General features: G+C 59.1%; 42 protein-coding genes. 25 read left to right on the forward strand and 17 right to left on the reverse strand.

Going from position 1 to position 42,984, the window contains the following annotated elements; all coding sequences use genetic code 11:
• Positions 1–124: 124 nt before the first annotated feature.
• The 8 genes from FT726_RS15465 to FT726_RS15500 form a co-directional block, all read right to left on the reverse strand.
• Positions 125–628: a sigma-70 family RNA polymerase sigma factor gene (locus FT726_RS15465; protein ID WP_104187560.1), complete on the reverse strand. Its 504-nt coding sequence runs from the start codon at positions 626–628 to the stop codon at positions 125–127.
• Positions 628–1,182 carry a cytochrome b gene (locus FT726_RS15470; protein ID WP_058781059.1) on the reverse strand — a complete coding sequence of 185 codons (555 nt, stop codon included), beginning with the start codon at positions 1,180–1,182 and terminating at the stop codon, positions 628–630. The genes FT726_RS15465 and FT726_RS15470 overlap by 1 nt, the downstream gene beginning before the upstream one ends.
• Positions 1,179–2,225: a catalase family peroxidase gene (locus tag FT726_RS15475; RefSeq protein WP_346303034.1), complete on the reverse strand. Its 1,047-nt coding sequence runs from the start codon at positions 2,223–2,225 to the stop codon at positions 1,179–1,181. The genes FT726_RS15470 and FT726_RS15475 overlap by 4 nt, the downstream gene beginning before the upstream one ends.
• Before the next feature lie 71 nt (positions 2,226–2,296).
• Positions 2,297–3,520 (reverse strand): MFS transporter, encoded by a 1,224-nt coding sequence (locus FT726_RS15480; protein ID WP_346303035.1) that lies wholly within the window; start codon positions 3,518–3,520, stop codon positions 2,297–2,299.
• 185 nt (positions 3,521–3,705) lie between these two features.
• Positions 3,706–4,653 carry an ROK family protein gene (locus tag FT726_RS15485; protein ID WP_288423544.1) on the reverse strand — a complete coding sequence of 316 codons (948 nt, stop codon included), beginning with the start codon at positions 4,651–4,653 and terminating at the stop codon, positions 3,706–3,708.
• Positions 4,650–5,516, reverse strand: coding sequence for an ABC transporter permease (locus FT726_RS15490; RefSeq protein ID WP_288423547.1), 867 nt, complete (start codon positions 5,514–5,516; stop codon positions 4,650–4,652). Before FT726_RS15490 ends, FT726_RS15485 begins: the two co-directional genes overlap by 4 nt.
• On the reverse strand, positions 5,516–6,436 hold the full coding sequence (locus FT726_RS15495) for an ABC transporter permease (RefSeq protein ID WP_021508908.1): 921 nt from the start codon (positions 6,434–6,436) through the stop codon (positions 5,516–5,518). Before FT726_RS15495 ends, FT726_RS15490 begins: the two co-directional genes overlap by 1 nt.
• Positions 6,437–6,454: 18 nt before the next feature.
• Positions 6,455–7,990, reverse strand: coding sequence for an ABC transporter substrate-binding protein (locus FT726_RS15500; protein WP_346303036.1), 1,536 nt, complete (start codon positions 7,988–7,990; stop codon positions 6,455–6,457).
• A 285-nt stretch (positions 7,991–8,275) separates the two neighbouring features.
• On the opposite strand from FT726_RS15500, the gene FT726_RS15505 reads away from it, so the two are divergent.
• From FT726_RS15505 to FT726_RS15515, 3 genes are read left to right on the forward strand one after another with little or no spacing between them, the layout of a single operon-like run.
• Positions 8,276–9,409 carry an ROK family transcriptional regulator gene (locus FT726_RS15505; protein ID WP_058781055.1) on the forward strand — a complete coding sequence of 378 codons (1,134 nt, stop codon included), beginning with the start codon at positions 8,276–8,278 and terminating at the stop codon, positions 9,407–9,409.
• Between the two features lie 11 nt (positions 9,410–9,420).
• On the forward strand, positions 9,421–10,863 hold the full coding sequence (locus FT726_RS15510) for a M81 family metallopeptidase (protein ID WP_346303037.1): 1,443 nt from the start codon (positions 9,421–9,423) through the stop codon (positions 10,861–10,863).
• Positions 10,860–12,656, forward strand: coding sequence for an ABC transporter ATP-binding protein (locus tag FT726_RS15515; protein WP_346303038.1), 1,797 nt, complete (start codon positions 10,860–10,862; stop codon positions 12,654–12,656). The genes FT726_RS15510 and FT726_RS15515 overlap by 4 nt, the downstream gene beginning before the upstream one ends.
• Before the next feature lie 17 nt (positions 12,657–12,673).
• Here FT726_RS15515 and FT726_RS15520 read toward each other — a convergent pair whose 3' ends face one another.
• Positions 12,674–13,843 carry an ROK family transcriptional regulator gene (locus tag FT726_RS15520; protein WP_288423561.1) on the reverse strand — a complete coding sequence of 390 codons (1,170 nt, stop codon included), beginning with the start codon at positions 13,841–13,843 and terminating at the stop codon, positions 12,674–12,676.
• Between the two features lie 264 nt (positions 13,844–14,107).
• Here FT726_RS15520 and FT726_RS15525 point away from each other — a divergent pair, with 264 nt between their 5' ends.
• The 5 genes from FT726_RS15525 to FT726_RS15545 are packed head-to-tail and all read left to right on the forward strand — an operon-like array spanning position 14,108 to position 19,132.
• Positions 14,108–15,346 (forward strand): extracellular solute-binding protein, encoded by a 1,239-nt coding sequence (locus FT726_RS15525; RefSeq protein WP_125310206.1) that lies wholly within the window; start codon positions 14,108–14,110, stop codon positions 15,344–15,346.
• A 9-nt stretch (positions 15,347–15,355) separates the two neighbouring features.
• A complete protein-coding gene (locus FT726_RS15530) occupies positions 15,356–16,267 on the forward strand; it encodes a sugar ABC transporter permease (protein WP_346303039.1) in 912 nt (303 codons plus the stop codon).
• Positions 16,257–17,096 carry a carbohydrate ABC transporter permease gene (locus tag FT726_RS15535; protein ID WP_021508900.1) on the forward strand — a complete coding sequence of 280 codons (840 nt, stop codon included), beginning with the start codon at positions 16,257–16,259 and terminating at the stop codon, positions 17,094–17,096. The genes FT726_RS15530 and FT726_RS15535 overlap by 11 nt, the downstream gene beginning before the upstream one ends.
• Positions 17,096–18,046, forward strand: coding sequence for a carbohydrate kinase family protein (locus FT726_RS15540; protein ID WP_407075073.1), 951 nt, complete (start codon positions 17,096–17,098; stop codon positions 18,044–18,046). Before FT726_RS15535 ends, FT726_RS15540 begins: the two co-directional genes overlap by 1 nt.
• A gap of 3 nt (positions 18,047–18,049) precedes the next feature.
• Complete coding sequence (locus tag FT726_RS15545) at positions 18,050–19,132, forward strand: sn-glycerol-3-phosphate ABC transporter ATP-binding protein UgpC (protein ID WP_346303041.1); 1,083 nt, start codon at positions 18,050–18,052, stop codon at positions 19,130–19,132.
• Positions 19,133–19,251: 119 nt separating this feature from the next.
• Here the strand turns inward: FT726_RS15545 and FT726_RS15550 are convergent, their stop codons facing one another.
• Positions 19,252–20,661 carry an MFS transporter gene (locus tag FT726_RS15550; RefSeq protein WP_288423569.1) on the reverse strand — a complete coding sequence of 470 codons (1,410 nt, stop codon included), beginning with the start codon at positions 20,659–20,661 and terminating at the stop codon, positions 19,252–19,254.
• A gap of 115 nt (positions 20,662–20,776) precedes the next feature.
• Here FT726_RS15550 and FT726_RS15555 point away from each other — a divergent pair, with 115 nt between their 5' ends.
• The 5 genes from FT726_RS15555 to FT726_RS15575 all read left to right on the forward strand — a co-directional run bounded on the left by FT726_RS15555 (position 20,777) and on the right by FT726_RS15575 (position 22,964).
• Positions 20,777–21,631 carry a helix-turn-helix transcriptional regulator gene (locus FT726_RS15555; RefSeq protein ID WP_282995597.1) on the forward strand — a complete coding sequence of 285 codons (855 nt, stop codon included), beginning with the start codon at positions 20,777–20,779 and terminating at the stop codon, positions 21,629–21,631.
• Between the two features lie 99 nt (positions 21,632–21,730).
• On the forward strand, positions 21,731–21,976 hold the full coding sequence (locus tag FT726_RS15560) for an AbrB/MazE/SpoVT family DNA-binding domain-containing protein (protein ID WP_058770344.1): 246 nt from the start codon (positions 21,731–21,733) through the stop codon (positions 21,974–21,976).
• Positions 21,976–22,308 carry an endoribonuclease MazF gene (gene mazF, locus FT726_RS15565; RefSeq protein ID WP_346303042.1) on the forward strand — a complete coding sequence of 111 codons (333 nt, stop codon included), beginning with the start codon at positions 21,976–21,978 and terminating at the stop codon, positions 22,306–22,308. Before FT726_RS15560 ends, mazF begins: the two co-directional genes overlap by 1 nt.
• Positions 22,309–22,413: 105 nt before the next feature.
• The gene (locus FT726_RS15570; RefSeq protein ID WP_021508895.1) at positions 22,414–22,587 is read left to right on the forward strand and encodes a hypothetical protein; all 174 of its coding nucleotides are present in this window, start codon (positions 22,414–22,416) and stop codon (positions 22,585–22,587) included.
• 29 nt (positions 22,588–22,616) lie between these two features.
• Positions 22,617–22,964: a hypothetical protein gene (locus tag FT726_RS15575; protein WP_288423574.1), complete on the forward strand. Its 348-nt coding sequence runs from the start codon at positions 22,617–22,619 to the stop codon at positions 22,962–22,964.
• A gap of 39 nt (positions 22,965–23,003) precedes the next feature.
• Here the strand turns inward: FT726_RS15575 and FT726_RS15580 are convergent, their stop codons facing one another.
• Positions 23,004–24,197 (reverse strand): zinc-dependent alcohol dehydrogenase, encoded by a 1,194-nt coding sequence (locus FT726_RS15580; RefSeq protein ID WP_021508893.1) that lies wholly within the window; start codon positions 24,195–24,197, stop codon positions 23,004–23,006.
• A gap of 263 nt (positions 24,198–24,460) precedes the next feature.
• On the opposite strand from FT726_RS15580, the gene FT726_RS15585 reads away from it, so the two are divergent.
• Positions 24,461–25,168, forward strand: a complete 708-nt coding sequence (locus tag FT726_RS15585) for a phage antirepressor KilAC domain-containing protein (RefSeq protein ID WP_021508892.1) — start codon at positions 24,461–24,463, stop codon at positions 25,166–25,168.
• 34 nt (positions 25,169–25,202) lie between these two features.
• On the opposite strand, the gene FT726_RS15590 is transcribed toward FT726_RS15585, so the two are convergent.
• Together FT726_RS15590 and FT726_RS15595 are read right to left on the reverse strand one after the other, a co-directional pair.
• A complete protein-coding gene (locus FT726_RS15590) occupies positions 25,203–25,418 on the reverse strand; it encodes a hypothetical protein (RefSeq protein WP_021508891.1) in 216 nt (71 codons plus the stop codon).
• Between the two features lie 141 nt (positions 25,419–25,559).
• On the reverse strand, positions 25,560–26,831 hold the full coding sequence (locus tag FT726_RS15595; RefSeq protein ID WP_346303043.1) for an FAD-binding oxidoreductase: 1,272 nt from the start codon (positions 26,829–26,831) through the stop codon (positions 25,560–25,562).
• 117 nt (positions 26,832–26,948) lie between these two features.
• On the opposite strand from FT726_RS15595, the gene FT726_RS15600 reads away from it, so the two are divergent.
• From FT726_RS15600 to crtB, 5 genes are read left to right on the forward strand one after another with little or no spacing between them, the layout of a single operon-like run.
• Entirely contained in the window at positions 26,949–27,854 is a 906-nt protein-coding gene (locus tag FT726_RS15600) for a polyprenyl synthetase family protein (RefSeq protein ID WP_022547229.1), read from the forward strand.
• Positions 27,855–27,868: 14 nt separating this feature from the next.
• Complete coding sequence (locus FT726_RS15605; protein ID WP_282995598.1) at positions 27,869–29,146, forward strand: glycosyltransferase; 1,278 nt, start codon at positions 27,869–27,871, stop codon at positions 29,144–29,146.
• Positions 29,146–30,312, forward strand: a complete 1,167-nt coding sequence (crtY, locus tag FT726_RS15610) for a lycopene beta-cyclase CrtY (RefSeq protein WP_346303044.1) — start codon at positions 29,146–29,148, stop codon at positions 30,310–30,312. The genes FT726_RS15605 and crtY overlap by 1 nt, the downstream gene beginning before the upstream one ends.
• Positions 30,312–31,793 carry a phytoene desaturase gene (locus tag FT726_RS15615; RefSeq protein WP_288423591.1) on the forward strand — a complete coding sequence of 494 codons (1,482 nt, stop codon included), beginning with the start codon at positions 30,312–30,314 and terminating at the stop codon, positions 31,791–31,793. The genes crtY and FT726_RS15615 overlap by 1 nt, the downstream gene beginning before the upstream one ends.
• Complete coding sequence (crtB, locus tag FT726_RS15620; protein ID WP_104093426.1) at positions 31,790–32,719, forward strand: 15-cis-phytoene synthase CrtB; 930 nt, start codon at positions 31,790–31,792, stop codon at positions 32,717–32,719. The genes FT726_RS15615 and crtB overlap by 4 nt, the downstream gene beginning before the upstream one ends.
• On the opposite strand, the gene FT726_RS15625 is transcribed toward crtB, so the two are convergent.
• Positions 32,658–33,191, reverse strand: a complete 534-nt coding sequence (locus tag FT726_RS15625) for a sterol desaturase family protein (RefSeq protein WP_346303047.1) — start codon at positions 33,189–33,191, stop codon at positions 32,658–32,660. The two genes, crtB and FT726_RS15625, sit on opposite strands and share 62 nt — an antisense overlap.
• Before the next feature lie 308 nt (positions 33,192–33,499).
• Between FT726_RS15625 and FT726_RS15630 the strand changes: the two genes are divergently transcribed.
• The gene (locus FT726_RS15630; protein WP_346303045.1) at positions 33,500–34,690 is read left to right on the forward strand and encodes an MFS transporter; all 1,191 of its coding nucleotides are present in this window, start codon (positions 33,500–33,502) and stop codon (positions 34,688–34,690) included.
• Between the two features lie 2 nt (positions 34,691–34,692).
• Here the strand turns inward: FT726_RS15630 and sfnG are convergent, their stop codons facing one another.
• A complete protein-coding gene (gene sfnG, locus FT726_RS15635; RefSeq protein ID WP_021508881.1) occupies positions 34,693–35,787 on the reverse strand; it encodes a dimethylsulfone monooxygenase SfnG in 1,095 nt (364 codons plus the stop codon).
• A 220-nt stretch (positions 35,788–36,007) separates the two neighbouring features.
• The gene (locus tag FT726_RS15640) at positions 36,008–36,355 is read right to left on the reverse strand and encodes a helix-turn-helix transcriptional regulator (RefSeq protein WP_215801034.1); all 348 of its coding nucleotides are present in this window, start codon (positions 36,353–36,355) and stop codon (positions 36,008–36,010) included.
• Positions 36,356–36,514: 159 nt separating this feature from the next.
• Between FT726_RS15640 and FT726_RS15645 the strand changes: the two genes are divergently transcribed.
• Positions 36,515–37,741, forward strand: coding sequence for an MFS transporter (locus FT726_RS15645; protein ID WP_058758987.1), 1,227 nt, complete (start codon positions 36,515–36,517; stop codon positions 37,739–37,741).
• Between the two features lie 209 nt (positions 37,742–37,950).
• Positions 37,951–38,229, forward strand: a complete 279-nt coding sequence (locus tag FT726_RS15650; RefSeq protein ID WP_288423597.1) for a helix-turn-helix transcriptional regulator — start codon at positions 37,951–37,953, stop codon at positions 38,227–38,229.
• Between the two features lie 73 nt (positions 38,230–38,302).
• Here the strand turns inward: FT726_RS15650 and clcA are convergent, their stop codons facing one another.
• Entirely contained in the window at positions 38,303–39,706 is a 1,404-nt protein-coding gene (clcA, locus tag FT726_RS15655; RefSeq protein ID WP_215801033.1) for a H(+)/Cl(-) exchange transporter ClcA, read from the reverse strand.
• 297 nt (positions 39,707–40,003) lie between these two features.
• On the opposite strand from clcA, the gene glsB reads away from it, so the two are divergent.
• The 3 genes from glsB to FT726_RS15670 form a co-directional block, all read left to right on the forward strand.
• Complete coding sequence (gene glsB, locus FT726_RS15660; protein WP_282954467.1) at positions 40,004–40,927, forward strand: glutaminase B; 924 nt, start codon at positions 40,004–40,006, stop codon at positions 40,925–40,927.
• 579 nt (positions 40,928–41,506) lie between these two features.
• A complete protein-coding gene (locus FT726_RS15665) occupies positions 41,507–41,923 on the forward strand; it encodes a DUF2946 domain-containing protein (RefSeq protein WP_021508875.1) in 417 nt (138 codons plus the stop codon).
• Between the two features lie 65 nt (positions 41,924–41,988).
• Positions 41,989–42,984, forward strand: a 996-nt coding sequence (locus FT726_RS15670) for a PepSY-associated TM helix domain-containing protein (protein ID WP_346303046.1), incomplete at its 3' end; no start/stop codon positions are given.

Raw genomic sequence — 42,984 nt, forward strand, 5'->3', positions numbered from 1 at the left:
CAGCCCTCAACCTGGGCGGCGATGTCAGGATGCTGCACCAACCAGTCGCTGACGGCCTGATGGCTGGCGCTATCCAGTTCACCATCCAGCCAGGCGTGCAGCTGGTTCTCATCGGGCGGGATATTCATTTTAATCTCCTCAACGTCACCGGGGCCGGCAGGCCTTCGGTCATGTGCTGCAACTGTTTTCGCGCCCGCGACAACCGTGACATCACGGTGCCCAGCGGAATGTTCAGCGTGTCAGCCGCTTCCTGATAACGCATGCCTTCCACGTTAACCAGAAGCAACAATGCGCGACTGTCAGCCGGCAGACGGGCGAACAGCGCCAGCATCTCATCGGCGATGGCGTGATGCTCAGCCGACTCGGCAAAAGGCTCGGCGCGGCTGAACAGCGTCATAATCGCCTGCCAACGCTTGCGGCGGCGTTCGCCATCAATAAACTGATGCCAGAGAATGGAAAACAGCCAGGCACGCAGACTGCGCGTGTCATCGCGCGCCGCGTCCAGTGCTTTGACCAGCGTGTTTTGTACCAAATCCTCAGCGGCCATGCGCTCACGCGTCAGCCCCAGCGCAAAACGCTGCAAATGCGGCAGTAATGCGCGGATTTCGTCATCGCTCAATGCAGACATTATTTTTGCTCTCGCACCCGGCGCAGGCCGGTCATGCTACTCAGCACGCCATCACGTAAAATCAGACCATGCAGCAGCGCGGCAGCCAGATGGGCCAGGATCAGCGCGAACAGACTAAACGCCAGCAGCGAGTGTAACGGGCGCAGCACGGCATAACTTTCCACGCTAACCGGCAGCAGCGGCGGCAGCACCAGACCTTCGCCAATCGTCACCGGAAACCCGCCTGCCGACAGCATCGCCCAGCCTACCAGCGGTTGCGCCAGCATCAGTAAATAGAGCGCCAGATGGGTCAAATGAGCCACCGTTTGCTGCCAGCCCGGCACCGACGCGGGCATGGCGGGCACACCATAGTAACGCCGCAGCCCGATACGCACGACCACCAGCAACGCGATCGCCACGCCGAGTGGTTTGTGTATCGCCAGCAGCAGTGAATGGGCAGCCGAGATATCCGCCACCATCGCCACACCGATAAATAGCATGGTCAGCACGGCCAGCGCCATCAACCAGTGTACGATGCGCAGCAGCGGATGAAACAGGGTTGTCTGGTGACTCATGATTTTTTCTCCTGCTGGTGCGCCTGTTCAGCCGTGCGCAGATTGAAAGATTTTGCGTAAGCGGCGGAGCGCGCGTTGAGCAGCGGATCGTCCGAGCCGCTGATGCCCTGCGGCAGAATCAGCGGATCGTAATTGATGTCATTGCAGCTGCCGCCCTGTTGCGGGATGCTGTCGCGCAGCGTCAGCGTACCGGCAACAACCTGTTGCCGATCGGCTGGCCACACCTTGCTGGCATCGTTCACCGCATCGCCGGGGTGAGCCACGCTGATCACCAGATCCCACTTCAGCGGTGCGGTCGCCAGGCGGTCGTGCAGGTCGCTCTGCAGATAATCCGGCTGCTGCTGAGCGGCGCTAATCGGCTGCCATGGCGTACGCGGCACCAGACTCCAGCGCACAAAGCGCGTTTCCCCCTGCGCATTGGTAAAGCGGAAGGCATTCAGGCTGTTGTACTGCTCCTGTGCCCAGCTGGCGGCCAGTATGTGGGTTTTTACCCAGGCAAAGAACGGTTTAACTTCGGGATGGGCAACGGTAAACGCCATCAGCTTTTGCGCATCAGGCTTGCCGGTCTGCGGCAGCGGTCGGCTGGCCTGCTGCTGATCGTAAAAAGCCTGCGGCGTACTGACCGGGAAAAACGGCAGCGCGTTCATGCCGGTACGCCACTGCTCGCCGTGCGCCAGCTGAAATTCCAGCGCCAGGCTGCGCACCGGCACGCCATAATCCGGCGCGTGCGGATTACCGCCGGCAATGGCAAAGCGGCCAATCACCGGCACCCTACCCGGCTGGAAAACGCTGGCGCGTGACAGAAACGCCGCGTTGCCGCTGGAGGTAAAATCGCCGGTAACGCACACGCCCTTGGCATGATTGCGCCGGTATCCCGGATGCACACCGCTGTTTTGCTGCAGCGACTGCACCAGACTTTGCGCACTGAGGTGCTGCGGCGTCAGCCAACCGCCTGCAGCAAGAAACAGCACCAGCAGTAATCCGGGAATAATGACCACCAGCAGTAACAACGGCAGATGTCTGACCGTAGGTTTGAAGTTCATCTTAGCCAACTCAGTAAGGAAAAGTGGGCATAAGACGAACCAGCGCGGCGTTTATTCCCGCGCGGTAAAAATTATTTTATGACCAGCGCCGGCGTCCGGCGCGCATCGCGCACCGCAATGGCATGAATCAGCAGCCCCAGCACGGACAGAATGGCCCCAACCCAGCCGGTGGACTGCCAGCCCAGCCCGGCGGAAATGGTGATGCCGCCGAGCCACGCCCCCAGCGCGTTAGCAATGTTGAACGCCGAGTGATTAAGCGCGGCCGCCAGGGTTTGTGCATCACCGGCCACGTCCATCAGGCGGATTTGTAGCACGCTTCCCAGCGCCACCATGGTACCGACCAGCATCACGTTAAGCGCGCCCGCCAGCGCATAATGCGCGGCAAAGACAAACGCGCTCAATACCAGCAGCGACCACACCAGCACAATGCGGATGGTTTTCTCCAGCCCGCGATCGGCCAGACGTCCCCCGACAAGGTTGCCGATAATCATGCCAAGACCAAACAGCGCCAGTATCGCCGGTACCAGATTCTCCGGCAGGTGGGCCAGTTCCATCATGGTGGGTTTAACGTAACTGAATACCGAGAACATGCCGCCGCTGCCAATCGCGCCAATCGCCAGCGTCAGCAAGACCTGCTTGCGCGTCAGCGCCGAGAGTTCGCGCAGTGGACTGGCCTGCTTATCACCGGCCATATTGGGTACCCAAAGCCATACCAGTAGCAGCGTCAGCAGCGCCAGTCCGCCAACAATGGCAAACGCATCACGCCAGCCAAACCACTGGCCGATGGCGGTAACGGCAGGTACGCCAATCAGATTGGCGATGGTTAATCCCAGCAGCACCATCGACACCGCCTGCGCGCGCCGCGCGCGCTCCACCAGTCCTGCCGCCACCAGCGCCGCCACGCCAAAGAAGGTGCCGTGGGGAAAGCCCGCCAGAAAGCGGGCCACCAGCATCGCAGGGTAGCCCGGCACGACAGCGCTCAGCAGATTACCCAGCGCAAACAGGCCCATCAGCGTCATCAGGAAATTACGCCGTGAAGCCCGCGCGCCGAGAATAGCCAGCAGCGGCGCGCCAATCACTACGCCGAGGGCATAAATGCTGATGAGATGGCCAGCTTCAGGAATGGTGACGTTCAGGCCTTTCGCCGCATCGGGCAGCAGGCCCATGATGACAAATTCACCGGTGCCGATGGCAAATCCGCCGGTGCCCAGCGCGAACAGCGCTTTTGGCACGCTGTGACGCGGCAGCGAGGCCTCGTCCGGGAGCTGAGAGAGTTGAGGTTGTACTGATGACATGTTTTTTTCCGTACCGCAGGTGAAAAAACAGCAAAGAGGCTGGCGACAGTGTCTGTTCAACAGCCTCTTTGCTGCGGGTTTTAGCGCGTCAAGCTTAGCGCATTTAAGGTTGAATCGGGTTCAACGAAGTCTTGAGCGCAACACGGTAACCGAAAAGCGCCTGCAACGGGCGAAAGGGCAAAAGCTCAGGACGCGCTGAGCGCCTGCCGCGCCAGCAGCGCCGCGCCCACCATGCCGCCCTGGTGGGCAAACTCGCCCGGCACCACCAGCGCATGCGCTGTGCTGCGCAACACACAGCGCTGCACCGCATCATTAAGCGCAGCAATCAGCGGGGTGACCGAAGCCAGTCCGCCGCCTACCGCCACCCGCGACGCGCCGGTAATGTTAATGGTGTAGGCGAGCGGCTCGCTCACCAGTTGCAGCCAGGCTTCTATCGTCTGCTGCGCCCGCGCTTCTGCCTGCTGCCAGCGGGCAATGATTTCCACGCTGCTGGCGCTTTCAGCGTGCAGCACCTGATGCAGCGTTTCCAGTCCGCGCGCGCCGCCGTAGGTGTCCAGACACCCTGTCTGGCCGCACGGACACGCCTGGCGCGGCACGCGCACGCGACCATGCGCCAGCGTCACTTCCGTGAGGGTAATCGGCCCGTGGCCCCATTCGCCGGTCAGGCCGTTTTGTCCGGTGATAATGCGGCCGTCCGCCACCAGACCACCGCCCACGCCGGAACCGAGAATCGCGCCAAACACCACTTTGTGCCCTTTGCCGCTGCCGGCCAGCGCCTCGGCCAGGGCAAAGCAGTCAGCGTCATTGTGTGCGACCACTGGCCGCTGCAGCACCTCACCCAGCTCCCGCGCCAGATTACGCCGGTGAAAAGCCGGGATGTTACTGGCAAACATTTCGCCGGTTTGCGGTGCCACAATCCCCGCGGTGGAGATGGCGACAGCCGCCTGGCTGCTGAAATGGTTATGCTGCCCGGCGATCATCTCGCTGACTCTGGCGCAAAAAGCCTGCCAGTCCGTCGCCGGGATTTTTTGCTGATCGAGCAGGGTTAGCCGATCCTGCGCATCCATCACGCCAAGCTTAATAAAGGAGCCGCCCAAATCGAGGCAGATCACGGTTGAGTGCGGGTGAGTCATAAACGTTTATCCATTACATCGCGCAGGCCGTCGCCCAGCACATTAAAACCGAGCACGGTAATCAAAATCGCCAGTCCGGGAAATAGGGAGACGTAAATATTTAGCCCGAGAAAGTTGCGGCCATCGCTCATCATGGTGCCCCACTCCGGCATCGGCGGCTGCACGCCGAGCCCGAGAAACGACAGACTGGCGGCAGAAAGCACCACCGCACCAGCCGTCAGCGTCGACTGTACAATCAGCGGGCCAATGGCGTTGCGCAGAATATAGTGCGTGATAATGCGCGGGTATCGCACGCCAAGCATATGCGCCGCTTCGATATACTCCATATTTTTCAGTCCCAGCGTCAGGTTGCGACTCAGACGTGCATACACCGGGATCGAGAACAACGAAATGGCGATCAGCATGTTTGTCAGCCCCTCGCCGAGCACGCTGACAATCAGAATCGCCAGTACGATGCCGGGGAAGGCGAAAATAATATCCATCAGCCACATGATCAGCGCATCAATTTTGCGTCCAGCCAGCCCCGAGATGATGCCCAGAGGAATGCCGATCGCCATTGAGATGGCCACGCTGAGACTCACCTCAAATAGCGTGATGCGCGCGCCATAAATGACGCGGGCAAAAATATCGCGGCCGTAATCATCGGTGCCGAACCAGTGGGCAACGGAAGGTGCCTGCAACGTGTTCAACAGATCCTGCTCGATGGGATCCCAGTGAGTGATCAGCGGTGCTAAAAGGGCAGCCAGCACCACCAGCAGCACCAGCCCGCCTCCGGTCGTGATGGAAGGGTTGCCAAGCAAAAACCTCACGATCTGGCGGCGGCGCGCGGGCGGCGGCTGGAGAGACGTGTCGAAACTGTTCATCAGTCGAACCTTATTTTCGGGTTGAGCAGGCCAATCACTATCTCACCCACCAGATTCATCAATACCACGCCGGTTACCGCCACTAACGTTACGCCCTGAATCACCGGATAATCGCGGTATTTCACCGAATCCACCAACAGGCGGCCAATACCCGGCCAGTTAAACACCGACTCAGTGACCACTGCACCCCCGATCAGGCTGCCAAAATTCAGCGCGACGATGGTGACAATCGGTATCAGCGCATTGCGCAGCGCGTGTTTCCAGTTAACGCTGGCCGACGATAACCCTTTGGCTCTGGCGGTACGGATGTAGTCCTGACTGAGCACATCCAGCATGCTGGAGCGCGTCATCCGCGCGATCATCGCCATCGGGAGAATCGCCAGCGTCACGGTCGGCATCACATAGTTGCGCCACGAATCAGCGCCGAGTAGCGGCAGCCAGCCGAGCTGAACCGCAAAGTAGTTCATCGCCAGCAACGCCAGCCAGAAGTTCGCAATCGAGGCACCGGCAATGGTCAGTACCATGACGATCTGATCGGGAATGCGCTGCCGGTAAATGGCCCCGGTCATGCCCGCCGGCACGCCGATGGCAATCGCCAGCAGGTACGCCAGCGCCGCCAGCGACAGCGTGTACGGCAGGCGTTCGCTGATTTCGGTCATCACTGGCCGCTGCGACTGCAGCGACAGTCCAAGATTGCCATGCAGCGCTTCACCGGCAAACCTGACGTATTGCAGCGGCAAAGGCTGATCCAGACCGAGCCGCACGCGCATACTGTCCACCGCTTCCTGCGGCGCTTCCGGGCCGGCCATCAGGCGTGCCGGATCGCCCGGCAGCGCGCGGATGGCGATAAACACGATGATCGACACACCGAAGATAATCAACGGCAGCGAGAGCACCTTTTTTGCGACATACGCTTTCATATCAATCAGCCATCAGCACTATTTTTTCACGGCATCACGGACCACAATCTGGCCGCCCGGTTGCATTGTCACGCCACTGATATTTTTGCGCGTCGCATACAGATCATCCTGATAGTAGAGCAGCACCTGCGGGGCGAGTCCGCTGATCCGCTGCTGTGCCTGGAAATAGAGCGCTTTGCGCTGGGCATCGTCGAGCGTGGAGGCGGCGCTATCGATTAGCTCATCGGTACGTTTGTCGCTGAAGAAGCCGAGGTTAGCCCCGCCGGGCGCAAAGCTGCTGCTGTGATACAGCGGACGCAACTGCAGATCCGAGCCGTACAGCCCCGAAGACCAGGACGCCAGCACCGCGTCCGTACCCTGCGCGGCTTTCTCTTTGGCATCGGCAAACGCCGCTTTGGCCCATACGCCGCTCTCCATCTGGCGCACGCTGAGCTTGACGCCAATTTTGCTCCACATACCCTGCAGAACCTGCGCAGTGCGTGCGTCGGGTGCCTGCACGGCAATCGACATGGCGAAGCCGTCGGGATAGCCTGCTGCCTTAAGCAGGTCTTTGGCTTTCTGCACATCGTACGGATAGTCATGCAATGCTTTGTCGTAGTTGGCATCGACCGGCGCCAGCGGGGAATTGGCCGGCTGCGCATAACCAAACATCACCGCTTTTACCAGCGCCTGCTGGTCGGTCGCGAAGTTCAGCGCCTGGCGCACTCTGACATCGCTGAGGGCTTTACTCTGCGTATTGAGATCGATCCAGAATACCGCCGCGCCCGGCGACTGTTTTAACTGCACGCCGGGATTATTTTTTAACATGCCGGCAAATTGCGGCGGCACCGGGTTAATAATATCGACCTGACCGGATTGCAGCGCCATATTCATGACTGACGGCTCACTGCTCCAGGTCCATTTTATTTCGTCCGGCCCGGCAGACTTGCCCCAATAGTCCGGATTCTTCTGCTCCAGGACAAATTCACCGGATTTATACTGCGCCAGTTTATAGGGTCCGGTACCGTCGGCTTTATTATTGATAGTGCCGGCTTTGTCAGCTTGTGGACTCACTATTAATCCCGGACCGGAGGCCAGCACAGTTAAAAACGCCGGATTAATTTTCTTCAGTGTAAAGGTGACGGTTAAGTCATCTTTTTTCTGCACGTCCTGAATAAAGGTGCGAATTTTCCCACTTCCGGCGAGACCGCGCTTCGTATCAAGATGACGCTGAAAGTTTTCAACGACCGCATCGGCATTAAATGGCGTGCCATCGTGGAATTTAACGTTGGGACGCAGCGTAAATTCCCAGTGCAGTCCGCTGTCGTCGGCATGCCAGGAGAGCGCCAGGGCCGGCATGATTTTGCCATCGTCACCGAGCCGCGTCAGGCCTTCATACATCGGGTCCAGCACCGTGCCGGTAAAGGTCGCGGTCTGATTGCCCGGGTCCATGCTGCGCGGCGGTTCGTTTTGCATAATGACCAGCTGAGCAGCCAAAACCGATGCGCTGGAAAACGACGCCAGAATACCCGCGGCAAGTGTCAGTACCCTGAAATGCTTGAGTGTGCTTTGCATGAAGGCCTCAGTGAATCAGTGACAAAGAGTGAAGAGTCATTGCCCGGCAGGCAGCTGACCGTCAATGCGCGCCATCGCCTGCCATACGCTTTGGATGTGTTAACGGCAGCAGAAGAACGGGCTCGACGCTATATAAGGCACACTCTGCAAACAAAAGCCAAGATGTCAGTTCATATATTTTACTTATAATTCGATCTGCATTCAGAAAATAAACTAAATACGCTTGAATTTGTTTTCACGGCTGATTATTGTCGGCCAAATACAGCCTGTGCCGTGAGAACCCGGATGCTTAATGCTCATCAGCAACAAATTCTGCGTTTATTAATTTCTTCGCATGGCATGAGCCGCACGGCAATTGCGGAAAAAATGAAGCTGAGTAAAGCCGCAATCAGCACATTAATCAAAGAGATGCTTAGCGCAGGACTGCTTGAGGAGAGCATTCCGGAAAGTAACGGTCAGGGTCGGCCTTCGGTGTTATTAAAAATGCGTGCCGACAGCGCCTATTTTCTCGGTGCGTCGTTGCTCGGTGACGATGTGTATCTGGTGCTGACAGATATGCACGGCCGCATCCTGGCCAGCACCCACATGCCGCTGAATCCCGATCCTGCGCTGCTGGCTGGTGCGCTGGCCGCCGCCATCCCCGGTCTGCTTGCACAAAAAGGCATCTCCGCCGACCAGCTTATCGGGCTGGGCGTCACGCTTTCCGGCTTTGTGGATGAAAACCAGGCGGTGTGCGTTCAGTCTGCCCTGCTGGGCTGGAAAAACGTCCCGCTGGCGGCACTGCTTAACGCGCAAACCGGTCTGGAGGTGTCACTGGAAAACGATGCCAAAGCTCTGGCGGTCAGCGAAAAGATTTTCGGCGTGGCGAAAAAGGCACGGAATTTCACCCTGATTTCCCACGGCGACGGCATTGGCTCCGCGCACTTCTTTCAGGGGCAGCTGCACCGCGGCGCGCACGGTGGGGCCGGTGAAATTGCTCACTGTACCGTAGAGCCCGGCGGGCGTCCGTGCCGCTGCGGCAAACGCGGCTGCCTTGATACGCTGGCATCGCTCACTGCGATGCGTGAAAGCATGCGTGACAAACAGCTGCCCTGCACCAGCGTTGCCGAACTGGAAGCGCTGGCGGTAAAAGGCAATAGCGCCGCGATCGCCATTCTGCACCAGGCAGGTGACGCACTTGGCCTCGCCATCGCCAATATCATTCAGATGAACGATCCGGAGATGATTGTCATCGCCCATCAGCCGGATGCATTCGACGGCCTGCTCAGAACCGTGGTGATGCAGGCGGTAGATAGTCACGTGTTGCCTTCAATTATGGGTAAGACGCCCATCGCCAGCATGGCGATTGATCAGTTGAGCTGGGCCCGCGCCGCAGCCAGTGTGGCGGCTTACCGTTTTATCGTTCACTTACCCGACTAGCGGAGTCTGTTATGCGCATTGCCTATGGTGGAATTCATACTGAATGCAGTACCTGGAATCCGGTGCTCAATTACGCCGACGACTTCCGCATCGTGCGCGGTGAAACGATGACGTCCAATCCCTATTTCGCCTTTCTGCAGGATTACGCGGCCGAATTTCTGCCGACCTTTCACGCCCGCGCCATTGCCGGTGGACCGGTGGCACGTGTGACCTATGATGCCTTCAAACAGGAGTTTCTCCGTCGGCTCGAAGCGTATTTGCCCGTGGATGGCGTTTACCTGGCGATGCACGGCGCGGTCTATGTCGAAGGAATGGAAGACGCGGAAGGCGACTGGATTAGCGCGACGCGCGAGCTGGTCGGGCCCGATTGTCCGATTAGCGTCAGCTACGATCTGCACGGCAATGTCTCGCAGCGCATCATCGACGCGATCGATATGTTTTCAACCTACCGCACGGCACCGCATATCGATGTGGAAGAGACCATGCGCCGCTCCGTCTCAATGCTGGTCAATAGCCTGCAAAGCGGCATCCGACCGGGTGTGGTGTGGGCACCGATCCCCGTGGTGCTGCCAGGCGAGCGCACCAGCACGGAAGATGAACCGGCCAAAAGCCTTTACGCCAGCCTGCCCGGGATTAACGCACTTGAACATATCTGGGATGCTTCGCTGATGGTTGGCTATGTCTGGGCGGATGAGCCACGCGCCACGGCGGCAGCCATCATGACCGGTACCGATGCCGATGTGCTGTCTGAGCAGGCGGCCAAACTGGCGCTGGCTTACTGGCAGGCGCGTGAGCAATTTGTGTTTGGCTGCGTGACCGGCAGTACTGAAGAGTGCGTACGCATGGCGATTTCCAGCCCTGGCGGACCGGTGATTCTCGCCGACTCCGGTGATAACCCGACCGGCGGCGGCGTGGGCGATCGGGGCGATGTACTGGCCGAACTGCTGCGGCAAAATGCGCAGGATGTCATCGTTGCCGGCATTACCGATAAACCGGCCACGGAGGCGGCCTTCGCCGCGGGCGTCGGCGCCCAACTGTCCCTGACTATCGGTGCCACGCTGGATCCTGCTGGCGGCAAAGTCAGCGGCGAGTTTGAGGTGCTGCGGCTGAGTGATGATGCCCGTTCGGTTGCCCGTCAGGCGCTGCTGAAGATTGCGGGCATCACCGTGGTGGTTGCCGATCGGCGTCGGCCTTACCACAACCTGGCGGATTTCGCCCTGCTCGGACTCGATCCGCGCCAGGCAAAAATTGTGGTGGTAAAATCCGGTTACCTGTCACCCGAGTTGGCGCCGATTGCCAATCCCAACCTGATGGCGCTGTCGGAAGGTGTGGTCGATCAGTATGTTGAACGGCTGGTGCGGAAACGCAAGCTGCAGCCGGCTTATCCGTTCAATACCGATTTTACCTTTGTGCCGGTCAGCACCCGCTCGGCGCGCTTTGTGGCGGCACAATGAATCGCGCTGACCCGCCGGTGCTGAGCATCGAAAATCTCACCGTCGCGTTTCGCAGTGATGACCGCTGGCGTGAGGTGGTGAAAAACGTCTCTTTTACCCTCGGTGCCGGCGAAACGCTGGCGATTGTGGGTGAGTCGGGCTCAGGCAAAAGCGTTACCTCGATGGCGATCATGCGCCTGCTGAATAGTCGTCACGCACGTATCAGCGGCAAAGTGCTGCTGAACGGCGTGGACTTGCTCACGCTGAGCGAACGTGCAATGCGCGATATCCGTGGCAATGCCATCGCGATGATATTCCAGGAGCCGATGACCAGCCTTAATCCGTCGTTCACTATCGGTCACCAGATCGCTGAGGCGCTGATCGCGCACCGCAAAATCAGCGCACGCGCCGCCCGCGAGGAGACCATCCGGCTGCTGGAGAAAGTGCGAATTCCCAACGCGGCCAAACGCTTCAGTGATTACCCGCACCACTTTTCCGGCGGCATGCGTCAGCGCGTGATGATCGCCATGGCGCTGGCGCTGCGTCCAAAACTGCTAATTGCTGACGAGCCGACCACGGCGCTCGACGTCACGATTCAGGGTCAAATCCTTGACCTGATCAAGACCCTGCAGGAGGAGGAAGGCACCGCCGTACTGTTCATCACCCACGATATGGGCGTGGTGGCAGAAGTCGCCGACCGCACGCTGGTGATGTATCAGGGCGCGATGGTGGAAACCGGCAGCACCGCCGCGATTTTTTCAGCCCCGGCGGCAGAGTATACCCGCACTCTGATTGCGACCGTGCCGCAGCTGGGTGCCATGAGCGGCATCGATGGACCGCGTAAGTTTGCGCTCAACGGCGAAGCGCCGGTGGCGCAGGCGCGGCAGACGCCACAAGGGCAAACGCCGCTGCTGTCGGTGAAGAACCTCAGCACGCGCTTCAGCATTCACGAAGGGCTGTTCAGCCGTAAAACCGGTGCGGTGCACGCCGTGGAGAATATCTCGTTTGATCTGCTGCCGGGTGAAACCTTGTCGCTGGTCGGCGAATCCGGCTGTGGCAAATCCACCACCGGCCGCTCGCTAACGCGGCTGGTGCAGCCGAACTCCGGGCAGATTGCTTTTGACGGCAGCGACGTGCTCACCCTCTCCCGGCAAGAACTGCGCAAGCTGCGCTGCGCCATGCAGATGATTTTTCAGGATCCGTTTGCCAGCCTTAACCCGCGCATGTCAGTCCTTGAAGCCCTCACCGAACCTTTTTTACAGCATCGGCTGGGCAGTAAGGCCGCTGCACAGAGCAAAGCGGCCGAACTGATGACGCGCGTTGGCCTGCCCGCAACTATGCTGAAACGCTATCCGCACGAATTTTCCGGCGGCCAGCGTCAGCGCATCTGCATTGCCCGTGCGCTGATGCTCGATCCGAAAATGATCATTGCCGACGAGTCGGTGTCCGCCCTTGATGTCACCGTGAAAGCGCAGATCATCAATCTGCTGCTCGATCTGCAACACAGCCTGAATCTGTCGTATCTGTTTATCTCGCATGATATGGCAGTAGTGGAGCGCATCAGCCATCGTGTGGCGGTGATGCTGCTGGGAGAGATTGTTGAGATTGGACCGCGCGCGGCTATTTTTGAGAATCCGCAGCACCCATACACACAAAAACTGCTCGCTTCGGTGCCGGTGCCCGATCCGACGCGCCGCCATTTAAAACGGCACGTGGACGTCAGCGAGCTGAAGAGCCCGGTGCGCGCCAATGGGTTTGTGCCGGAAACACGGCATTATCAGGAAGTGAGCGCCGGACACTGGGTGATGCGGTAAAATGCTGGCCGCGTTTTTCACTTCATCAGCACCTGGAACTGCGGATTAAACTCATCAAAAATTGGCAGAGCCGCTGCGCCCAGGGCGGCGGTGTCGCTGCCGGTCATGCCGGTCTTGAGTCGCGTGCCGGTCAGATAGCGGCCGCGCACCGATTGGTAGAGCGGCGGCAGGCGCTGGATAATTTTATCCAGCAACACCGCTGGCATCATGCCGCCGATAATCACGCTCTCGGCATCAAAGATACATTCCAGCATGTTAATACCCTGGCGCAGCGGCGTAAGTACGGTATCGATCCAGCGATCAAACAGTGCCGGATCAACCTGCAGTAAATCTTCCGGCAGCGCGCTCATTGGGTCCAGCCCGCAGAATTCGTAAGCGGCCTGCAGCGAAACATAACGCTCCAGGCAGCCGTGATTGCCGCAGTAACACTCACGTCCACCGGGTTCCACCACCACATGCCCCACTTCACCGGCGTTGTGCGCATGGCCGCTGTACACATGGCCATCCATGATGATGCCCGCGCCCAGGCCCGTACCAATATACAGATAAATAAAGGAATTAAGATGACGCGCCACGCCGTGAAAGCGTTCGCCAATCGCCGCGACGGTGGCATCATTCTCCAGCGTGACCGGCAGTCCGCTCATCTCAGCGAGACGCGCCGCGATATCGACATCCTCCCAGCCGTGCAGCGTGGTCGGCCCCATTGACGAGATACCCTCCACACCAAACGGCCCCGGCATCACTACGCCAATACCCAGCACTTTTTGCCAGCGCGGCCCGGTCTGCTGTTTGATCTCCGTCAGCACCCCGGCTATGCGCGCTAATGTGGCATCCGGCTGCGGTTTTTGCACCATAATAAGGCGGCGAAAATGGATTTCACCTGTCAGGTCCACCAGCACAATCAGTAGCGTCTGATGGTCGAGATGGATGCCGATGGAAAACGCACTGGCCGGATTCAGGGTGACCGGAATCGCCGGCTGACCGCGGCCCTGCTTACGCGGCTGACGGCTGGTGAGCAGTTCCGCCTGCTCCAGTTCAGCGACAATATTCGAGACGGTTTGCGGCGTTAACGCGGTCAGTCGCGCCAGCTCGGCACGGGTCAGCTCACCGTGCAGGCGTATCGCTTCGATAATCACCCGACGATTGTGCGCGCGCGCATGTTCCAGATTGGTTCCCGACGTTTTCATCCTGCTCGCTTCCCTCTTTTAACCACCGCAGCCGACCGCCGCCTCAATATCTATGATCGGCCACACATTTTACAACCTGTTTACCTGACAGCGGCAAAAATCTGTGCAAAGTAGTGTCGGATGGCAGCGTTGTTTTCTGCCCTGGCACGTCCCTTGCTTTAGCTCACTGCTGTCAGCCACTGCGCGCTGGCAATCTGTGCGCGATATTAAATCAATCAAATTGATTTAATTAAACACCCTCTACTGCATGAAGGCGAGAACGCAATGAAAAATCAGATGAAAGGTTGTTTTGCCGCCGTACTGTTCGCCTGCGCGGGCAGCGCGGCAGCGGCTACCACTACGCTTAACGCCCTGTTTATGACGCAGGCGGCCTACAGTGAAAACGATATCCGCGCCATGACCCAGGCGTTTCAGACAGCGCACCCGGACGTGCAGGTTAATCTGGAGTTTGTTCCTTACGAGGCGCTGCACGATAAGATCGTCGCGGCACGCGGCGCGGGCGGCAACGGTTACGATGTGGTGCTGTTTGATGCCATCTGGCCGGCGGAATTCAGCAAGTTCGACCTGTTGCAGGATGTCAGCAGCCGCATCAGCGCAGATGAAAAAGAGAAAATCTTCCCCGGCGCAATGAACACCGTGGTGTTCAAAGGCAAAACACTGGGCATGCCGTGGATCCTCGACACCAAATATCTCTACTACAACAAAGCGATGCTGGAAAAAGCCGGCATCAAAGATCTGCCGCAAACCTGGCAGCAGGTGATGGATGATGCGCGCATCATTAAGCAGAAAAATATCGTTAAATATCCGCTGGTATGGAGCTGGTCACAGGCGGAAGCGCTGGTGTGTGACTACACCACGCTGGTCTCCGGTTTCGGCGGCAAATTCTATAACAACGGTAAGCTCGATTTCTCTACGCCAGCCTCGCTGCAGGCGGTGAAGCTGATGAAAAGCTCGCTCGATGAGGGTCTGACCAACCCGGCTTCGCGCGAATATCTGGAAGAGGACGTGCGCAAAGCCTTTTCCAACGGCGATGCGGCTTTCGCTCTCAACTGGACCTACATGTACAACATGGCCAACGATGCCAAGCAGAGTAAAGTCGCCGGCCAGGTTGGCATCATGCCCGCACCCGGCGATGCGCCCAATCGTTTCGGCGCGGTCAACGGTTCGATGGGTCTGGGCATTGCCAAAGGCAGCAGCCATCCGGATCAGGCGTGGCAGTACATCAGTTACATGACTTCGCAGCCGGTACAGAATAAATACGCCACGCTCAGTCTGCCGATCTGGAAAAGCTCCTACCAGGATCCCGCGGTCAGTAAGAATCAGGAGAGCCTGATCGCTGCTGCCGACAAATCGCTGAATGTCATGCTGTCGCGTCCGGAAACCGCTGATTACTCACGTCTCTCCAACACCCTGCAGCAGCAGCTGCAACAGGTTCTGGTCGGCAGCGCGACACCGGAAGCAGCCATGCAGGCGGTAGACAAAAGTGCGGCGCGTCTGCGTTAAGGGGTCAGTATGCTGAGTTTGCGTCAACGCGAACAACGGCAAGCATGGGTGCTGCTGTCACCCATGCTACTGGTGATGCTGTTGCTCACCGCCTGGCCGCTGCTGCGCACTATCTGGCTGAGTTTTACCGATGCCGCGCTGATTGGCAGCGGCGGTGAAGCACCGCAATGGATTGGCCTGGAGAACTATCTCTACGCCATTACCGATGCGGATTTTCAAACCTCGCTGTGGCGCACGCTCTACTTCACCGTGGTGTCGGTAGCGATTGAAGGCGTCATCGGCGTGCTGGTTGCGCTGCTGCTCAACCAGAAATTCGCCGGACGTAACGTGCTGCGCGTGCTGGTGATTCTGCCGTGGGCGCTGCCAACCATTGTGAACGCCATGATGTGGCGCCTCAATTTCAATCCGGACTACGGCAGTATCAACGCCCTGCTGACGCAGCTCGGTATCATTGATGGCTACCGCAGCTGGCTGGGGTCGCCGGCTTCCGCGCTCAACGCAGTAATGTTTGCCGACATCTGGAAAAACTATCCGCTGGTGACGCTGCTGGTGCTGGCGGCGCTGCAGTCGGTGCCGGAGGATCTTTACGAAGCGGCACGGCTGGATGGCGCATCGGCATGGCGGCGTTTTCGTGCCATCACCTTTCCGGCGATTGTCGGATCGCTCAGCGTGGCGCTGGTGTTACGCACCATCGACGCCTTTAAGATCTTCGACATCATCTATGTAATGACGCGCGGCGGTCCGGTCGACAGCACCAAAACGCTGAGCTTTTACGTCTATCAGGAATCCTTCAGCTACCTGCGCGCCGGCAGTGGTGCGGCTTATGCCATGTTAATGACGCTGCTGTGCGCGGTGCTGATCACCCTTTACATGCTATTACTGTGGCGGCAGCGCCGTCGGGGAAGTGCCTATGAAGGTTAAACTGCGTACCTGCGCTAAATACGCGGCGGCGCTGCTGGTGGCGCTCTCTGTCGTGGCACCGATGGGCTGGTTGTTTCTGATGAGCGTCAGCGCCACCAGCGATCTGACACGCGTGCCGCTGGAGTGGCTGCCGCGCCAGTGGGATTTCAGCCGCTACGGCAGGCTGATCTCGCTGGAACCCGGCCAGCCCGGCGCGCTGTTTCTACATGCGCTGGGTAATAGCCTGCTGGTGGCAACCGGCGCAACACTGGTATGCCTGCTGCTGGCGATCCCGGCGGCGTTCAGCTTCTCGCGCTATCGCGGCCGTGACGGCTGGCTGTTCGCGTCTCTGGCCATCTATATGGTGCCGCCGGTGGCGTTTGTGCTGCCGCTCTACTTTCTGCTGCAGCAGTTCGATCTGCTCAACACCCGACCCGGTTTGATCATCGTGTACTGCTCGCTGATTCTGCCGTTTCTCACCTGGATGCTGAAAAACCAGTTTGATGCCCTGCCGCAGGATATCGAACAGGCCGCGCGTCTTGATGGTCTGCGCGTCTGGCAGGTGCTGCTGCGCATTACGCTGCCGCTGGCGAAACCGGTGCTGGGCGCGGCGGCGCTGTTTGGCTGGCTGCTGGCGTGGGATGAATTTTTCTACGCCCTGCTGTTCACCAGTAACATCGCCGCACAAACCCTGCCGGTCACCATTGCCGGCTTTACCGCAGGCCGCGCCACTGACGATGGGCTGATTGCCGCCGTCGGTATTCTGGCGTCGGTTCCTCCTCTCTTTATCGCTATCTGGCTGCAAAAAACGCTGGTCAGCGGCCTTGCCAGTGGCGGGAGCAAAGGATGATGAGCAATAAGGAAGCCCGCGCCACGCTCTACGTGGTGGGCAATATCAATGTCGATGTCATCATGGGTACGCTGGACAGCTGGCCGCAGCGCGGCACCGAAGTGATGCTGCAGCACAGTGAGCTGCGTCCGGGCGGTTCGGCGGGCAACTGCGCACTGGCGCTGGAAGCGATGCAGGTGCGCCATCGCGCCGTCGCTAATCAGGGCGATGATGGCCTCAGCGCATGGCTGGCGAGCCATTTTCCGCACAGCGCGGCGCACTGGACACGCTACCCCTGCGAAACCTCGCTCACCGTTGGCGTTACGCACTCCGATCACGAGCGATCGTTCCTCAGCAATCTCGGTCACATTGTGCGGCTCAGCGCGCAGGACGTGCTGAGCCAGCTCCCGGCGCAAGCCAGCAGCAGCGATATCGTGCTGTTGTGCGGCACGTTTCTCTGCCTGCAACTGTATGACGACTATCCGCAGTTGCTGGCCGAACTGCAGCAGCGCGGGTTTATCACCGCCGTCGATACCGGCTGGCCGCCGCAGGGCTGGAGCGATGAGGTACGCGCGCAGATCGCCCGCTGGCTGCCGCAGTGCGACTGGCTGCTGCTCAATGAAGTCGAAACGCTCGGACTGAGTGGCACAGATGATCTGCACACCGGCGCGCACCTGCTGGCGCAACGGCTCAGCGGGCGCGGCGGCTGCGTGGTGAAATGCGGTGCGCAGGGCGCGGGCTGCTGGCAGCGTCAGCGCAGCCTGCAACAGCCTGGTCGCGCGGTCGCGGTGGTCGACACCATCGGTGCCGGCGACAGCTTTAACGCTGGTTTTCTTACCGCGCTGCTGCATCAGCAGGAGCTTGCCACCGCGCTGCAATGGGGCATTGCGGTGGCCTCACTGGCAATCAGCACGCAGCCACGTCGCTATCCCGACTGGCAACAACTGCAACTATGCGCACAGGAGTTTTAAATTATGGCCGGTGTTGAACTCGTTAAAGTGGCCAAGCGCTACGGTAAACAGTCGGTGCTGCATCCGCTCGACCTGACCATTCCCGACGGCAGTTTTACCGTGCTGGTCGGCCCGTCCGGCTGCGGCAAGTCGACGCTGCTGCGCCTGCTCGCCGGACTGGAGAGCCTGTCCGACGGCGCGATTCTGATGGATAAGGTGCAGATTAACGATCGCGATCCCGCCGATCGCGACATTGCGATGGTGTTTCAGAGTTATGCGCTCTATCCGCACCTGACGGTGGCCGAAAACCTGTCGTTTCATATGCAGGTGAAAAAGGTACGCCGCGATGAGCAGCAGCAGAAAATCGCGCGTATCGCCGCGATTCTTGGCATTGATAAGCTGCTGCAGCGCTACCCGCGCGCGCTCTCGGGTGGGCAGCGTCAGCGCGTGGCGATGGGCCGCGCCATGGTGCGTAATCCGCAGGTGTTTCTGTTTGACGAACCGCTCTCTAACCTTGATGCCCAGCTGCGCATGGAGCTGCGCGCCGAGATCAAGTCGCTGCATCAGCGTTTCAAAACCACCATGGTGTATGTCACGCACGATCAGGTAGAAGCGATGACGCTGGCCGACCAGATTGTGGTGATGAAAGAGGGACGCATCGTGCAACAGGGCGCACCGCTGACGATCTACGATCGTCCGGCAGATACCTTTGTGGCGCGTTTTATTGGTTCGCCGCCCATGAACCTGTTACCGGCACAATTGCTGACGCATGACGGCGTGCCGGGCGTGCAGTGTCAGGACTGGTGGCAACCGCTGCCCGCGCAGTGGCAGGCGGTGGCGCGGGAACGTGAAGGCGCTGCCGTGACGCTGGGGGTGCGCCCGCACGATCTGTGCGAAGTGCAGGACGGCGCGCCTGCGAGGGTGAACGTGGTGGAGATTACCGGGGAATCAACTCTGCTGCACCTTGACTGGCACGGTCATGCGCTGCATATGCAGATGGCCGGCCGGCATGCAGCCGGCAGCGGCGCGACGCTGCGCATCGGTTTCAATCCGCAAAAAATTCATCTGTTCGATGCCGAAAGTGGTTTACGCCTGGCGGAAAAGTAAGCGCGAAGCGGTTTTCAGGTACCGGGGCGCATCAATGCGCACCCGGCCCAAAAACCTGTTATTACCTTGCAGGATCAGGGTTTACGGTGACCAGACGGGCTGACTTTTTCCCTCCGGCGTCAGCCTTCAGCCGTCACCGGCTGGAACGTCCGACGATTGACGCTGGTCAGCACCACCAGCAGTGCCATCATTAGCAATTCCACCGCCAGCGTACCGCTGATGGCTGCCAGATGATTACCATGCTGATTGATCTGGGTGAACACGCCGCCGAGCAGCATCGGTCCCAGTCCCAGCGCCGATTGCTGCACGGTAGACAGCACCGCACTGCCTGCGCCGGCCTGATGATGCGGCACCCCGCTCATGCCTATGCGGTAGAAGGTGCTGACAATAAACGACTGGCCAAAGCCAATCAGCGCGGTAGCCGGAATCAACGTAGCAACGCCCACCTGCGGCCACTTCAGTTGCAGCGTCGCGATCAGCGCCACCAGGCCGACCATCTGAATCGCACAGCCAGACAGTAACGTGGCACGTTTACCATAGCGCTCAACCATGCGGGTAGTACGCATTGAGCCGATAAAATAGGCCGCGCCCAGGGCAATAAACGCGTTGCCGGACTGGAAAGCGGTCATGCCGATGCCGGATTGCAGCGTCAGCGCCACCGCGAACATAAAGCCGCTCCAGCAGGAGAAAAACAGCACCGCCAGCGTCAGACCAAAACGCACGCTGGAGAGACGCAGCAGCGAGGGCGGCAGCAGCGGCGATCCGCCAGCGGCTTCCAGTCGCAGCGCGCTGTGGCGCAGTCGATGCAGAAACAACGGAAACAGCGCCAGCAGTAACAGGCACGGCCACGACCAGTGCAGCAGCGGCCCCAGTGCCAGGGCCAGCATCAGACAGCCGATCGCGCCAGCCAGCAGCAGCGTACCGCTCACATCCACCGGCACGCGCTTGAGGTTATGCGTTTCCGGCACGAAGCGGCGCGCGGTTAGCAGGACGAACAGGCAGATCGGCAGGTTGATGAGAAACACGCTGCGCCAGCCGTAGCCGCCAATATCGGCTTTGATCAAAAAACCGCCCAGCACCTGGCCAATAATAAAAGCCAGCCCGCCGATACCGCCGTACAGGCCAATCGCCCGCGCATGTGCCCTGCCCTGCAGCGTAACGTGCAGCGTGGCGAGAATCTGCGGCACCATAAAAGCGGCACCGACGCCCTGCAGCGCGCGCGCAAACATCAGCATGCCGACGCTGTTAGCGATGCCGCACAATAATGACGCAATGCCAAAGATCCACACGCCGGCAAGAAACACGCGACGGCGGCCAAAGTTATCGCCCAGGCGTCCGCCCATCGCCAGACAAATAGCAAAAGCGATACCGTACACCGCCACGATCAGCGCCAGCGCGATCGGCGAGGCACGCAGCGATTGCGCCATCGCATCCAGCGCGACGTTGACTATGGAAAAGTCGATCATCGGCAATAGCTGCCCGGCCAGCAGGACCACCAGTCCTGCACGTTGAAGTTGCGATGTCTGCATAGCGTTAACCTTGTTTTTAGTTTCACTACGGCATAGCATCACCTAACCATTAAACGGGTACCAGTTCTTGATTATCATGGTATAAATTCTACCCGTCTCGTCTGGAGAGCTGCTGATGAGCACCGCGCAAACCCTTACCCCCGCTGAGCTGAACAACCGTAAATTACTCGGTACCTTTTTACGTACGCGCCGTGAGAGCCTGGATCCTAACCGCCTCGGTTTACCGCGCATGCGTCAGCGCCGCACGCCGGGTTTACGCCGTGAAGAGGTAGCGCAGCTGGCGGATGTCGGCGTCACCTGGTACACCTGGCTGGAACAGGGGCGCGATATCAAAGCCTCCACCAAAACGCTGACGGCCATCGCCAGCGCCCTGCAATGCAATGATGTTGAGACGCAGCATCTTTTCTCGCTGGCCGGACACACCCTGCCATCGACGCGCGTCGCCGCTGCCTGCTGCAAACTCGCCGGACATAATCAGCAAATGCTGGATGCCATTCAGCTGCCGGCGATCATCGAAACGCCGCGCTTCGATATCCTCGGCTATAACCAGGCGTGGTGTGCACTGATGGGCGTCGATTTAGCCCAGATCGCGCCGGAAGATCGCAACTGTATCTGGCTGGCGTTCAACCATGCCGGCTGGCGCAACGTGATGACCGACTGGGACGAAGTAATGCCACAGATGGTGGCGATGTTTCGCGGTCAGATGGGCGAGCATCTGGGCGATCCGCACTGGGAGAGCTTCCTGGCGCGATTGCTGAACAGTTCCGATGAGTTCGCGCGCACCTGGCAGCGCTACGAACTGGGCAAGGTAGAAAACCGCGTGAAACGCTTTTACCGTGCCGAAGTGGGCGAAATGACGCTGCGCCAGAACAACTGGTGGTCGGCGTCACGCAACGGCGACCGCCTGCTGGTGTATGTGCCGGATGATGCCGCCAGCGCAGCGGCGCTGCAACAGTTAACGGCGCGCTGAATCCTGCCGCTTTCTTAACATGTCAGGCTGAAGGTGTTTATACGTTGTATCAACATCATCACGGCTATACAATGTATACACATTCTTCGGAGGCCTGTTATGACGACCGTCACCTTAAAGAAATGGGGCAATAGTCCCTCGATTCGCATTCCGTCCAGCGTGATGCAATCCGCGTCGCTTAGCGTGGACGATAAACTGGAACTCAGCGTTGAAGATGGCAAGCTGATCCTTGTGCCGCTCAGGGAAAAGGTGTATTCACTGGACGCTCTGCTGGACGAGATCACCGACGATAACGTCCATGATAAAATTGATTTTGGACCTTCAGTGGGCAAGGAAAGAATCTGATGGTGTCACGTTTTGTTCCCGATGCAGGCGATCTCATCTGGCTGGATTTTGATCCCACCTTTGGCCATGAACAGGGCGGCCATCGTCCTGCGGTTGTGCTGAGTCCCTTTGCCTATAACAACAAGGTCGGCATGTTGTTGTGCGTCCCGTGTACCACCCAGGTCAAAGGCTATCCTTTTGAAGTTTCCCTTACCGGTAGCCGTGATAGTGTGGCGCTGGCCGATCAGGTCACCTCCATCGACTGGCGCGCCAGAAAAGTGGTGAAAAAAAGCCATGTGACCGCCGAGGAACTGAGTGAGATTCGCGCTAAAGCTAAAGCGCTGATTGGCTGACGTCCGTTATCTTTGCCATCGCCACCGATAAGAATGTCCTGCGCTATCCCCAACCTTATTTATCCTGACTATGCTTATCAGACGATAATAAATTCAGGAGAGCGCATGAAACTACTTTATTTCGTTTCGCTTATTGCTGCAGCCGGTTATTTACTGGCTTTCTTACCTAAACTGCGCACCCGTCGCGAGCCTGTGGCTTATTGGGGGTGCTGGGCTTATTTAGGTCTGAACGCGGTATATTGGGCAGTATTTGCGTTTCGCTATTATTTTCTGCGCTAACCGTGGTAACGTCATGAAGGAGTTATGTTATGTCAGAAAACAATCGCGATCGGATGCCCTATTTACTCTATTATTCCCGTCAGCGTTTACTGGTGGAAAATATCGATGGCCACATCGTTGATATTGGCGGTGCGGAAAGAGTGGGCGATCGTTATCGCTGGCAGCTTGATGGTAAAGATGCCGGGGGAGAAACGGAGCAGGAAGTGGACGAATTACTGGCCGAGGTGGAAAAACACCTGAGCTTTTTGTTCGTCGATGGCCAGTTTACCAGCCTGCCCGATGTCAGCGCTGATTATGGCGATCGACTGGATAACGCGCCCTCACGGCAAATTGCACTACCCGAGCTCAACGACCGCGATGAAGATATCGTGCGTTAAGCCACGGAAGCAGGCTGCCGTCAGGCAGCCTGTCAGCACTCAGGCCGCCGGCGTGGTACTGGCCATACCGGGCACCAGAATCACTTTGCGGCAATCCTCTTTGCGTTTTTCAAAGATTTCATAGCCGCGCGCGGCCTCTTCCAGCGGCATATGGTGTGTCACAATCTCTTCCGGCGTCAGCAGCCCTTGCTCAATCAGCGACAGCAGGCGCGGTAAATAGGCCTGCACATGCGTCTGGCCCATTTTAAACGTCAGTCCTTTATCGAATGCATCGCCAAACAGGAAGCCGTGGATAAAGCCGGCATACACGCCCGGCACGCTGACCACACCGCCACGGCGTACCGCCGCAATACACTGCCGCAGCGCCTTCCCGCTGCTGCCCTCCAGCTTCAGATTACTCATCACCGTTTCCGTCAGGCTGCCCTTGGCTTCAAAACCTACCGCATCGATTACCGCATCAACGCCCCGGTGGCCTTGGGTATGATCAATGATCCAGCCAGCAGGATCGTCGATTTCATCAAAATTGATCGGCGTAACCCCATAGCGCTGGCGGGCAAATTCCAGTCGATAAGCGTTGTGGTCAATCATAAAGATCTCTTCCGCGCCTGCCAGGCGCGCGCAGGCGGCGCTCAGTAACCCGACCGGGCCAGCGCCAAAAATGGCGACGCTGGAGCCTTTATCAAGTCCGGCATTTTGCACTGCCTGCCAGGCGGTGGGCAGGATATCGGAGAGAAACAGCACTTTCTCATCCGGTAGCGCCAGCGGCACTTTAAACGGCCCGACATTGGCTTTTGGCACCCGTACATATTCCGCCTGGCCGCCCGGCACGCCACCGTACAGTTTGCTATAGCCAAATAACGCTGCAGGCGGGGTAATATTTTTCTTGTTTAAAATAGCACCGCGCCCGCTATTGGTATTTTCACAGGCCGCATACTGATGCAGATGACAAAAGAAACAGTCGCCACAGGCAATAACAAAGGGCACCACAACGCGATCGCCAATTTTCACATTGGTAACCTCACTCCCCGCTTCGACCACTTCACCCATAAATTCGTGACCAAATATATCACCGTGATCGGTACCGGGAATTTTTCCGCGATAAAGATGTAAGTCGGAGCCGCAAATTGCCGTCGCGGTGACGCGTAAAATAATGTCGTCCGGCTGCTCTAAAATCGGGTCAGGAACAGTTTCAACGCGCACCCGATGTGGGCCATGATAAGTTAACGCTTTCATAATCAGCTCCTCATAAATAAGCGTAACGAAAGGCTGTCTTTATTTAACCTGAATCGCTTAAGCCTGGTAGTAATAGTCGAATAGGCAAGCGTATCGGTATCGGGTGCAGAGCGGGGTCCGGCGCAGTTGCGCTTTGTGCGATATCTCGCAGAGAGGCATTTCTTAAAGTAACGGCTAAAAATAATACTGGATATGCAAACAGTATATTGTATACTTATCCAGCAGTCTGATGGACTGTTCCACGTTTGTAAGAGGTGATACTGATGATGATCTCAACGGAAAGTCTTGCTGCTCTCAACGCAACTCTGCTGATGAGCAGCCGTGAAATTGCCAGAATAACCGGCATCACGCATGGCGAAGTGAAGCGCCTGATTAAAAGCCTGGAAACCGCGCAGCGCCTTTCCCAGCCTGTCACGGTGAATCATTACGAGCATGAAGGTGAGACACGTCAGGAGTTTCAGCTGAATAAACGTGACTCGCTGCTGGCGGTTGCTCGTCTTTCCCCTGGCTTTACCGCCGAACTGCTGGACCGCTGGCAGGAGCGGGAAAAATTCACCCATCTGCCCGACTTCACCAATCCGGCGGAAGCGGCACGTGCCTGGGCAGAACAGTTTGAGCAACGCCGTGCGGCGGAACAGCAACTGGCGCTGACGGCCCCAAAGGCAGAATTCTTTGATCGATTTGTGGATGTGCATGAGTCGCTGGGTTTCCGCCAGCTGTGCAAAATGCTCAAGGTGAAAGAGCCGGAGTTTCGGCAGTTTCTGCTTGAGCGCAACATTATGTACCGTGACAAAGGTGCGCTGACGCCACAGCAGCACCATCTGCAAGCTGGCTATTTTGCGCTGCGCAGCGGAATGGGTGAAAACCAGCATGCTTTTTCGCAGGCACGGTTTACCGCGAAAGGTGTGAAGTGGGTTGCCAGCCTGTGGGCCGGTCATGTCGCTGCACGGCCAAATGGTGTCGCTGCCTGATATTCAGCCGGTCAGGACGACCGGCTGGATTCGCTTAGCGCTGATGGCGGCGGCGCTGGAGCCGATGGCGAAACTGCCTGACCTCTTCGCGTGACCAGCAGCGAGAGGAGAGCGGCAGGCTGTCATCAACCGCCGCCGGCAGCGGCAATTTTTCCAGCGTGCCACGATTACACATAGCACGCGCCAGCGTGGTACAGGGGATATCAAGGTAATGCGCCATCTGCGGCAGCGTCATCAGGGTGGTACGCATACTCACCTCCATTTGGCTTATGTTTCGCCTTCCATGGTTGAGCAGCCCGGCTGATGTTTTTTTGATCGCGATCAGCCTACGCCTTAATTCAGGTTAAAAATTAATCAACCCGCTACCCTGTGGTCTGCACCATCGCTTCGCTCACTGTGCCGCCGGAAAGTTTCGCCGAATCGGTGCAAATGCGCTGGCGGTTTTGCCGATCAGCCGTTGTGGCCGGAACTCTTTCAGCAGGTCGCTGGGACTGTCGCCGCTCAGTTCTTGCGCCACCAGCCGGCCAATCAACGGTGACAGCGTGATGCCACTGTGCGTCACCGCGACATACACGCGCTGATGCGGGGTGACAAAGCCCAGTGCCGGCAAGCCATCAGCCGGACGCGCCCGCTGCCCGACGACAATCAGCTCGATCTGCAACGCACCAGCCGTGGCAAACAGCGCACGGTAGCGCTCACGAAACTGATCGGCAATGGCACCATGAGTCGACGGCGGCGCGCCCGGATCGGCCAGATGATCGAGATCCAGCGCCTGTAACAGTAACCGCCCGCCGCCGTCCGGCCGCACGTTCAGCTGCGGAGAAATCAGGTTGGTGCCAAGCGATAACGGCTGCGGTGCGGTGCGCGCCAGAAAGCTGCAGGCCACTGCATCAGGCTTGCTGGTGTCAATCAGCGCCAGTTCCAGACCAAGCGTATGCAGCAGCTGATTGGCCCAGCGTCCGGTCGCCAGCACCAGACGATCACCCTGCCACTGCTCACCCTGCTCCAGCTGCACCGTCACGCCTTCCGCATTTTCACTGATGTGCTGAATCGCCTGATGCTGATGCAGTACCGCGCCGTGCGCCTGCGCCTCTGACCACAGCCGTGCCAGATACAGCGCCGGATAGAGCACCGATTCCGTTGGAAAATGCCAGATGCTGCCGTGCACCGCAGACGCGCGCAGTTCAGGAATTTCCTGCTGCAGCTCGGCCAGCGTCCTTTGCCGTGCCGCATAGCCAGCGGCCTGTAATGAGGTGGCACGCTGCTGCAGTTGCTGTTCGGCTTCACCCGCGCCGGCCCACTCCCAGGTGCCACAAGGTTCCAGCCAGCGCACGCCATTGGTCTGCGTCAGCTGCAGCCGGATATGCTCCTCCATCGCCAGCGCATTGAGGCGGTGATAGCTGGCAGGCTGTTTGCCGTTCGAGTTCACCCAGGCAAATGTGGTGCTGCTGGTGCCCGCGCCCATGTGTTGCCGGTCAAAGAGGGTCACCTGCGCGCCCTGCCTTGCCAGCGCCCACGCCACGGCAAGACCGATCACACCCGCACCGATTACCGCCACTTTTTGCGTCGTCATAGCTGTCTCCTCTGATTGCCCGTCATCATAGCAGTCACCGCAGCGAAAACTGGCCTGAGGGTCATAGGAATTACTTCTCAGATTATTCAATAAATAAAAAAAGCGTGACGGTGCGTTAAAGTCGCTTCGCTCGCTGGCGCACTCCCCTTACCGGGTCTACGGTTAATTGAAAAAGCACAAGAATTTAACTAACCATGGAAAGCCGCTATGACCGCCCATGTCGATACCACAGCAAGCCAGGAAAGCGATCTCCTTCAGTTGCATCACGCATTGCAGGCCCATCTTGAACATTTATTGCCTGCCGGGCAGCAGGCCGATCGCGTTCGGGCCGCCATGCGTGCCGGCACGCTGGCACCGGGCAAACGTATTCGTCCGCTCTTGCTGCTGCTGGCAGCACGCGATATGGGCTGTGACGTGGCGCAGCAGGGCATCCTTGATCTTGCCTGTGCGGTCGAAATGGTGCATGCCGCCTCACTGATCCTTGACGATATTCCGTCAATGGATAACGCCCGGATGCGACGTGGACGCCCGGCAATCCACTGTGAATATGGGGAAAACGTGGCGATCCTGGCGGCAGTCGCGCTACTCAGCCGCGCCTTTGAGGTGATTGCACTCGCGCCGGGTCTGCCGGCAACGCACAAAGCCGAAGCCATTGCCGAGCTCTCCTCTGCCGTGGGCCTGCAGGGACTGGTTCAGGGTCAGTTCCAGGATCTGCATGACGGCGCACACAGCCGCAGTCCGGAAGCCATCACCCTGACCAACGAACTGAAAACCAGCGTCCTGTTTCGCGCCACGCTGCAGATGGCGGCGATTGCGGCCGATGCGTCAGTGCAGGTGCGTCAGCGTTTAAGCTATTTTGCGCAGGATTTAGGTCAGGCATTCCAGTTACTGGACGACCTGGCAGATGGCTCTAAACACACCGGCAAGGACTGTCATCAGGATCAGGGCAAATCCACTCTGGTGCAGATGCTGGGTCCGGAAGGGGCTGAACGTCGTCTGCGCGACCATTTAAGCAGCGCCGATGCACACCTTGCCTGCGCCTGCCATCGCGGTGTCGCCACCCGTCAATATATGCACGCCCTGTTTAATCAACAGCTGGCGATGTTTAACTGAAGCCGGTCATACCTATGGGGCATTTTGCCGTTATTGCGCCACCGCTCTACAGCCACTTTCACGCATTGCAGGCGCTGGCGCAAACGCTGCTGGCGCGCGGACACCGCATCACCTTTATTCAGCAAAGCGATGCACGCACCTTGCTGAGCGACGAGCGTATTGCCTTTGTGGCCGTCGGCGAGCGCACGCATCCTGCCGGATCGCTCTCCAGCGAACTCAGGCGGCTGGCCGCACCGGGCGGGCTGTCGCTGTTTCGCGTGATTCACGATCTGGCCAGCACCACCGATATGCTGTGCCGTGAACTGCCCGCGGTGCTGAAACGGCTGCAGGTCGATGGTGTGATTGCCGACCAAATGGAAGCGGCTGGCGGTCTGGTGGCAGAGGCGTTACGGCTGCCGTTCGTGTCGGTGGCCTGCGCGCTGCCGGTCAATCGTGAAGCGGCCATTCCGCTGGCGGTGATGCCCTTTCGCTTTGCTCAGGATGAGAAAGCGCTGCAGCGCTATCAGGCCAGCAGCGACATCTACGACCGCATCATGCGTCGTCATGGCGCTGTAATTGCTCGTCATGCGCGCATCTTCGGCCTGCCCGAACGCCATGGCTTACATCAGTGTCTGTCGCCGCTGGCGCAAATCAGTCAGCTGGTGCCCGCTTTTGATTTTCCACGTCAGCAACTGCCAGCCTGCTATCACAGCGTGGGCCCGCTACGGACCCAGGTCGCTAGCGGCGCGCTCGCCGCTCCCTGGCCAGCGCTGCGCCAGCCGGTGGTGTATGCCTCGCTGGGCACGCTACAGGGGCATCGTTTTCGCCTGTTTCTGCATCTGGCTCAGGCCTGCCGCAATCAGCAGCTGTCGCTGGTGGTGGCACACTGTGGCGGGTTGACCGCCAGCCAGGCACATCAGCTGAGACTGGCCGGGGCTGCGTGGGTAACCGATTTTGTGGATCAGCGGGCGGCGCTGCAGCATGCGCAACTGTTTATCACTCACGCCGGTCTGAACAGTGCGCTGGAAGCACTGGAGTGTGGCACGCCGATGCTGGCGCTGCCGATCGCCTTCGATCAGCCCGGCGTGGCGGCACGTATTGAGTGGCACGGCGTCGGCCGGCGCGCCTCACGTTTCAGCCGCGTCGCGCAGCTGGAGCACCACCTGCAACAGTTGCTGAGTGACGATCGCTATCGTCTGCGCATGTCAGCCATTCAGGCGCAGCTGCAGCGGGCCGGTGGCTGTACGCGCGCGGCGGATATTGTCGAGCAGGCGCTGTGTCAGCAGCAAATCGTGCTGGCGGAGGCCACCTGATGCGCGCACCTTATGATGTCATTCTGGTCGGTGCCGGCCTGGCTAACGGGCTGATTGCGCTGCGTTTACGCCAGCTGCAGCCCGCACTTAAGGTTTTGCTGCTGGAGAGTGAGGCGAAGCCGGCCGGCAATCATACCTGGTCGTTCCATCGCGAAGACGTCAGCGAAGCGCAGTTCCGCTGGCTCGAACCGCTGCTTTCGGCGCGCTGGCCCGGTTATCAGGTACGCTTCCCCACCCTGCGTCGCCAGATGGATGGTGAATATTGCTCCATTGCCTCGGAGGATTTTGCCCGGCACTTGCAGCAGGTGCTCGGTGCCGCGCTACGCACCGCAGCGCCGGTCAGCGAGGTCTCGCCCACCGGGGTCAGACTGGCGGATGGCAGGATGTTACAGGCGCAGGCGGTGATTGACGGACGCGGGCTGCAGCCGACACCGCATCTGCAGCTCGGCTATCAGGCATTTGTCGGTCAGGAGTGGCAGCTGGCCGCGCCGCATGGCCTGCAGCAGCCAATATTGATGGACGCCAGCGTCGATCAGCAGCAGGGTTATCGCTTTGTTTACACCCTGCCGCTCAGTGCCAGCCGTCTACTGATTGAAGATACCCACTACATCAACCATGCCACGCTGGATGCCGCACAGGCACGCCGGCACATTACGGATTATGCCCACCATCGCGGCTGGAATCTGCGCCAGCTGCTGCGCGAGGAGCACGGTTCGCTGCCGATCACGCTCAGCGGCGATATCGATCAGTTCTGGCAACAGCAGCACGGACAACCGTGCAGCGGGCTGCGTGCCGGACTGTTTCACGCCACCACCGGTTACTCGCTGCCTGCGGCAGTGGCGCTGGCGGAGAAAATTGCCAGCACGCTGCCCGCCGATGCACACACGCTGAGCCACTGCATCGAATCCTTTGCCCGTCAGCACTGGCGCGAGCAGCGCTTTTTCCGTCTGTTAAATCGCATGCTGTTTCTTGCCGGACGGCCTGAACAGCGCTGGCGCGTAATGCAGCGTTTTTACCGGCTTGACGCCGGATTGATTAGCCGCTTTTACGCCGGGCAACTGCGCCTCAGCGATAAAGCACGCATTCTGTGCGGCAAACCGCCGGTCCCTCTCGGCGAAGCGCTGCGCGCATTGATGATGACCTCTCCGTTACCAGGGAAGAAATAATGAAACGCACCTATGTGATTGGCGCAGGCTTCGGTGGCCTGGCGCTGGCGATTCGTCTGCAAGCGGCCGGCGTGCCGGTCACGCTGCTGGAACAGCGCGATAAGCCTGGCGGGCGCGCCTATGTGTATCAGGATCAGGGTTTTACCTTTGATGCCGGTCCGACGGTGATTACCGATCCCAGCGCTATCGAGGCGCTGTTTACGCTGGCAGGCAAGCAACTCAGTGATTATGTCGACCTGATGCCGGTGACGCCGTTTTATCGCCTGTGCTGGGAAGACGGCAGGCAGCTGGACTACGACAACAATCAGGCGCAGCTGGAGCAGCAGATTGCTACTTTTAACCCGCAGGATGTCGCCGGTTACCGCCAGTTTCTGGCCTATTCACAGGATGTGTTTCGTGAGGGCTATCTGAAACTGGGCACCGTGCCTTTTCTGCATTTCCGCGACATGCTGCGTGCCGGGCCAAAGCTGGGTCGGCTGCAGGCCTGGCGCAGTGTCTACAGCATGGTAGCGAAATTTATTCAGGACGATCATCTGCGCCAGGCTTTTTCCTTTCACTCGTTGCTGGTCGGCGGTAATCCTTTTGCAACGTCTTCGATCTATACCTTAATTCACGCACTGGAGCGCGAATGGGGCGTGTGGTTTCCGCGCGGCGGTACCGGTGCGCTGGTTGATGGCATGGCGCGACTGTTTCGCGATTTGGGCGGTGAATTGCTGCTCAACGCCGAAGTCAGCCAGCTGGAGACCGAGGGTAACCGCATCAGCGGTGTCCAGCTGAAGGATGGGCGCCGTTTTGCCGCCGCCGCCGTTGCGTCAAATGCTGACGTGGTGCATACCTACGATCGCCTGTTGAGCCAGCACCCTGCGGCGCGTAAACGCGCGGCGACGCTGAAGCGCAAGCGGATGAGCAACTCGCTGTTTGTTCTCTATTTTGGTCTTAATCATGCCCACCCGCAGCTGGCGCACCACACCGTGTGCTTTGGTCCGCGCTATCGTGAATTGATCGATGAGATCTTCAATAGCAGCCAGCTGGCGGAAGATTTCTCGCTGTATCTGCACGCGCCCTGCTCCAGCGATCCGTCGCTGGCACCGGCAGGCTGCGGCAGTTTTTACGTGCTGGCGCCGGTGCCGCATCTCGGTACCGCCGCAATTGACTGGCAACAGGAAGGACCGCGCTTGCGCGATCGCATTTTTGCTTATCTGGAGGAGCACTATATGCCGGGTCTGCGACAGCAGTTAGTGACACACCGTATGTTTACGCCGTTTGATTTTCGCGACACGCTGCACGCGCATCAGGGCTCAGCGTTTTCGCTCGAACCCATTTTGACGCAAAGTGCCTGGTTCCGGCCGCATAACCGCGATGCCGACATCACTAACCTTTATCTGGTGGGGGCTGGCACGCATCCCGGTGCCGGTGTGCCAGGCGTGATCGGCTCCGCGAAAGCGACCGCCCAGCTGATGGTGGAGGATCTGACCGGATGAACCAACCGCCGCTGATTGAGCAGGTCACCCAAACCATGGCGCAGGGCTCCAAAAGTTTCGCCAGCGCTACCCGGCTGTTTGATCCTCCAACGCGCCGCAGTACGCTGATGCTGTACGCATGGTGTCGTCACTGTGACGATGTGATAGATGGTCAGACGCTGGGCGAAGGCGGCACGCAGCACGCGGTGGCGGATGCCCAGGCGCGGATGCGCCACCTGCAAATCGAAACCCGCCGCGCCTACAGCGGTGCCCACATGGATGAACCGGCGTTTCGTGCCTTTCAGGAAGTGGCGCTGACGCATCAGCTTCCCCAGCAGCTGGCGTTTGATCATCTGGAAGGGTTTGCGATGGATGCGCGTGAAGAACGTTACGCGTGTTTCGGGGACACGCTGCGTTACTGCTATCACGTGGCCGGCGTGGTGGGGTTAATGATGGCGCGCGTGATGGGCGTACGTGATGAGCGCGTACTCGATCACGCCTGTGATTTGGGTCTGGCGTTTCAGCTGACCAATATCGCACGGGATATCGTTGAGGACGCGGAGAATGGCCGTTGCTATCTGCCGCAGAGCTGGCTGGATGAGGCCGGACTGAGCGCCGCCCAGCTTGCCGATCCGCAACACCGCGCAGCGCTGGCCCCGCTGGCAGCGCGTCTGGTGCACGAGGCTGAACCTTACTATCAGTCAGCGCGCAGCGGGCTGCCCGGATTGCCGCTCCGTTCGGCATGGGCGATCGCCACCGCGCGCGGCGTTTATCGGGAAATTGGCGTGAAGGTGCAGCATGCCGGTGCCCGGGCGTGGGATGCGCGCCAGCGCACCAGTAAAGGCGAAAAGCTGGCGCTGCTGGTGAAAGGTGCCGGCGTCGCGCTTACTTCGCGCCTTGCTCATCCCCAGGCGCGTCCTGCCGGTCTGTGGCAGCGTCCGCGTTGACACGACGCCCATGGCGCTGGCGCAGCGTCGCCTGCAGCTTGTGCAGCGGCGGGGCGTAAAGAAAGCCAAAGGAAACGCAGCCCTCCCGTCCCCGCACCGCATGATGCATGCGGTGCGCCATATACAACCGCTTCAGATAGCCTTTGCGCGGAATGTAGCGGAACGGCCAGCGTTGATGGACCAGGCCGTCATGCACCATAAAATAGAGCGCGCCATAGGTTGTCATGCCAGCGCCAATCCATTGCAGCGGCCAGACACCGTTGACACCCAGCCAAATCAGGGCAATCGACAGCAGCGCAAACACCACGGCATACAGGTCGTTGAGCTCAAATTTGCTCTCATGCGGTTCATGATGCGACAAATGCCAGCCCCATCCCCAGCCATGCATAATGTATTTATGCGACAGCGCCGCGACGATCTCCATCAGTATCACGGTAGCCAGCAGGATAAGCGCATTCCATAACCAGAACATCATTGGTCCATTTGCGAAGAGTGAGAGTATAAAGGTGGACGTGGATAGCGAAAGGCGCAAGTCTCCGGCAAAAAAACGCACCGGCAGCGTAAATACCAGCCAGGTCACGGATGCGTGCTATCACCGTCAGACAAGCAAAGCGGCAAGAAGGTTATCCTGCATGGCGGCCGGGTGGGTCTGCTTTACATCGATTTAACAGCTGGTTAGTATAGCCAGCGGTTCAGCGGTCAAGGCTGCTGCGTACGCGTTAACGTCAATCAACGCACCATATGCAGAGACTTTCTGCCTCATTTCTATGGTGCGCAAACATGTCCCATACCGCTTTATCTGCTGATTCTGCCCTGCGTCGTTCCGGGTTTTTCCTGCTGCTGCTGTTACTCACCGCCGCCAACTTACGCACGCCCATCACCGCCACCGGGCCGGTACTGGAAAATATTCGCCTGACATTTGGCCTGAGCGCCAGCGCTGCCGGCGTGATTAACTTTTTACCGCTGCTGATGTTCGCCACGCTGGCACCGCCAGCCGCCTGGTTTGGCAATCGCTTTGGCCTGGAGCGCAGTCTGTGGGGGGCGTTACTCCTGATCGTCCTGGGTTCACTGCTGCGAATCAGCGGCAGCGAAACGGCACTGTGGCTGGGTACGCTGATTCTCAGTAGCGGGATCGCGGCGGCCAACGTCCTGCTGCCGCCGCTGATTAAGCGTGATTACACCGCGCACACCGCACGTTATATCGGGCTGTATGCCATGACCATGGGCATCACCGCCAGCATCGCTTCCGGCGTGGCCGTGCCGCTGGCCGAACTCAGCAGCGCCGGCTGGCGTCTGTCGCTGGCGGTCTGGCTGATTCCGGCGCTGATCGCGCTGCTGGCATGGCTGCCGCAGCTGAAAAATCCCGTGACGCATGCGCAGCGCGCGACAGAGGTCACCGTAACGCGTTCGCCGTGGCGTTCCGCGATTGGCTGGCAGGTGTCGCTGTTCATGGCCAGCCAGTCGCTGCTGTTTTATACCCTGATTGGCTGGTTTACCCCGTTCGCACAGGATAATGGCATCAGTCAGCTGCAGGCGGGCGGCATGTTGTTCATCTATCAAATCGTGGCGATCGCCTCCAATCTGGCCTGTATGCGGGCGCTGAAGCAGCTGCGCGATCAGCGTCTGATCGGGCTGCTGGCTTCGCTGTCGATCTTCATCGCGGTGACCGGCCTGCTGCTGGCACCCGCATGGTCGCTGTTGTGGCTGATTCTGGCAGGCCTCGGTGCGGGCGCCTCGCTGCTGATCAGCCTGTCACTGTTTAATTTACGCACCCGGGACCATCGCCAGGCCTCGAAACTCTCCGGCATGGCGCAGTGCGTGGGTTACGGGCTGGCGGCGCTGGGACCGCTGTGCTTCGGCATGCTGCATGATGTCAGCAGCAGCTGGCAGCTCCCGCTGCTGATGCTGTTGGCGGTAAGCGCGCTGCAAATGGCGATGGCGCTGCTGGCCGGACGCGACCGCGCTATCTGACCTCAGACCGTGACGGCGTTAAGCGCCTCCTGCCGTTCCAGTTCGCGCACGCGTGGGATAACTTCCCGCCCAAAGAACTCCACCTCTTCATGGAAATGCAGAAACGCCAGCAGCAGTAAATCCACGCCAGCGCGTTTCTGCTCCATGATGCGCTCAGCAATTTGCTGCGGGGTGCCAATCAGATTGGTTTTGAAACCGTCGTTGTATTGCACCAGATCCTCGAAGGAGGATTTGGCCCAGTTGCCCTCGCCTTCCGGCGACGCGCTGCCGGCATTTTTCACCTCATGCTGGAAGCCTTTCACTGCATCCGGATTGGCTTTGGCGATGATCTCCTGCAGCACCGCCTGGGCTTCCTGTTCGCTCTCGCGGGCGATGACAAAACCATTCAGGCCGATTTTAACGGCGTGCTGATTGACGGCGGCTTTGGCGCGGATATCGTCCACCTGCTGCCGTACACCCTGTGGCGTGTTGCCGTTGGTGAAGTACCAGTCAGACACCCGTGACGCCATGTCCCGCGCGGCGCGCGAGCTGCCGCCCTGAAAAATTTCCGGCAGCGGATCGAGCGGTTTAGGCTTGAGCGCGTAGTCGCGGAAGCGATAAAAATCTCCGGCGAAGCTGAAGCTGCTTTCACGCCAGATGCCGCGCAGGCAGCGAATAAACTCTTCCGAACGCAGATAGCGCTCTTCGTGATCGAGCCAGGGTTCACCAATCGCTTTGAACTCGCCGCGAAACCAGCCGCTGACAATGTTCACCGCGATGCGCGGACCGTAAAGATGGCTGATGGTGGCGATCTGCTTCGCCGCCAGCGTCGGGTTCCACGGCCCCGGCAGCAGCGCGGCAATCACTTTGAGTTTTGTGGTGTGGCTCAGCAGATCCTGAGAGAAGGTGACTGATTCGTGCTGATTATCAGCGCCATAGCCAGCGGTGAAGCGAATCTGCGTCAGGGCATAATCGAAGCCAGCGCGTTCAGCGATTTTCGCCAGTTCACGGTTGTACTCCGCGTCCCAGCGCGTGCGCTGCTCGATCTGACTGATAACTAAACCCCCTGAAACATTAGGCACCCAGTAAGCAAACTGCAGCGGTTTTACCTGTGACATAGGTTTCTCCTGAGACTTCTTATAGCTGGATTAATGGAAAATTATCTTCATTAATGCTTTTGGCTATAAGAGGCTATGCAGTGAGCGTGCCAGTTCCTGGCAGAGATTAAACGCCTGATTTGCGGGCTAACTGAATGAGAAGATGAGGAATGTCTGTTGCGGATGCAGCAGCCGCTGTCGCCAGGCTGTTGCAATTGCAGCCGCTCCGGCGAAAAGGGCGCTACTCCGCTTGCTGAAAAGCCTGCAGCACGCTTCGGGTGGCGGCATCGTCAACGGCGGCGCTGAGCAGCGCATCAAGCAGACCAGGAAAGCGCGCGTCCAGATCGTCGCGCCGCAGTGACAGCAGATTCTCGCGGCCAGAGGGTTTTTGCCAGATTACGCCGCTGTCACGCAGTACCCGCCAGTGATGGGTTAAGGTTGATTTGGATACGCCTTGCAGCAGCGAACCGCAGCTGCGCGCCTCCCCCTGTGCCAGCAGCGCGACGACCGCCATGCGCATCGGATTGCCCAGCGCGGCCAGCACATTCTCCAGCCTGATGGCGTCACGCGACGGATGATTTTCCAGCATTGCTTATCTCTGTAAGGGCGTAAGACAGCAAATTATCCGTGAGTCGGCGGACGATGTATAGCGCAGTACGAGCGGTGCGCCAATCGCGCTGCGCTAATTTACGATGTCACATTGCTGCTCTATGCTTGTCACCATCCTCCACTCTTTCTTCATCACAACATGAATGCAAATCCGATAGCGCATCCCGCTGCTTTGCGGTCTCTCCAGGCGTTGTGCCTGGTCAATTTTTTCATGGCCGACGTGCGGGATGGACTCGGCCCTTTCCTGGGGATCTTTCTTACCGAGCATGGCTGGAGAGCGGATGATATTGGCTGGGCGATGACTGCCGGCGGTTTAGCCGGTCTGCTGGCTACGCTGCCGGCGGGTCTGGCAACCGATGCCACGCACCATAAAAAAGGGCTGCTGATTCTGGCCTCACTGCTCATTACGCTGGCCACCCTAATGCTGTGGTGGTTTCCTTACGGTGGAGTGGTGGTTGGCTCGCAGGTTGTTACCGGTCTCGCGGCCGCGCTTATTGCCCCGTTACTGACCGGCGTCACCCTCGGCCTGACCGGCTCTCAGGGGTTCAGCCAGCAGATGGGGAGAAACGAGGCGTTCAATCATGGCGGCAATATGACTGCCGCGCTGTTTGCCGGGTTTGCGGTCTGGCTGTGGGGCACCGATGCGGTTTTTATCCTGATGACCGCGATGGCACTGTGCGCATGTTTTGCCGTGGCCGCCATTCAGCGTAACGCGATCGATGACCGCGCGGCGCGCGGCGGTGCCGGACAGCAGGCCGCAGAGCTCCCTGGTTTCTCTGCCCTGCTGCGCAATCCGGTGCTGCTGATTACCGGCCTGACGCTGCTGCTGTTTCACCTCGGCAACGCCGCGCTGTTGCCGATGCTGGGCATTCGCGCGGCGGCAACGCACAGCGGACAGCTCAGCCCGGGTGTTTATACCGCTGCAACCGTGGTGATTTCGCAATGCGTGATGATTCCCGTGGCGTTATTCGCCGCCCGAAACGCCAGCCGCCTCGGTTTCCCGCTGCTGATAACCCTCGCGCTGGTGGTGCTGCCGGTGCGTGCCGGCATCGCCTCCCTGTTCGATGGCACCTATGCGATGGTACCGGTACAGATTCTTGATGGTCTGGCCGCCGGGCTGCTGGGCGTGGCAGTACCGGGCTACATCGTCAGCGTGCTTGACGGCAGCGGACACACCAATGCCGGCCAGAGTTTCGTCATGCTGATGCAGGGCGTGGGCGCGGCATGCAGCCCGGCACTGACCGGCAGCATCGCCGCCGCCTGGTCTTATCAGGTCGCTTTCGCCGTGCTCGGCAGCATCGCCCTCGCCGCACTGATGCTCTGGAGCCTCAGCCAGCGCATCCGATGGGTTAAAAGCCGGGCGTGAGGTGATATCAACACGCCCGATCGAATCAAAACTTTCATAGACCAGCGCCTGAAGCTTTGATCGCATCGGGCGTCTCAATCTCCCTGAGTTAATACACTCCTGCAGACCTGGCCCGCCACGATATATGTGGCAGCTTTTCATTTAGAAAAGTCAAAAAACCCCGGAAGCTGAGATTCAAAAAGCGTTACGTTGTCTGGAGGAGATGCTCAATGAAATATAAAATCCATAATCAGCTACATGAAGAAATGCTTCAGGATCCTGAATACCGCGCAGCCTGGGAAGCAGAGAAACGAAAAGACCGTATGCAAGCCTTGCTCAAAGCGTGGCGGCAGCATGCCGGATTGACCAGTGCACAAGTGGCTGAGCGGATGGGGGTAAAACCGCCCACGGTTTCGCGCATGGAAAAGAATATTACCTCTGCCAGCTTTGAAACCATTGCGCGTTACGCCAAAGCCTGCGGGATCGATTCCGCCACCGTTGAGTTTTAACAGCACGATAAGGACGGATAGTGAAGCCGATAGTGTTAACCGGCTTCAACTGTCATGGCCGCCAGAAAAAAGCCTATTCCGTCCGGGCGCTGGCGCGGTTAGTGAGCTGTGCTTTGGCCAGGGTGCGCGCCAGGATTGAGGAATAAAGCGGTTTGCCACCAAAGAACTGCGCCGCCAGCGTCGCGCCCAGGCAGGTGATGATCATCGGCAGGATCAGTTGATAGTTATTGGTCATTTCCAGCACCAGCACGATGCCGGTAAGCGGCGCGCGCACTGAGGCGGCGAACAGCGCGCCCATCCCGGCGACGGCAAAGGTGGCGGCTTCCAGCTGATAATGCGGGAACCAGTCGGCGCTCAACTGACCAAAGCAGGTGCCCAGCAGCGTGCCCAGCGTCAGCATGGGCGCAAAAATGCCGCCCGGCGCGCCTGAAGAGAAGCAGCAAATGGTGACCAGCGTGCGCAGCGCGAAGAGAGCAAACAGCGCCAGCGCGCCATAGTGTCCGGTAGCGAAATCCGGAATCAGCGTCGTTCCGCCGCTCACCGCCTGCGGCAGCAGTAAACCCAGCACGCCGCACAGTCCGGCCAGCAGGCTACCGAACAGCACCCAGCGCCCGGTACGTCCGAGATGCAGGCGCTGAAACTGGTCCTGTGCGAGAAATATCAGCCGGTTGAACGCCACGCCGCAGCCGCCAAACAGCACACCCAGCACCAGATAGAGCCACAGCGTCTCGGTGGGCGCGTCACGCAGCTGACCGATATTAATGATGGCTTCATTACCGTTGAGCACGCGAAAGACAATGCTCGACATAATCACGCCAACAAACACCGCTTTTATCGATATCAGGCTATAGCGAAACTGCGGGCGCATCTCTTCGATAATGAACAAAATGCCGGCCAGCGGCGCGTTGAACGCCGCCGAAAGTCCCGCCGCGGCACCGGTCGCCAGCAGCGTATGACGCGATTCGGAATCGCGCACGCGAAACAGATCGAGGCACATACCACCGATGTTGCCGCCAATCTGTACCGTGGGTCCTTCGCGTCCCAGCACCATGCCAGAGCCCAGCGCACCCATGCCGCCGATAAATTTAACCGGCAGCACGCGCCACCAGCGCACCGGGCGCAGCTCTTCCAGCGCGCCCTCGATTTCCGGAATGCCCGAGCCTCCTGCCTCCGGCGCGAAGCGGCGCACCAGAAAATAGCCGATGCCGCCCAGCAGCGCCGAGATAAAAAACGCGCTCAGCAACGCCATGGCCAGGTTATCCGCACGCTCCGTCAGCCAGCCGATCCGCAGGTGGAGAATAAAATTGACCGCGCGATCGAAAGCCACACCCACCAGCCCGGTGAGGATACCGACCAGCGCGGCCAGCAGCAGCAATGCCAGCGGGGTTTTATCGCGTCGCAGCAATTTTTGCAGCAGCATAAAGCGCCCGGCGCGCATCGTATTGGCAGGTTCGGAGGCATCAGGTAAGGCAGACATCGTCATCCTCAATTACAACAGTTGAGCGCATTGGCAGCGCCGGAAAGAGTTGGGGCTTAGCATAACCAAAATTGCCTGATCGGTAACTCAATCATTCGCAACATAATTTTACCTCAGGCCGCGCAATGTGGCGTAGGCGCCAGGCTGGGTTGCGATCGGGCGCAACAAACCGGGCAGAAAATCCACAACACGGTGCAGGCTTGCTGCAGCGTGCTCACAGAATTTTGCGCGGTGGATTGACGAGCCGATGGCAAATCACCATGATCGCGCCAGGATTAGTCACCCCGGAGCCACAAGGTGTCGGAACTCAGTAATGCATTGCTTGAAGAGATTGTCACGGACGTACGCCCCCTCACCCGTCAGGGCAAAGTGGCAGATTACATCCCGGCGCTGGCCGGCGTGGATGCCGATCAACTGGGCATCGCCATTGCCACCGCCGATGGTCGCAGCTACCAGGCCGGCGATGCGGGCACGCGCTTTTCAATCCAGTCCATCTCCAAAGTCCTGTCGCTTACCGTCGCGCTGACGCTGTACGAGGACGCCGAGATCTGGCAGCGCGTAGGCAAAGAGCCATCCGGCCAGGCATTCAATTCACTGGTGCAGCTTGAACTGGAACAGGGAAAGCCGCGCAATCCATTTATTAACGCCGGCGCACTGGTAATGTGCGATTTGCTGGAAAGCCGGCTCACCGCGCCGCGCCAGCGCATGCTGGAGTTTGTGCGTCGTCTGGCACAGCAGCCGGACATTCAGTATGACCGTGCGGTCGCGCGCTCTGAATATGAGCACTCGGCGCGTAACGCCGCCATTGCCTGGCTGATGAAGTCGTTTGGCAACTTTCATAATGACGTCAGTAAAGTAATGGAAACCTACTTTCACTACTGCTCGCTGGCGATGAGCTGCAGCGAACTGGCGCGCACGTTTCTCTATCTCGCCAATCACGGTCGCACGCTGGATGATGAGTGGACGGTGATCTCTGCACGCCAGGCGCGGCAGGTGAACGCACTGATGATGACCAGCGGCATGTACGACGGCGCCGGAGAGTTTGCCTGGCGCGTGGGCATGCCGGCTAAATCCGGCGTCGGCGGCGGGATTGTCGCAGTGATTCCCGGTGAGATGAGTATTGCCGTCTGGTCACCGGCGCTGGATCATTCCGGTAACTCGCTGGCCGGCACCGCCATGCTGGAGAAACTCACGGAGCGGCTGGGGCGATCGATATTTTAAGGCCCGGCTCATACTGAGAGGCTTCCCTGTAAATGAAAAGAGTTAAACAACGAGCCGCCCGTTTATATCGGTGCGCATAAATGCGCACCCTACGAAAATCGCGTAATTCCTTGCTGATTGCGATCGATGCCGTTATGCCTTGCAATTAAGTTGAAAGTGACCTGATTACAACGGTCCGTATCAATGCGCCGTCATGTGTAAATCGTGCAACTGCCTACAGGCCGCAATAAATGACGTGACGCCTTGTAATAAAGCTGCAAGTGGCCTGTTTATATCGGTGCGGATCAATGCGCACCCTGTGCAAATAGTGCAAATACCTTGTAGGGTCGCCATTAATGGCGACCACAAATTCTGAGCAATGACAGTTCTTGCCATCAGACTTCACTCATCCTTCAGCAATGAGAAATAGTGTTTCTCTAATGTACTCATCAGGTTGCAATTAAGTTAACAAACGCACCACGTTAAGTGACCCTTTTCAAAAGGTGCGAATTTTGTCGCTCCCAGCCTCACTTTTATTAACCCTTGTGCGGCAATCGCGTTACACTTCGGCCTCATTTGTTGAAGCACTCAGTATTTGCCATGACGTTTTCCTATCACTTTCGCCAGCGACTGACCGCCTGCGTCGCCATTGTGGCGGTGCTGCTGCTGTTCGTCGCGCCGATTGTGTCGAAAACGCTGCTGGAGCGGCAAACGCGCATTGACCCCGTGGCGTCGCACAGCCCTTCATCTGCCATGCCAATGCACCATCACGATATGCCGATGGAGATGGCGATGCCGGGCATGATGCATCACAACATGGACGATGGCGAATTTGCCTGCGGCTATTGTGATTTGCTGGTGCATGTTCCGCTGATGATGTGGGTGTTTATCCCGTTCATCTGGCTGATGCTGGTGATCTCGCGCGCCCCACCGCTGCCGCCGCTGGTGGCACCCCGGCCGCGCCGCTTCAGCGGTACCCATCGTCCGCGCGCGCCACCGGTTTTTCTTTCCTGCTGAATCTCATTAATCGGTACAACGCCTGCGCTGTGCCCTGACATTCTCTTATCGGAAGGAAGACGGCTTTGTCTGCTGTTCACTCTGCAGCACCGCGCGGCGCGGTGCTTAATCTGCTACGCCGCTTACATTTTTATATTGGCCTGTTTGTCGCGCCGTTCATCTTCGTGGCGGCGCTCAGCGGCACGCTGTATGTGCTGACGCCGCAGCTGGAAAATTTGATCTACGCTGATGCGCTCATCGCGCAGCCGCAGGGCAATGTGCAACCGCTCTCGGCGCAGATCGCCGCGGCACGCGCCTATGCGGGCGAAAATCAGCACATTTATGCGGTTCGACCTGCGCCCGCTGCGCGCGATACCACGCGCGTACAGTTCAGCGATGCCACTCTCGGCCCGTCGCAGTCGCGCGCGGTGTTTATCGATCCCTACAGTCTCAAAGTAACCGGCGACATGACGGTGTACGGCACCAGTGGCGTGTTGCCGCTGCGCACCACGCTCGATCTGCTGCACAGCAGCCTGTTACTCGGTGACTTTGGTCGCAACTACAGCGAACTGGCGGCGAGCTGGCTGTGGGTGGCCGCGCTCGGCGGCGTGCTGCTGTGGCTGGGCACGCGACCAAAACGCCGGCTGAAAACCGTGCGAAAGGGGTTTGCCTTCACCCGGCACTGGCACATCACGCTGGGGCTGACGCTGATGCTCGGGCTGCTGTTCTTCTCCGTTACCGGCCTCACCTGGTCACAATGGGCAGGTGGCAATATCGATAAGATGCGCACCGAGCTTAACTGGCTGACGCCACAGGTGAATACGGCGCTCAGCGGTGATGCGCCCGCCGCGCCGGCCGATCCTCACGCCGATCACCGCAGTATGCCGGACATGGACATGACCAGCATGCCGATGTCGTCGATGGCGAAACCGGCGGCGCAGCCAGCGAAGTCACTGCCGGCAAATGCCGCCGACGCTGACTGGGATCGCGTGCTGGCGGCGGCGCGTCAGGATGGCATCCGCGCGGCTAAAGTGGAGCTGCGCCAGCCGAAAAGCGAAGGCAAAGCCTGGACGGTGAGTGAG

The sequence above is a fragment of the Pantoea sp. Morm genome, assembly GCF_016643525.1.
Taxonomy (GTDB): Bacteria; Pseudomonadota; Gammaproteobacteria; order Enterobacterales; family Enterobacteriaceae; genus Pantoea; species Pantoea dispersa.

Coding starts and splice junctions, on each gene's coding strand:
- FT726_RS15465 (WP_104187560.1), bottom strand. CDS start 628: ATGTCTGCATTGAGCGATGACGAAATCCGCGCATTACTGCCGCATTTG.
- FT726_RS15580 (WP_021508893.1), bottom strand. CDS start 24,197: ATGAAAGCGTTAACTTATCATGGCCCACATCGGGTGCGCGTTGAAACT.
- FT726_RS15585 (WP_021508892.1), top strand. CDS start 24,461: ATGATGATCTCAACGGAAAGTCTTGCTGCTCTCAACGCAACTCTGCTG.
- crtB (WP_104093426.1), top strand. CDS start 31,790: ATGAACCAACCGCCGCTGATTGAGCAGGTCACCCAAACCATGGCGCAG.
- FT726_RS15645 (WP_058758987.1), top strand. CDS start 36,515: ATGAATGCAAATCCGATAGCGCATCCCGCTGCTTTGCGGTCTCTCCAG.
- FT726_RS15540 (WP_407075073.1), top strand. CDS start 17,096: ATGAGCAATAAGGAAGCCCGCGCCACGCTCTACGTGGTGGGCAATATC.
- FT726_RS15665 (WP_021508875.1), top strand. CDS start 41,507: ATGACGTTTTCCTATCACTTTCGCCAGCGACTGACCGCCTGCGTCGCC.
- FT726_RS15500 (WP_346303036.1), bottom strand. CDS start 7,990: ATGCAAAGCACACTCAAGCATTTCAGGGTACTGACACTTGCCGCGGGT.
- FT726_RS15525 (WP_125310206.1), top strand. CDS start 14,108: ATGAAAAATCAGATGAAAGGTTGTTTTGCCGCCGTACTGTTCGCCTGC.
- FT726_RS15490 (WP_288423547.1), bottom strand. CDS start 5,516: ATGAACAGTTTCGACACGTCTCTCCAGCCGCCGCCCGCGCGCCGCCGC.
- FT726_RS15650 (WP_288423597.1), top strand. CDS start 37,951: ATGAAATATAAAATCCATAATCAGCTACATGAAGAAATGCTTCAGGAT.
- FT726_RS15625 (WP_346303047.1), bottom strand. CDS start 33,191: ATGTTCTGGTTATGGAATGCGCTTATCCTGCTGGCTACCGTGATACTG.
- FT726_RS15480 (WP_346303035.1), bottom strand. CDS start 3,520: ATGTCATCAGTACAACCTCAACTCTCTCAGCTCCCGGACGAGGCCTCG.
- FT726_RS15550 (WP_288423569.1), bottom strand. CDS start 20,661: ATGCAGACATCGCAACTTCAACGTGCAGGACTGGTGGTCCTGCTGGCC.
- clcA (WP_215801033.1), bottom strand. CDS start 39,706: ATGTCTGCCTTACCTGATGCCTCCGAACCTGCCAATACGATGCGCGCC.
- FT726_RS15510 (WP_346303037.1), top strand. CDS start 9,421: ATGCGCATTGCCTATGGTGGAATTCATACTGAATGCAGTACCTGGAAT.
- FT726_RS15475 (WP_346303034.1), bottom strand. CDS start 2,225: ATGAACTTCAAACCTACGGTCAGACATCTGCCGTTGTTACTGCTGGTG.
- FT726_RS15555 (WP_282995597.1), top strand. CDS start 20,777: ATGAGCACCGCGCAAACCCTTACCCCCGCTGAGCTGAACAACCGTAAA.
- FT726_RS15515 (WP_346303038.1), top strand. CDS start 10,860: ATGAATCGCGCTGACCCGCCGGTGCTGAGCATCGAAAATCTCACCGTC.
- FT726_RS15495 (WP_021508908.1), bottom strand. CDS start 6,436: ATGAAAGCGTATGTCGCAAAAAAGGTGCTCTCGCTGCCGTTGATTATC.
- mazF (WP_346303042.1), top strand. CDS start 21,976: ATGGTGTCACGTTTTGTTCCCGATGCAGGCGATCTCATCTGGCTGGAT.
- FT726_RS15570 (WP_021508895.1), top strand. CDS start 22,414: ATGAAACTACTTTATTTCGTTTCGCTTATTGCTGCAGCCGGTTATTTA.
- FT726_RS15605 (WP_282995598.1), top strand. CDS start 27,869: ATGGGGCATTTTGCCGTTATTGCGCCACCGCTCTACAGCCACTTTCAC.
- FT726_RS15590 (WP_021508891.1), bottom strand. CDS start 25,418: ATGCGTACCACCCTGATGACGCTGCCGCAGATGGCGCATTACCTTGAT.
- FT726_RS15505 (WP_058781055.1), top strand. CDS start 8,276: ATGCTTAATGCTCATCAGCAACAAATTCTGCGTTTATTAATTTCTTCG.
- FT726_RS15470 (WP_058781059.1), bottom strand. CDS start 1,182: ATGAGTCACCAGACAACCCTGTTTCATCCGCTGCTGCGCATCGTACAC.
- FT726_RS15530 (WP_346303039.1), top strand. CDS start 15,356: ATGCTGAGTTTGCGTCAACGCGAACAACGGCAAGCATGGGTGCTGCTG.
- FT726_RS15520 (WP_288423561.1), bottom strand. CDS start 13,843: ATGAAAACGTCGGGAACCAATCTGGAACATGCGCGCGCGCACAATCGT.
- FT726_RS15630 (WP_346303045.1), top strand. CDS start 33,500: ATGTCCCATACCGCTTTATCTGCTGATTCTGCCCTGCGTCGTTCCGGG.
- FT726_RS15535 (WP_021508900.1), top strand. CDS start 16,257: ATGAAGGTTAAACTGCGTACCTGCGCTAAATACGCGGCGGCGCTGCTG.
- FT726_RS15615 (WP_288423591.1), top strand. CDS start 30,312: ATGAAACGCACCTATGTGATTGGCGCAGGCTTCGGTGGCCTGGCGCTG.
- FT726_RS15485 (WP_288423544.1), bottom strand. CDS start 4,653: ATGACTCACCCGCACTCAACCGTGATCTGCCTCGATTTGGGCGGCTCC.
- FT726_RS15545 (WP_346303041.1), top strand. CDS start 18,050: ATGGCCGGTGTTGAACTCGTTAAAGTGGCCAAGCGCTACGGTAAACAG.
- FT726_RS15560 (WP_058770344.1), top strand. CDS start 21,731: ATGACGACCGTCACCTTAAAGAAATGGGGCAATAGTCCCTCGATTCGC.
- crtY (WP_346303044.1), top strand. CDS start 29,146: ATGCGCGCACCTTATGATGTCATTCTGGTCGGTGCCGGCCTGGCTAAC.
- FT726_RS15575 (WP_288423574.1), top strand. CDS start 22,617: ATGTCAGAAAACAATCGCGATCGGATGCCCTATTTACTCTATTATTCC.
- sfnG (WP_021508881.1), bottom strand. CDS start 35,787: ATGTCACAGGTAAAACCGCTGCAGTTTGCTTACTGGGTGCCTAATGTT.
- FT726_RS15600 (WP_022547229.1), top strand. CDS start 26,949: ATGACCGCCCATGTCGATACCACAGCAAGCCAGGAAAGCGATCTCCTT.
- FT726_RS15640 (WP_215801034.1), bottom strand. CDS start 36,355: ATGCTGGAAAATCATCCGTCGCGTGACGCCATCAGGCTGGAGAATGTG.